The sequence below is a fragment of the Pedobacter sp. GW456-11-11-14-TSB4 genome, from assembly GCF_059424425.1.
In genome coordinates this window covers 4,324-61,994 of the sequence record NZ_JBWKZK010000009.1, presented here as the reverse complement: position 1 = coordinate 61,994, position 57,671 = coordinate 4,324, and the positions used below count along the sequence as shown (strand labels likewise).

Sequence of the window (57,671 nt, the reverse complement as noted above, 5' to 3'; positions counted from 1 at the left end):
GTTGTGTAGTTTTCGTTCTCATAATCAAACGGACCTAAAGCTATTGGGCGTAACCTTTTAACATTCCATAAGTGAAAATACTCATGTGCAACCAAATTTAAAAAGCCTGCATACCCTCTATCACTTGTATAGGCATTTCTACTCGCCCCTAAAACGGTAGAGTTCAAATGTTCTAATCCACCTCCACCTTGTGCATAATTGTGTACAATAAAAGTGTAATGTTTATTTGGGTTTTCGCCAAAAACAGCTGTTTCTTGCTCAACTATCTTAGCCATATCAACTTTTAGTTTTTCTTTATCATAGTTACCACCACCGTACATGGCAACTTCATGCCTAACACCGGCAGCATTAAACTCAAAAATATCTTGGTTACCAACTTCAATAGGGCTATCGAACAGAATATCAAAATCTGATGCCGTATAGGTAAACTGTTTACCTACAACTGGTTCTAAACCTGTACTTACTTTATCCCATTTACCAAAAGGAATAATTTTAACTGTACTCGGGTTTTTGATCATCCCGGCAGGAAACATAAAAATACTTGCTGGCGATAAAAAAGCGTGAGAATCATCTATAAATGCAGTTCGTACAGAAATTTCGAATGCATAAACACGATAATTGATTTTAACCGCATTAGCCTTTGCATTGTAAACTCTCCACGTGTTTTTGTTTACCTTTTCGGTTTTTACCGATTTGCCATTTACAGTTGCACCAAAACCTTCTACACTTTTGGCAAATTCACGCACCAAATAAGAACCTGGCGTCCAAACTGGCATTTTAACATCTACAAAGCTTTTTGCAGCAACGCCTGCAATATCCATTTGTACTTCGGCGTAATGTGCTTGTGGTTCTTTAAAACTTACTTCAAAGTTTATTTTTACTTGAGATTTTGCGGTCATTGTAATTGAAAGTAGGACAACTAATCCTAAAATTGATTTTCTCATTGGTTTGTTATTTTGCTTGTGTGAGATAGCAGTATTTAACCTTTAAATAGAACTATCTGCACCAATATAGTTGAAATGTAATTGACAAAATTAAAATTTCTGATATTTTTAACCACTTAAAATAAAATTAAAGCTGTAACATATTAAGTACATCAAATTTAAACACAAACATTTGAATAATTTTGCACGTTACATTCGAAAATACACATGAAAAAAAGATATATTTTTTATATCATCCTTGCCTTAGGATTAGCCTACTTAATTTATCATAGAATAACTGAGAATAAAAAAATGTCTGGTGAAGGTGGCCCTGGAAAAGGGGCAGCTGGTGCAAAAGGTGGCGGCGGACCAGGCATTACCGTAGAAGGAATTGTGGTTTCAACCCAACCATTTAATAGCAATCTGGAAATCTCTGGAACAATTGAACCAAATGAATCTGTTGCTTTACGTAGCGAGGTTGCAGGTTTAGTTACAGGGATCTATTTTAAAGAAGGCACAAACGTAAGCAAAGGAACGCTGTTGGTTAAAATAAACGACAGAGATATTCAGGCTCAGTTACGTGATGCACAAACCAAACAAAATCTTTCGGCAACAAGTGAGGGAAGAGCAAAACAGTTGCTGCAAAAAGGCGCAATAAGTCAGGAAGAGTATGATACATCATTGGCTGCATTTCAATCATTTCAATCTCAAACACAATTAATTAGAGCTCAATTAGCTAGAACATCTATTGTTGCTCCATTTAGTGGCAAAATAGGTTTAAGAAATATTTCTGTTGGAGAATATTTAACGCCAACAACGCAAATTGCAAACCTGATGAGCGTAAATCCTGTTAAGGTTACCTTTTCTGTACCAGAGAAATATGTAAGTCAGATCAAGCTCAACTCAACCATCACGTTCAAAACTGATGCATCAAGTAAAACTTACACAGGTAAAGTATTTGCAGTAGAGCCAGGTATTAGTCAGGATACTAGAACGTTACAAATTAGAGCTTTGGCGCCAAACCCTAATAACGAACTTTTACCAGGTTCTTTTGCACAAGTAAACCTCACCTTAGGCACTATTAACGATGCCATTCTTGTGCCAACGGAGGCAATAATACCTGTACTAAAAGGTAAGGTTGTTTACGTAACGAGAGATGGTAAAGCGCAACAAGTACCTGTAGAAGCTGGCACACGTACAGCTGAAAGTATTTTAATTACATCAGGTTTAAAAGTAGGGGATACTGTTTTAACCACAGGATCTATGTCATTAAAACCAGATGCACCTGTAAAGGTAAATATTGTAAAACCTAAACAATGAGCATTTCAACCACGAGTATAAAAAGACCGGTTCTTGCCATTGTAATGAACTTGGTAATTGTTCTTTTTGGGATAATTGGCTATAACTTTTTGGGCATTAGAGAATATCCATCTATTGATCCGACCGTTGTTTCGGTGAGAACCTCCTACCCTGGAGCCAATTCTGATATCATAGAATCTCAAATTACTGAACCGTTAGAAAAATCAATCAACTCCATTGATGGAATTAGAAACATTTCTTCGTCGAGTAACCAAGGCTCTAGCAATATCACTGTAGAGTTTAATCTGGGTAAAGATATTGATGAAGCGGCTAATGATGTAAGAGATAAAGTTTCTCAGGCATCAAGAAACCTGCCGACCGATATTGATGGTTTACCAACCGTAACTAAAGCAGATGCCAACTCCGACAACATCATTTCGATGACGATACAGAGTGATAAAAGATCTGTAACTGAACTAAGTGATTTTGCTGAAAATGTAATAGCCGATCGAATTCAGACCATTCCGGGTGTCAGTGGAGTGCAGATCCAAGGTCAGAGACGATACGCGATGCGAGTTCGTATAGATCCAAATCGCTTAAGTTCATTTGGTTTAACCACACAAGATATTATTGCTTCGTTAAATAATGAAAATGTAGAACTTCCCTCTGGTAAACTAACTGGTGCAACTACAGAATTAACGGTAAAAACATTAGGTAAATTAACTACGCCTGAAGAGTTTAGAAATTTGATTATCAAAAATGATAGCTTAAACGTAGTAAAACTGCAAGATGTAGCGCAAGTTGATTTAGGTTCTGAAAATGAAGAAACTGTTTTAAGAGAATCTGGCAAACCCATGGTAGCAGTAGCAATTCTTCCTCAGCCAGGTGCTAATTACTTAGAAATTAGCAAGGAATTTAATAAGCGTTACGAAAAGTTGGTTGAAGACATGCCAGCAGACATAAAGCTAAATGTTTCTATTGACAGTACTTTGTTTATTAAGCGATCTGTTACCGAGGTAGCCGAAACGATTTTGATTGCATTGGTATTGGTAATTCTAATCATCTATTTGTTTTTTAGAGATTGGGCAATTGCTTTTAGGCCACTCATTGACATTCCTGTTTCGCTAATTGCTACCTTTTTTATCATGTACATTTTCGGCTACTCAATAAATGTATTGACCTTATTGGCTATTGTTTTAGCTACTGGTTTGGTGGTAGATGATGGTATCGTAGTAACGGAAAACATCTTTAAAAAAGTGGAGGAAGGTTTATCGCCTATTGAAGCGGCCATTAAAGGCTCAAATGAAATATTTTTTGCGGTAATCTCTATATCTATTACACTAGCAGCGGTATTTTTACCCGTTGTATTTTTAGAAGGATTTGTGGGCCGGCTCTTTCGAGAGTTTGGTGTTGTAATTGGCGCCGCTGTATTAATTTCTGCGTTTGTATCACTTACTTTAACGCCAATGCTTAATGCTTACCTTATGAAAAAAGGTGGACATGAGCCAAGCCGTTTTTACAAATTTACTGAGCCTTATTTTGTTAAATTAAATGAGGCATATAAGTCTAATTTAGAGAAGTTTTTAGCCAAAAGATGGTTAGCCATCCCTATTTTGATTGTTTGTGTTGGCCTAATTGCGCTGTTTTGGAATTTGTTACAAAAAGAAACTGCTCCTTATGATGATAGAAGCGCAATTAACATGAATTTAAGTACACCAGAGGGATCATCTTTTGCGTTTACAGATCGTTTTATGGGTAAGGTAGCACAAATGGTTACCGATTCTGTACCAGAAAAAAGAGTGCTTATTACCATCACTTCGCCTGGCTTTGGTGGAGCAGGCGCTACTAACTCAGGCTTCGTAAGAATGGCATTAACTGATCCTGGAGATAGAGAACGAAGCCAAAAAGAAATTGCTGATCAGCTTACTAAAACCACAAAAAAATATACTGAAGGTAAAGTTACCGTAACTCAACAACCTACTATTTCTGTAGGCAGACGAGGTGGTTTACCGATTAGTTACATCATCCAAGCACAAAATTTTGAAAAGCTACGTGAAAAGGTGCCTTTGTTTATGGATGAGGTTGCTAAAAACCCAACATTTACAACTTCTGATGTAAACTTGAAATTCAACAAACCAGAAATTAACTTGACTATTGATAGAGACAAGGCCAGAAATTTAGGCGTTTCAATTGTAGATATCGCACAAACGCTTCAATTGGGTTTAAGTGGTCAACGCTTTTCTTACTTCTTCATGAATGGAAAGCAATATCAAGTAATTGGGCAGTATGATGTGAGCGATCGTAAAGATCCTTTAGATTTAAGCTCGGTTTATGTGAGAAATGATAAAGGAAAATTAATTCAATTAGACAACTTAGTTACTGCTAAAGAAGAAAGTAGCCCACCACAGTTGTACAGAAATAACCGTTTTATTTCTGCCACAGTTTCTGCAGGTTTAGCGCCAGGCAAAAGTATCGGCGATGGAATTGAAGTAATGGATGAAATTGCCGCAAAGGTCTTAGATGAAACTTTTAGCACCGATTTAAGTGGCGAATCTAGAGATTTTAGAGAAAGTTCATCAAATACTTTATTCGCCTTCGGATTGGCATTATTACTAGTTTATTTAATCTTATCGGCACAGTTCGAGAGCTTTAAAGATCCAATTATTATTATTTTAACTGTGCCAATGGCTGTTGCCGGTGCATTTTTATCACTTTGGTTATGCGGCCAAACTTGGAATATCTTTAGTCAAATTGGAACCATTATGTTAATCGGTTTGGTAACCAAAAACGGAATTTTGATTGTAGAGTTTGCCAATCAGTTAAAAGAAAAAGGCGCTACCGTTGAAGAAGCAATTAGAGAAGCATCGGTATCAAGATTACGTCCTATTTTGATGACGAGTATTACCATTGCCGTTGGTGCGTTGCCTATTGCCATGGCCTTGGGTGCAGCTGCCAGAAGTAGAATGAGTATGGGTACCGTAATTATCGGAGGGACAATTTTCTCTCTGGTTTTAACATTATTCGTTATCCCAGCTATTTATTCTAAATGGAGTAAAGAGCACAAGGAAAACAAAGATTTGACAGATTCATTGGCATCAGCAGAAGCTGATGAAAGAGCGGAGCAAAATAATATTTAACATGAAACTGAGGTATTTTATATTTTTCATCGCCCTTTGGCTAATAAATACGAGTGTTTTTGCGCAAGAGGTTTTAACCTTACAAGAGGCTATTTCTATTGCGCTAAAAAATAACTACGACATTAAATTAATTAATAATGAAGCTAGCATTGCCAAAAACAATGTAAATTTAGGTAATGCTGGTATTTTGCCAGTTGTTGCCGGAACATTTAGCACTGGCGGAAGTAGACAAAACACAGTACAAACACAATCTACAGGGGTACAGAGAATTGTTGATGGTGCTAGAAGTACAAATATGGGCTATGGTGTTGGACTTGATTGGACCATTTTTGATGGCTTTAGCATGTTTGCCAATTATGATAGATTAAAGGCATTAGAAGAACAAGGAAAAATTTTAGCCAAATCTCAAATATTAACTACTGTTAGTGATGTAGTAAGCGCTTACTTTAATGTGGTTAAGCAACAACAATTGGTTACCGCCTCTGATAGCGCCATTAACGTAAGTACATACAGACTTAGAATTGCAGATAATAAACTTGAATTGGGTAGAGGTTCTAAACTTGATGTGCTTTCCGCAAAAGTAGATTACAATACAGATACATCGGCTTATTTACAGCAAAAGAATTTATTAAGCAATTATCAAGTTACTTTAAATCAATTATTGGCTCGAGACCCAATTACGCAATTTGTGGTGCCGAATGACATGAACATTGACGAAAACTTGAATTATGCAGATATGGCGACTAAAACCCAAATGCTTAATCCGGAGTTACAGAATGCGATGATAAGCAAAAAAATTGCTGAGCTTAATTTAAAGGTAGTGAAGGGCAACCGATACCCTTTGGTATTGATAAATAGTGGCTATGATTTTAACAGAAATGCAAACCCTACTGGTTTCAGTATTAGATCAAGATCTAATGGTTTTACGTATGGCTTAACAGCAAGCATACCAATTTTTAATGGTTTTTTACAGCGCCAAAATGAGAGGAATGCAAAAATTGCCATCAACTCTTCTGAGTTAACTATTGAAAGAACCAGGCAAGAAATTATTGCGCAGCTAACAACTGCTTATCAAACTTACAGTACTTTTTTAGGACTAGTAAAATTAGAAAAAGCCAATGTTGATATTGCTAATGAAAACCTAGATATAACGTTAGAAAAATACAGACTGGGCAGTATTGCTCCTTTAGAGTTAAGGGAAGCACAACGAAATGCTTTAACAGCGCAAAGCAGATATTTAGAAATACAATATCAAGCAAAGTTGTCAGAAATTTCGCTTAAAGAGTTAAGTGGAACATTAAATATTCAATAATTTACTATTTTAGTACATGATTTTAGTTGCAGATAGCGGTTCATCAAAAACTGATTGGATGGCTTACAGTCCGGGGCATACCTTAACATTTAATACTCAAGGCATTAACCCCTATTTCGTAACCGCGAATGATGTGGTGAGAATTCTTTCAAAAAACAAGGACCTTTCTGCATATGCGAATACCATTACAGAAGTTTACTTTTTTGGATCAGGATGTTCATCACCAGATAAGCATGAGATTATCTCTAATGGCCTATCTGCATTTTTCACTAAAGCTTTTATTAGTGTAGATCATGATTTAATTGGATCGGCCTATGCCACTTGCGGAGACAAAAAAGGTTTAACGTGTATTTTAGGCACTGGATCGAACATCACTTATTATGATGGAGAAAACGTACATAGTGGCAAGCACGGTTTAGGCTACGTGTTAGGCGATGAAGGATCTGGAACTTATTTTGGCAAAAAAGTGCTTGTATCTTATTTGTATGGCACCATGCCAGCTGATTTAAGAGCACCGTTTGAAGCGCAGTTTGAGGCTAAAAAGGAAACAGTAATCCATAATATTTATCAAAAACCATTTCCAAACTCTTATTTAGCAACATTTAGTCGCTTTATGACTGGCCATAAAGAACATCCATTTATACAACAAATATTGTTAGATGGCTTTCAGGAGTTTATAGACACCAATATACGCCATTACAAAGAGCACAAAACTTTAGAGTGCCACTTTGTAGGTTCTATTGCTTATTATTATCAGGATGAATTGAAAAAAGCATTAGCTGCCAACAATATTAAGGTTGGAAAGATTTTGCAAAAACCTATTGAGGGAATTTTCGATTATATTTTAAAACGTGAAGGTATAGCGGTTTAATGACCCTCGACATTTACTGTATAATCTATTTCCTAATTTACTATTTGTCAGCCTGAGCGTAGTCGATGGTATTACAATTCGCTTCTTAACCATGGTCTGTGGCACACAGACTATTTATTGATTATTAAATAATCCTATTTGCAGGTTTTTTACACGCCCAGACCTAAATAGGAGCAAAAACCTGAGTGTTTAAACCCGGTAGAAGTGTAAATACTTTTTGTTACATTGACGTTTACCGATTTTTAATCGGTTGCGTAGTAGAAGCACAAAAAGATTGAAACGAATAACGGGGCTGAACCCTTACTAAAATGCACTGCATTTGCTTTTCAAATTCAGATAAAACCGCTCATTTATGCTAGTTGCACATCACTATTTCACCTCATCTGTCTCATAACTTACCAAGTTCCAATTTCCTTTTGCATCTTTCTCATAATTAACTTTATAATTTGAAGAAGGCGGAATGGTAAAATGAAAACTTAACTTGGTTTCGGCTGCGTCTTTAGGGATAAAATGATTGACTATCGAATTCGCAGTAGCTTCAATTTGTTCTTTAAAATGTTGTTTCATTATTTGGCTTTATCAATTACTGGATAAGCTACAAAATCACTTTCGTTACCTGTTCTATCAACAGCGGTAACAGCTATCTCGATTAAATTATTTTTATCCTTACCGTTTGCAGTGGTAACGCTACTCAAAACATCAAGCATTTGGTCTTTTCTGTTCATGATTTTATAATTCCACTTTGTGCCATATTTATAATAAACTACCCATCTAAAAACATCATTTGGTTGGTTATGGCTCCAATTTATGCGAAACATATTGTCAACTGGCGATATACTAACTGTAGGTTCTAAGGGCTTTTTATCATCTAACCACTTGCTTGAGGGCACAATAGCCTGCTTTTGATACGGACCTTTAATTAATCCTTCTCGTAATAATTGATGTTTTACCAAACCAGCAATGCTCCAATGTACAGCGCCTTTACTTTGTGGCACAATGCCTCTGGTAATCATAATCTGATTAACAATTTCATCTACGTTTTTATCATCGCCACCTAAACTCACACTCATACCGGGCCATAAATGTCTGCCTTTGGTATTTTCACTTTGCCACCAGTTTAACAATACCGGAAAACTCTGCGGTATTACATTTACTTTCCAGTACAATTGAGGTGTAAAATAATCTATCCAGCCTTTGTTTAGCCATAGCTTTGCATCGGCATATAATTTATCGTACTGGTCGTAACCCTCAATAGATTCTGGATAACCAGGGCGCCAAATCCCAAACGGACTTAAACCAAATTTAACATGTTTTTTTTCTGCTTTAATAACCTTATAAACACGCTCGATAAAAGTATTTACACTCTCTCTTCGCCAATCGGCTCTGCTTAGTTTACCACCATCATTTTGGTAAGCTGCCCAACTTTTATCATCAGGAAAATCGGCACCGCCATTGTACGAATCATAAGGATAAAAATAATCATCGAAGTGTACTCCATCAATATCGTATCTCTTCACAATATCTTTAACCACCGCAGTAGACTGATCTTGTACACCTTTTAATGAAGGATCCATCCAATATTGGCCATCTTTTAATTTTACTACCAACTCTGGTTTTGCTTTAACGGTAGAATTTGCACCTTCCTCTCCTCCAGATAAATGATGCGCTCTGTACGGGTTTAGCCAAACATGCAATTCCATTCCACGATCATGCGCTGCCTCTACCCAAAACTCTAAAGGATCGTAATAAGGATTTGGAGCTTTGCCTTGTGTACCAGTTAAAAAGAAAGACCATGGCTCAATATCACTTTTGTAAAGGGCATCGGCCTGCGGACGAATTTGCAAAATAGCCGCATTAAAGTTTAAACTCTGTAATAAATCTAACAACACAATTGCTTCCTTTTGTTGCTCTGCAGTAGATAACCCTGGTTTGCTTGGCCAATTGATATTAGCTACAGAGGCAATCCATGCTGCTCTAAATTCTTGCATCGCCTTTGGCGACTGAGTTGGCTGCTGTGCTGTTGCAAAAATAATAGCGGTTAAAACTAATGAAAAGGTTAGGAATAATTTTTTTAACATGGTTTTGGTTTTATTGTTTTACCACATAGACACATAGCATAAGCCTCTATATCCCTATGTGGTATAATTTTCAAGTCTCCTTTGGGGGATTTAGGTGTTTAATTTAATCCGCCTTTGCGATTAGCTTTAACTGGTGTTGGCCAAACGCCAGGCTGATTAGTTCTTGGATTTACAGCCATAGGTGCTTTTTCTGTAGATGTTTTTTCAGGATCTTCGCTAGCCATATAAACCAAAATTGCTGCTAAAATAGCGTTGTTCCTTACTTCGTCAAAAACAATTTTATCATAAGTATCTCTATTGGTATGCCAAGTGTAAGAGAAATAATCCCAAGGTAAAGCACCTAAAGAAAAACCTAAAGCACCAGCAGCAACAAATGAAGCATTATCAGAACCGCCACCACTTGGTGTACCTGGGTAACTCGTTTTAATCTGATTTTTGATGGTATCAGGCACTGCAGCTAACCAACGTGGTAAAAAGTCTTTCGCTTTGGCAAAACCAGCACCTCCAATATTTACCACTCTACCCGTTCCGTTATCTTGGTTAAACAGCGCTTGTAAGTTATTTACAATTTCTGGGTGATCTTCTACAAAAGCCCTCGAACCATTTAAACCTTGCTCTTCACTAGCCCAATGACCAACTAAAATGGTGCGTTTTGGGTTAGGGTAAAATTTCTTTAACAAACGCATGGTTTCCATCATCATAATGGTACCTGTACCGTTATCTGTAGCACCGCTAGATGCATCCCACGAATCGAAATGAGCCGAAAGCATTACATATTCGTTAGGTTTTTCTGAACCCTTAATTTCTGCAAAAGTGTTAAAAGTTGGCACTACACCTAATTCTTTAGATTCAGAAGTAATTCTTAACATCGGTTTAGAACCATATTCTGCTAAACGATAAACTAAACCGTAATCTTCCACAGATAAATCAACCGTTGGTATTTTGGTAGTGTTGGCACCAAAAACTTTATCAACCCCCCAGCCAGCGCTCCAATTGTTTATAATGATACCAGCTGCACCGGCTTTTTCTATCGCTAAAGCTAAATTTTTGGCATTTAAACCAGTTTTCGCTAAACGATCTCTCCAAGCATTTGCTGCATCTTGTTTATCTTTTTTAAATTTTGCCAAACCATCTTTAGTGGCAAAATCTTCGTAGTTTTTATCTGGTCGGCCAGAAATTTGAGCTTGAGAAATTAATACCAATTTGCCTTTAACACTTGGTAACCATTTTACAAAAGCCATCGAATCTGCAACCAATGGCAGTACAATTGCCTCCGCATTAATTGGCTTTCCTTTAGCTGTAGATGGGCTCCATGCTAACTGCGTGCCTTCTAAAGTTCGTAAGCGAGGGCTCATTAAATCAATATGTGTTATGCCTCTTTCCCATCCACGCCATTCGCCCCAATTTTCCATACGAGATGAGATGCCCCACTCGCCATATTTTTTAACTGCCCAATCGCCAGCTTGTTTCATTTGTGGCGTACCCACCAATCGCGGCCCAACAACATCTAACAGTTCATGAGCTAATTTTTCTAATTGCGAGTTTTCGGTAGCTTCTTTAGTAACATTAGCAACAAATGCTTCTTTGCTTTGCGCAAAAACAAAACTGCTGCTTATCATAGCGGCTATAAAAAGCAGTAGACGAGATTTTTGGGTAGTTTTCATCATTATATAATTTGTCTTTTTAATGGTTATGAAGCTATAATGAGCATATTAAAAGGTGTATGCTCATCATGGTTTCATTTTGTAATTTTAAAATTTATTTGCAGAGAGAAAGATAGGGATTGCAATAGTTTTACGCAACAATCATCAAATAAGTTACAGGAAAAGGTTGAAGGTGGATGGATGGAAGGTGTAAGGTGTGAGACTAAAGCGGAAATACTGATGAAGAGCAATACCACTAAACAACCCGTCATCTCTAACAAATTACGAGGATAGATCTCTAACAAAAGAAACACTGGCAAACAAAAATTAAGCCAAGAGCAATCCCCAAACCAACCCGTCATCTCGAACGAGGTACGAGGAGAGATCTCTAACAAAAGAACCACTGCTAAAGAAAATGATTAGAAAAGCAAGAGCAGTAATTCTTCGTTAAGGTAGCCCTGCTTTCTGCTAAAGTTTTTTAGCCTTCGGCTTTAAAAAACTACCGCTGCCAATCAGGTTTAGCTTACAAAAAACAATGATTAAAAAAAGATTGACAGTGCACTTAACTACTCAAATCCAAAATTTTTCGAATTGATACCGAGAGATCAAATGAAAAGTTTGATGGAAGCCGTTTATAAACTCCCAAATATCAAATATAAAACAGCATACCTTCATTTTTAAATCCCCGCCGAATTGCTAAATTAGCATAAAAAAAGGGAAGAATGCTTGCAATATCCTTCAGAAAAAAATAGATTTCACTTTCAGTTGTTGTTAATTTTAATGTATAATTTAAAAACAGCTTCAACTCATAAAACCAATTGTTAGGTGCATTCCGTAGATATAAAAAACTGCATTAATCCATGAATTTTCCCTTCACCTACGCTCAAATCTTAGAAAGAATTGACCAGATAGAACCTAAAAAATACGCTGGTACCAGAAATTTTATTGATGGTGCGGTTACTTACCTATCACCTTATATCTCAAGAGGTGTAATTAGTACCAAACAGGTTTACGATGCAGTTATTGCCAAAGATTATGAACCCCATCAAATCGAAAAATTTATTCAGGAATTGGCTTGGCGAGATTATTGGCAACAGATTTGGATTGCCAAAGGAAAAGCCATAAATGAAGATTTAATTAAGCCGCAACCAAATGCAGAGCGAAAAGGAATGGCAACTAGTTTAGCTCAAGCCGAAACTGGTATTGAGGCCATTGATGAAGGAGTTAAAACCCTATACCAAACAGGTTACATGCACAATCACATCCGTATGTATGTAGCTTCAATTGCTTGCAATGTTGCTAAATCTCATTGGCAGTTACCAGCAAAATGGATGTATTACCATTTGTTTGATGGCGATTGGGCATCAAACGCATTAAGCTGGCAATGGGTTTGCGGTGCGAATAGTCATAAATTGTATTATGCCAATCAAGAAAATATAAACAAGTATTGCCATACCTCACAAAGTGATACTTTTTTAGATATCACTTACGAGCGGTTTGCTGATTTACCAATTCCATCAGTATTAGAAGAAACCGAGCAACTTAATTTATCAACTCTGTTACCAAAAACCGATACACCGAAAATCATAAAAGCTAAACCTACTTTAATCTATAATTTTTACAACCTCGATCCACAATGGCATAAAGATATTGATGCCAATAGGATTTTACTTTTAGAACCATCCGTTTTTCAACAGTATCCAGTTTCTGAAAAAGTATTAAATTTCTGTATCGAATTGGCCAAGGCAAACTTGCCGAACATTCAAATTTATGTAGCAGAATTTACCACACTCGAGCAATTAGCTGGCGAGCTTATTTTTAAAGAACATCCTTTAAATAATTATAGTGGCAAGCAAGAGCCACGAACCTGGCTTACTTCTGTTACGGGTTATTATCCCTCATTTTTTGCATTTTATAAAAAAGCGAGGAAAGAATTAATTCCAAAATAAAATCTATTTGGCCTTTGCATACGTTTAAACTTGTTTATTGCACCTAAATATTTCTACAAATGAGTAGTGTAAACTTTATATTTCCACATCAATTATTTAAAAATAACGAGCTTTTTAATTTTGATGGCGCATACTTTCTCATTGAAGAAAATCTATTTTTTACGCAATACAATTTTCATCAGCAAAAAATAGCTTTCCATAGAGCAACCATGAAATGCTACGAGCATCATTTGGAAGCCAAAGGATTTAAAGTTAATTACATTGAAGCAGAAGAGCAAAATGCTGATGTTAGAAAGTTAATCTCATATTTAACAAGGCAAAAAGTTTCACAAATCAACCTTATCGATCCTGTTGATGATTGGTTGTTGAGCAGAGTTAAATCGGCAGCTGCCAAACTAAACATCAAACTACAGATTTTAGATTCGCCGATGTATTTAAACACAGAAGCGGATTTAGGTAAGTTTTTTAACCCAGATAAAAAAACTTATTTCCAGACTGCATTTTACAAACAACAACGCATAGCGAAGAAAATCTTAGTGCAAGGTTTAGATGAACCTACAGGTGGCAAATGGAGTTTTGATGAAGAAAACCGGAAAAAATTCCCGAAGGGTAAAGCAGTTGTTAAATTAAATCTACCACAACCCAATGAAAACTGCAAAGAAGCCCTAAGCTATACCAAAGCCCATTTCGGGAATAACGTGGGTCTTTTAAATGATGATTTCTTTTATCCCACAGATTTTGAAGCTAGCGAAAAATGGCTTGAAGATTTTTTGAAAAACCGTTTTGCAGAGTTTGGAGATTATGAAGATGCCATCGTGAAAAGCGAAATGCTCCTAAATCACAGTTTGCTTACGCCAATGCTCAATGTGGGTTTACTCACGCCTTATCAAGTAATCAATGCGGCTTTAACTCACGCCAACAAACACCAAACTCCAATTAATTCTGTAGAAGGTTTCATCAGACAAATTATTGGTTGGAGAGAGTTTATAAGAGGTGTTTACATTACCAAAGGCGCACAAGAAAGAACAAAAAACTTTTGGGGTTTTACCAGAAAACTGCCTCAATCATTTTATGATGGAAGTACCGGAATTGTACCTTTTGACGAGACGATTAAAAAGGTTTTAAAAACTGGTTATTGCCACCACATAGAACGATTAATGGTTTTAGGCAATTTTATGCTGCTCTGCGAAATACACCCAGATGATGTTTACCAATGGTTTATGGAATTGTTCATTGATGCTTACGATTGGGTAATGGTGCCCAATGTGTATGGCATGAGCCAATTTGCCGATGGCGGAATTTTGGCTACTAAACCCTACATTAGCGGCAGCAATTATTTAATGAAAATGAGCGATTACCCAAAAGGCAAATGGCAAGAAGTTTGGGATGCTTTATTCTGGCGATTTATGGATAAACAGCGTAATTTCTTTTTAAAAAACCCTCGTTTAGGCATGCTCATTAGAACTTACGACAAATGGCCAGAAGAGAAAAAAGCAAATGTTCATCAAATTGCTGAAGCGTTTTTAGCTAGTTTGAAATAACATAGATTAACTAATTTTTTGAAAAGCAGTAACAGCATTTCATTTTTAGGTTAGTCCTGCTGTGCGTTACAATCTTTTTGTTTCCCCCTTCGAAAATCCTCGACATAACAAAAAGGATTTCACTTCCATCAGGTTTAGTCAACAAAAAGCTGTGCTAAAATATAAAGTTGCATACGTTTTTAATCTACCTTTTAACCTGCCCTATTAAATTTGGATAATCGGTAATTATTCCATCAACACCTAAACCTTGTAAATACTCGATATCTTTTACCGAGTTAACTGTCCATGGGATGATTTTAACTCCGGCGGCATGGCATTTATCAACCAAATTTTTTCCAACCAGCACAAAATACGGACTGTAAATTGTTGGTTTAAAACCTAACTGTGCAATGTTGTCTTCAAAATCAACCTTTTCATCAATACCTAATGAGGTTCTCATTTTTGGATATTTTTCGTGAACATATTGCAACGATCTGATATCAAAAGATTGAATAATCACCCGCTTTTCTAGCCTCTTTTGCTTTACAATATCCATTATAATTTCTACATATTCCTCCGGACTTGGCTGAAACTCTCCATCGCCTTTACGGATTAATTTGGTTTCGATGTTATAATCTGGTTTGGGTAATCGATTTAACTTTACATAATTCTCTACCGAATCAATCAGCTCTGCTAACAAAGGTTTGTAGGCTTTAAGTTTTTGTTGTCCGGGAAACCTTGGATGCAATTTGCTCCCCACATCAAACTTTTTAACCTCAGTGTAATTCATTTTGTAGATGTTGTTTTTCTTTTCATCTTTTAAGGTAATAGGCTTACCTGTTGGTGTTAAGCTAAACTCGTGATTAAAATAAGGCTCCTGAGAAACAACGGCTTGTTTATCTTTACTAATTACAATATCCATTTCTAACGTTGTAGCTCCCAATTCTAAAGCTTTTAGCATAGCCGGAATGGTGTTTTCTGGCATAATGCCACGAGCACCGCGATGCCCTTGAACATCAAACTTTTTTTGAGCAAAAGTATGGAATGAAATTACGAGGTAAGCGATTAAAAGTAAGTTTTTCTTCATCAACATTGCTAATTAAAATTTTGGAAGGAGCGGCAATAATAAAGCCAATTTTTGTTATCATTTAGTTGGATGCGGATTTCAACTTGAAATAGTACCTCAGGCAGAAGTAATATAAACGGGATAGCAACGGAAATCCTTTTTGTTTTGATCACACACAATCCTACCAAACTGACATTAAAACAAAAAGATTGGAGCGTATAGCCCGACTAACTTTAATAGATATACTGTTATTGATTTTCTGAGAAAACCATTTATTATTTAAATAATTAAAAATTAAGTTTTGAATAATTCGTCCATCTAGCCCGCCGATAAATCGAAGTAAACTCCCAAAACGGGGAATGTAGCATTCAGATAGCATAAGGAATAACTCCCTATAATCAAAAAAGGATTTCAGCTAAGCCGAAATCCTTTAGATTTATATTTGGTTTTTGGTTTCTAATTAACGTTCTGCCAAAGTAAATATTTGGGTCATGATGTTCCAATTGCCATCTTTTTGACGTTCCCAAATAAATACATAATGAAAACTTTCGCGTAGATCTGTTTTATAATCGATAGTTGCAACACCATAAGTATAGCCAAAATCTGCACCTAAAGTTTTATCGAAAGAAGTAGTTTTTAAACTAATTTTATCAATCATTCTATTGTTAAAAGCCTGTATATTATCTTTACCTACAATTGGTTCGGTTCCAGGAAACAATAAACGAGCATCAGCATTTAAAAATCCTGAGAAAGCACTTGGTCCGTAAGATTTTAATGTGGTATTTAAAGTTTTTTCGGTTGTATTGATAATTTCCCTACTTACTTTTAAATCTTTAGGATTGGTAAATTTAGGGACAAAGTGATCTTTTGGTTCTACAATATCTTGAGCAACCTTTTTTAATGATTTGTTGGTTTCTGCGCCTAAATCAATAATCAATTCCCATTTACCATCATTAACTCTCCAAACAGATAGGTAATGACCATATGTTTTCTTTTCAGTTCCTTCTTCATATGTACCTGAAGTAAAACCCCACTCGCCACTACGTGAAACACGAGCCTGGCTTACCGCCCAAGTAATATCTTTGGTATCTGGAGCAGAAGCATAAAATTTCTTAGCATTTGTTGGGTTTGGTCTAAAAACAATGGCATCATTTGCTGCATATCTATTATAAGCTGCATTTGCTCCATTTTTAGCTAAATAAGCTGCAAAATCTTTTTCAGTTTCTACTAATGATTTGGTAGTTCCGTTAGATTTTTGTGCAAAAACACCAAGAGTTGTGGCAGCAAGTAACAGCGTAAAAATAATTTTCTTCATGTGTAAATTTAATAGTGGTACGAATATAAGATTTGATGCATTAGCCAAAGTAAAAAGTAATTAACAATTAAACATTAAGTACCCGGAACTTCTCTAAAAATAGTTTCTAAAACAGTTTGGCCGACTGCTAATAGTGTGTTTTTATCTATATTATTTAAATTATCTAATTGTGTATGCCAGTTGGAATAAAAACCAGATGCATCAGAATAGTGGATAATATCAATACACGGGATACCTGCCTGATTAACCCAAAAATGATCATCAATTATATTACCTGATGGCACATTCACAAAATAAGCTGCGTAGCCGATCTCATTCCCAATATCCCAAACTTTTTTTAAAACCTCTGGAGCATATTTTCTCGAAATTTCGTCTTGTGTAAACTGTGCATTGCTACCACCAACCATATCTAAATTAATAGCAAAAAGAGGCTTGTAACCTTTTACTGGCGGATTTTTTGCCCAATATTGCGAACCAATACACCAAGTAGTTTCGTTTTCAGATTCATCTTGAGATTTTCCGTAATCTTCAATATCCCATAAAATAAAATCTACGCCAACATTGGGTTGTTTGATTTGGATTTGGCGGGCCATTTCTAAAATTACTGCAACACCACTTGCGCCATCATTTGCGGCATCAAAAGCTTTATCGTGCATTTTTGGATCTGGATCTTGATCAGAAAATGGTCTTGCATCCCAATGGGCAGTAATTAAAACGCGTTGTTTTTTCTCTGGATTAAATGCCGCAATGATATTTTTTAGTCGATGTGATTTTCCATCAAAAGTTTCAGCTGGTGCTTCTTGCACAAAAACATCTCCCCCAAAAGATTTTAACTTAGCCACCAAATAAGCCGCAGTTTTGGCATGCGCTTCTGTAGATGGAATACGTGGCCCAAAATCTACTTGTGCTTTGGTAAAAGCAAATGCACTATCTGCATTAAATTCTGGCGAAACTAGTTTTACAACTTGTTCAGCATCATCTTCAGTAGTTTTCTTTTCAGATTTGCAGGCTTGCGTTAATCCGATAGCTACAAATATTAAAATGATAAACGTTTTATTCAATTGATTTAAGATTTTGATTTTCTTCATTATTTATTAAAAGTTTTTTAGCGGAATAACTGTTCGGTGTCAGCAACATCGGTAAAACGCATTTTGCCGTCAGCAGCGAGAATTTTCAAACGGTTACAACTTGTAACCGTTTCATTTCCCTCTTTTAAAAGTCTATTTTTCAAAACTTTCCAATAATTTCTTGCTCCCTGATGTCCTAGCTGATCCGTTAATATCTCAATTACATCAACAAAATACCATTTCTCTTTTTCATCATCCCAAACAGAGCGTACTTGTTTCTGTTCAAAAAGTTTTATTGCTTCTTCTTTGCCCATATTACTGTAGTTAAATTTTCAAACTATCAACGGGATGATCAGTAATTTAATTTTTACTCCATGTGGTACCTTCTTTACTATCTTTTAGTTGGATACCGATATTTTGCAACCCAATCCTTATTTGATCGGAAGTAGCATAATCTTTATTTTCTTTGGCTTCTTTACGCAGGGCGATAACCATATCTAAAACCTCATTTAGTTCTGTATTGCTACTCTCCTCATCCTTTAAGCCAAATACTTCAAATACAAAATCATTTACTAAAGCTTTCAATTTATCCAGCTCTGCTGCATTAATTTTGGCAGTTCCATCGTAAACTGTATTGATAATTCGGGTAGCTTCAAATAATTCTGCAATTACCACCGGACTATTAAAATCATCATTCATGGCGTTAATGCAATTTTCTTTGATCGCATCTATTTCTATGTTACCCTCTTCGTTAGCCACTAATTTAGGCAACAAACTCACCGCGTTCATTAATCTTCTAAATCCCTTTTCAGATGCTTCTAAAGCTTCGTTAGAAAAATCTAAAGTACTTCGGTAATGAGCCTGCAGCATAAAAAACTTGACCGTCATTGGGCTGTAGCCTTTATTTAACAATGGATGATCTCCAGTGAATAACTCACCTGGTAAAAATCCGTTGCCTTTAGATTTAGACATACGCGTACCATTTACGGTAAGCATGTTGGTATGCATCCAATATTTTGCAGGTTGATGACGGCTACAAGCTTCTGATTGTGCAATTTCATTAGTATGGTGCGTTGCAGCCAGGTCCATCCCTCCACCGTGTATATCAAACTCTTGCCCAAGGTATTTTGCGCTCATTGCAGAACACTCAATATGCCAACCCGGAAAACCCATACCCCAAGGAGAAGCCCACTGCATTAAAGTTTCTGGTTTGGCTTTTATCCACAAGGCAAAATCTAACCTTCCATGCTTATCATCTTGTCCACCCAACTCACGGGTATTGGCCAACATGTCTTCTAAATTACGGTTGGTTAAAATGGTGTAGTTGTATTCTTTACTGTATTTCTCTACATCAAAATAAATGGTTCCATCAACCTCGTAGGCATAACCATTGGCCATGATGGTTTTAATCATTTCTATTTGCTCAATAATATGGCCTGTTGCAGTTGGCTCGATACTTGGTGGCAAAGCATTAAACATGCGCATCACATCATGAAAACCAATTGTGTATTTCTGCACAATTTCCATTGGCTCTAATTGCTCTAATTTTGCTCGTTTTGCAAATTTATCATCACCCTCGTCCCTATCGCCTTCCAAGTGACCAGCATCGGTTATATTTCTTACATAACGAACTTTAAAACCGCTGTATTTAAGATATCTAAAAATCAAATCGAATGATAGAAAAGTACGACAATTACCTAAATGCACATCACTGTAAACCGTTGGACCACATACATACATCCCCACATGAGGTTCGTTTAGCGGCTCAAAAACTTCTTTTTTACGTGTTAGCGTATTGTATAATTGTATCTTCTGTATCATGTAGCAAAGTTAAATAAAATGCGTTAATGTTATGGCTGTGTAGTTTTTAAGCGAATATCACTCCTTACCGGAAAATGATCAGATAATTTTGCCTTCACAATGTGATAATTTTCAACTTCAAAATCTTTTGTTGTGGCAATATAATCTATCTGAAAGTTAGGAAACTTACCATTATATGTTCTTCCTAAACCTTGCCCTTTTTCTATAAAGGCATTATTTAAAGTATCTGTTATTTTAGTAACTGCATAAGAAGCAGGTGTGTCGTTAAAATCTCCGGCAATTACGTACGGTGTAGCACAGCTGTTTAAATGTGTTTTCATGATATCAACCTGCGTACTTCTTTTAAGAAAAGCACTCTTAATCATGCGCAAAATTCTTTTGGTTGATGCTTTATTAAAGTCGATTTCTTTAGAAACGTCATCTAAATAAGTATAATCTTCTCCTTGAAATGAGATGGATTGAAAATGAACATTATAGACTCTAATTACCCGAGATTTAAACTTCAAATCAACATATATACTTTGATTACCGCTTGAGTTTTCGAAGTTTATTTTACCTGAATTTACAATCGGATACTTAGAAAATATAGCCAAACCGATAGCTTCTGTAGAACTTTCTAAAGTAGGCACGAAGTAATAATGCTTGGTATTGAGCATTTTTTTTAGGCTATCAACCGTGTCAAAAGGGCCTTTTGGTTTAGTGAAAAATTCTTGAAAACAAATTACATCAGGATTTTGCTCGCGAATAACTCCAAGCATTTTTTCTTTCACTTCTTCCGTAATTTTATCGCCGTATGGGGTAAAATTATGTACGTTATAAGTTAGCACCCTCACCAAATCTTCGGTAGCTTTCTCATTTTTTCCGCTGGTGCCGAAAAATCCAAATGTAGCAATTAGGGTATGCCAACCAGAACAAATGATTAATACGGTGATGATGGAAAAAACAGCTCTTTTTCTGATAATCCAATACCCTAGAATTAAAAGATTACCAAGAAGGAAAAATGGATAAGCTAAGCCAAAAAAGGCGATGATAATGTGTTCTCTCGGATCGCTTTTACCAGCAAATATGCCACAAACTAAACAAATAGCCGCAACAACTGCAATCAGCAGCATCAACTTATCAAAAAAAGTAAATTTCTTCTTTTTCATTAACTATTACTTGCCTTAAACAGCGTATCCTTTTCTTCTTTTGTTAATTTGTCGTACCCAGATTTAGAAATTTTATCTAAAATAGCATCTACTTCTTTTTGGTTAATATTGGTTGATGATTTTTTTTGGGGAGCATCGTTTTTAACAACCTTCAATTTAGGCTTTTTCTCAAATATTTTGCTTAAGTCAGTACCACTTTGCAATAATTTAATGTAAACAAAACCAAACAAAACACCACCTAAATGGGCAATGCTACCACCCGCATTTGCTGATTCTATACCGATCAGATTTAACAAAATATAAACTAACAAGATGTACTTTAGCTTTACTTCTCCGATAAACAATAACCTTATTGAATAATCTGGAACCAAGGTTGCTGCCGCTGCAAAAATTGAAGCTACTGCGGCTGATGCACCAATTAACGTACCTGCTGTTTGGCTAAAAACAGGAACTAAATTAAAAACAAGGGCATAAAAAACTGCTCCTGCAATTCCGCCAGCTAAATACACAAAGTGAAACTGCCTAGGCTTTACAAAATCTAAAAAAATTCTTCCCATCCAATATAACCATAGCATGTTAAACAGGATATGGAAAAAATCTGCATGAAAAAATTGGTAGGTTAAAACGGTATAAAAACGCGTTAACCATAAATCTGGTAAAGATGGAAAAGCTAGATAAGCTCTAACAAAACCATCGATCATGCCTCTGGAACCAGCCATAAATGTAAATACACTTGATAGCGATACCACTACAAAAATAATTGCATTGATACCAATGTACAGCAGAACAGGATCGCCAGATTTAAAGAGCTTAAATTTTAAATCACTTAACCAATTGTTAGTCATAATAATCGTAATAATTAGATTTATTGCGCCAAAGTTTAACTAAAATGAAGCCAATTAATGCACCGCCTAAGTGAGCAAAGTGGGCAACCGAGTCGCCTTCAATTCTACTAAAGCCCATAAATAATTCGAATGCAATATATCCTGGAACAAAATATTTAGCTTTAATGGGAACCGGGATAAACATAATCATTAACTCAAGGTTTGGATAAAGTACAGCGAATGCCGTTAAAACACCAAAAACCGCTCCCGATGCACCTACCATTGGCGTACGATATATATCTAGCAATTGCTGAGAACTAGATACGACAGATAAATCATTAAATGCGCTTCCTGTAATTTGATAAACTTCAAAAGCCTGTACCGCCCACTGTAAAGCAATTGCTCCAAGACCACTTATCATGTAAAAATTAAAAAATCTCTTTCCTCCAAAATGGTTCTCCACAATTCCACCTATCATTACTAAACCGAACATATTGAAGAAAATATGAAATAGGTTTGCATGCATAAACATATGCGTAACAGGTTGCCAAATTTTAAAAAATGGAGAGTCGAAATAGAAAACTGCTAGATATTGCTCTAACGGAATCCCTTGAATTTGAAATAGCCAAGTAGCTATAAAAAATATTACGTTTATAATCAGCAAATTTTTTACTACAGGTGTAATGTTGTTCATATTTTTAATTAAAAGCGATTTCACACATTAGTGTAACTTCACAGATTAACATTTATCGTTTTCTAGGCTTTGGTATTTTAGCCTTTTCATCCTTCCCTTCTTCGACCTCAAAGCCTTCAACTATCTCTCAAACTTTTGCGCAATTTCTGTTAGCGCAATAGTTTGGATCACTGGTCTACCACCGATACTAAAATTCGGCGTTTTACAAGCAAATAACTCTTCAATCAAGGTATTCATTTCTTGCTGCCCTAAAGCTGTCCCAGCTTTAATTGCACTATTCTTTGCCATACTTCTGGCTAAGGCATCGCGTTTATCTAATTTCAGCTCTTGCTGCGAATTCTTAAAACCTTCGATCAAATGTTCAAAAAGCTGTGTTTCATTAATATTTGTACTTCCTAAATCTACAGGAATTCCTTCTATCACTAAAGTATTTTTACCAAATTCTCTAACTTCAAAACCTAAACTTTTAATATCATCCAATAAACTTTTAGCTAACTCATAGTCGTTCGGACTAAGTGTTACCGTTTGCGGAAAAAGACTTTGTTGTGAGGCTCCTTTTCTATCTTCTAAATGTAATAGAAACCTTTCGTACAAAATACGTTCGTGTGCAGCTTGTTGGTCAATCATCATAATCCCAGATTTGATCTGAGAAACAATATAACGGTTGTGCACCTGCATAAATTGCTTTTGCAAAGGCTCAAACTGATCGTCTTTTTGCGTTTCGCCTAAATCAATTGCAGCTTGTTCTGGCACATGGTGATTGGTAATCTCATACAAAGAACCCCAATTTTTACTTGGTGCCATTCCGCCGCCCCTATTCTCATTTCTTAGAAACGGAATTTCTTTAGTAACAGTTTTTGTTTGTTCGAAAGGATTAAAATCTGGATTAAAAGAAATACTTGGCGGTACAATATCTTCTGGCGCTTTGTGCGTAATCATATTGCTAAAGCCAGTTTCTTGGTTAAAATCAATCGTCGGACTGATGTTAAATTTGCCTAGAGATCTTTTCACAGCCGAGTGGATGATGGCATAAATAGATCTTTCATCCAAATATTTAATTTCTGTTTTTGTAGGATGAACATTTACATCAATTTTTGCTGGATCAATCTCGATGAATAAAACGTACAAAGGAAAATTATCATCAGGCAACAACTCCTGATAAGCTTTATTTACCGCATGGTTTAAATAAGCATCCTTAATAAATCTATCATTGACAAAAAAGAATTGTTCGCCCCTAGTTTTTTTAGCAAATTCTGGTTTGCCAATATATCCTTTTAGGTTAATTATAGTGGTTTCTTCCTCTACGGGAATTAAACGTTCGTTGTAATTATTGCCAAATAAGTGAACTATACGTTGCTTCATCGCTGAAGCCGGTAGACGATAAATCTCGGCTCCATCATGGTGTAAGCTAAAAGCGATATGAGGTTTTGCCATGGCCACACGCTGAAACTCATCTATAATGTGGCGCATTTCTGCCGGATTACTCTTTAAAAAATTTCTTCTGGCAGGTGTATTGTAAAACAAATTTTTAATACAAATACTTGTTCCGTTGGCAGTACCAACTGGTTCCTGTTTAATAAATGTTGCACCCTCAATTTCAATTAATGTACCAACCTCATCTTCATGACGCTTGGTTCTCATTTCTACCTGAGCAATTGCCGCAATAGATGCCATCGCTTCGCCCCTAAAACCCATCGTTCTAATGGCAAAAAGATCTTCCGCTTTGCGAACTTTAGAAGTAGCATGACGTTCGAAACACATACGAGCATCAGTTATACTCATCCCGCAACCATTATCTATCACTTGTATTAATGCTTTACCAGCATCTTTTACAATCAGTTGTATTTTATCTGCACCCGCATCAATGGCATTTTCTAGCAGTTCTTTTACCGCTGATGCAGGTCGCTGCACCACCTCTCCGGCTGCAATTTGATTGGCAACACTATCGGGTAAAAGTTGTATAATATCAGACATTTAGTATTTTTTGTAAGCCGCTAATTTAGGCAAAATAAGCCTATTTTTGAGATAAAAAATGATTGTTTAAATGTCAAATTGCTCCTCAACCCCAAAAGGACTTCATAAAAATTGATGGTTTGTAATGCAACATTGTTAACTCTAAATTGAAAACTGTGAACCGATTTTATATCTTTAAAACATGAAACAACTCCTCTCCCTAATTGCGCTGTTATTTATATTAAGCGGATGTACAAAGCCAAAAGCAGATTTGGTAGTTTTTAATGCAAAAATTTATACTGTAAACGAAAAATTTGAAATAGCCGAGGCTATGGCCATAAAAGATGGTAAAATTTTAGCTGTTGGTAGCGAAGCTGATATTAGAAATCAATATGCTGGCAGCGAAGAAATAGATGCAAAAGGAAAAACCATCTACCCAGGGTTTATTGATGCTCACGCTCACTTTTACGGATACGGAGAAAGTTTACAAAGTGCAGATTTAAGGGGAACCAAAAGTTGGGACGAGGTAATTAGCCGATTAGTTGAATTTGCTAAAACACATCCAGATGGTTGGTTAACAGGCAGAGGATGGGATCAAAACGATTGGCCAAACAAACAATTCCCAACTAAAGAAAAGTTGGATTCACTCTTCCCTACGCGACCAGTTTTATTAGAACGTGTTGATGGCCACGCTTCTATTGCCAACCAAAGTGCTTTAACAGCAGCCGGAATTACGAAATCTTTTGAATTAACTGGCGGAGATATTGTAGAAGTTAACGGTAAATTAACCGGTTTATTAATTGATAACGCAGTAGAACTTGTAGCTAACAAAGTACCAGCCGTAAACGAAGCTCAAGCAAAAAAAATATTCTTAGATGCGCAAAAAAACTGTTTTGCGGCTGGCTTAACTACTATTGATGATTGCGGATTAGATTACGAGGCGGTTGAATTTATTGAAAAGCTACAAGCAGATAAAAGTTTAAAAATGCGTTTGTATGTTATGCTGTCGGACAATGAAAAAAACTTTGATTATCTGTTTAAACGTGGAGCTATAAAAACCGAGAGATTAAACGTTAGGGCTTTTAAAGTTTATGCCGATGGCGCTTTAGGTTCTAGAGGCGCCTGTTTAATGCATCCTTATAGCGATATGCCATCTAAATCTGGTTTCTTGCTAAGCGACCTTAAACATTTTGAAGAAGTAGCCAAAAAAATAAATGCCTATAACTTTCAAATGTGTACACATGCCATTGGCGACTCGGCAAACCGCAGCATTTTAAAAATTTACAACAATGTTTTAGGAGGTAAAAATGATAAACGTTGGAGAATTGAGCATGCACAAGTTGTAGCACAAAGTGATTTCAATTTATTTGGTAGCGCAAGTGTCGTACCATCGGTGCAACCTACGCATGCAACATCAGATATGTATTGGGCAGGAGACCGTTTAGGTAAAGAAAGAGTAAAAGGTGCGTATGCATACAAACAATTGATGCAACAAAACGGTTGGATACCTTTAGGAACTGATTTTCCGGTTGAAGAGATTAACCCAATGTTTACGTTTTATGCAGCAACAGCTCGAAAAGATGACCAGAATTATCCGCAAGGTGGTTACCAAATGGAAAATGCACTAACAAGAGAACAAACGTTAAGAGGAATGACCATTTGGGCTGCAAAATCAAACTTTGAAGAAAAAGAAAAAGGCAGTTTAGAAGTAGGAAAGTTTGCAGATTTTGTGATTTTAGAACATGATTTGATGAAAGCCACAGACCAACAAATTTTAAAGAATAAAGTATTAAAAACCTATGTTAATGGAGAAAAAGTATATGAAGGGAAATAGTTTAGCGGGATTTTTCGCAACATGTTTAGTTGCCATTTTTACATTAAGTGCTTGCGCACAAGACCATAAGAAGAACGAAAATCGTTTAAAAAACATTAATGAAATCTCTAAAAATTCGGTTTTATTAAATAACCAAAACAGTTTTATACCTATTACTAAACTTGCCGAAAAAAAAATTGCCTCGGTAAATTTGGGCTTCGAACACCAAATTGCATTTGATAGCTTATTGAATAAATATGCAGATGTAAAATCGCTAAGCGCCTTGAAATACAAAGACTCTACCACACTAAATGATTTGGCTGATGATTTGAAATTTTACAATACGGTAATCATTTCCATTAGCGATAAAATGGCTAAAGATGGCCGCTACTTAAATTTCATTACAGATCTTGCTCAACATAAAAATGTGGTTATTGCCCTTTTTGGTGATGGCAAAAGTTTAAATTCATTTGATAATATTAGTGCTCCAATTGTATGGAGTCCACAAAACTCGCAAGAAGCAGCAATGGTTACTCCGCAGCTAATTTTTGGCGGTATTGCAGCAGAACACACGTTAACCAAAGGATTTTCTGCTAAATACACCACTGGCTCAGGCTATAAAACTACAGCAACTCGCTTAAAGTTCACAGTGCCTGAAGATGCCGGTGTAAATGTGGAAGATTTATTGGAAGTTGACAAAATTGCGCAAGAAGCCATCGCCGGCAAAGCTGCGCCTGGTATTGTAGTTTTAGTAGCTAAAGACGGAAAAGTGATTTACAATAAAGCTTTTGGATCGCATACTTATGATAATTTGCTGGCAGATAAGGTGAGCGATATTTTCGATTTAGCATCAGTTACTAAAACCACAGCAACCACACCAAGTGTAATGCGCTTGGTAGAGCAAAATAAATTAAAGTTAGATACCAACGTTGGTTTTTACATTCCGAAAGCACGCAATACGCCAATGAACAAGATTAATGTTCGTGAGGTTATGCTGCATCAAGCAGGATTTATTCCATTTATCCCTTTTCATAACTATGTTAAAGAGGGAGATTATGCAAGAGATTCTTCTGCTGCTTTTCCTACAAAAGTTGCTGATAATTACTACATTAAAAAAGGATTTTTTAGTGATTTTATGTGGCCTAAAATGCTAAACTCGCCCATTAAAACACGCGGCTCTTATGTTTACAGTGATATCAGCATGTATGTAATGCAAGATATTGTTGAACAAATAACAGAGACTCCGATTGAAAAATATGTAGTTGATAATTTTTACACGCCACTTGGGATGCATACCGCTGGATATTTGCCAAGAAATCGTTTTACAAAAGAACAAATTGTACCAACAGAAGATGATAAGGTTTTTAGAAAAACTTTATTAGAAGGGTATGTACATGATCAAGGTGCGGCTTTAAGAGGCGGTGTTGCAGGGCACGCTGGTTTATTTGGTAATGCTAATGATTTGGCAATTTATTATCAAATGTTACTTAACCGTGGGAGCTATGGTGGCGAGCAGTATTTTACGCCAGAAACGGTAAACATGTTTACAAGTAAACAATCTGATGTAAGTAGAAGAGGTTTAGGATTTGATCGTTGGGATCCAGATTTGACAAAGAAATATCCATCACAATTGGCTTCGCCACAAACGTACGGACATACCGGATATACTGGTATTGGCGTTTGGGTAGACCCTACTCGCAATTTGGTTTATATTTTCTTGTCGAACAGAGTTAACCCTGGAGTAAGTGAGCAATTAGGCAGATTAAATATTAGACCAAGAATACACGATGCCATAAACAGAGCGGTTGATAAAGCTTTTAAGTAGATGAATTTACCACATAGAAACATAGTTTGTTATTTACAAGCTATGTTTTTGTGATTAATTTCAAATCGTTACGCTATAAACAACTGTTTCCATAACATCCGTATCTCTATCTTCACAAAGTAGAAATTCAATTTGATTTTCATGTTGCCTAAACAAAGTAATGCCCTCAAACTTGTGCGTTGAAGATATTTTTTTGGTGAAATTTAATTCTAAAGTTGCAGCATTAATACAGCCAATATAACTTCCTAAAATTTCACCATCCTCATAAGTAGATTTAGTATCTTCTGCAGCTGCGATAAAATAGATTTCATTTTCGTGCATCATAGCATCGGTAAATGAAACCAATTGCTTGTTATCTTTTAATAAAACGATTGGGACAAACTGGGTTTTGTGAGCATTAAGCAAATCGGCACCTTTAATTTTAATGATACCATTTTTTTGAGCGTTTCCGTTTCCACGGTTAAATAGATACCAGTTTTCACCATTAAACACTGCTCCTTCGATATTTAAATTTTCATCATCAATTTTACATTGCAGCTTAATTTTAGCATATAATGATGACAAGCTATGTTGGCTAACTTGCTTAGTTTGCAAATCAAATTTCAACATCAAATTTCTATTTGGGTTTGAGCCAGAACCTAAAATATATAATGTATTTTGGTAATGACAGAGCACTTCAAAATCTGGTTTTACAGCTTTTGCTATATTTTCTAAAATCGGTAAATCTTTTAAAACTTGAATTTTATCAAGCGACTTATTATCGATATCATATTTATATAAAAATGCGCTATTATCGCCAACAACATATAAAAAATTCTGTTTCAGGAATAAGCCCGAAGCAGAGCCAATACCTTTTATCGTCGCAAAAATTGATAGTTTTTCATTATCCATTTTAAACTCCAATTATAAAAATTTACTTGCGTATTTTGTATTTAAATTTTGCTAGCGTGAGGGATAGAAACGTAAAGCCCACAGCCCCGATTTTTCATCGGGGCGAGGACTTGGAGTGAAAAGCCCGACCCTTGCGAAGCTTGGGACACGCCCAAATTTCAGTTTGCTGTTAAAATTTTTAGCAAAAATAGATTCTTGGCTTCGCTCTGAATGACAAAAACTACTTCTTCAATCCAATTTCTCTTAAACGCTCATCTAAATATTCTCCAGCAGTCATATCGCTATACACTTTTGGATGCTCATCATCAATTGTTGACGGTAAACTTGTTAAATCCATGTCGCTTCGCGGATGCAAGAAAAATGGCACCGAGAAGCGAGAAGTTTTCATCAATTCGCGTGGCGGATTAACCACTCTATGTGTGGTAGATTTTAATTTGTTATTGGTTAAACGCTGCAACATATCGCCAACATTTACCACAATATCAGTATGTTCAGCTTTTATAGCCAACCACTCGTTGCTTGCTGTTAAAACCTCTAAACCATCGGCGCTTGCGCCAATTAGCAAAGTAATTAGGTTAATATCTTCATGTGCTCCTGCCCTAACTGCATCATCAGGTAGTTCATCAGGATTTTCTATCGGAAAATAATGGATGCCACGTAAAATTGAGTTTCCGTTATGAACATGTTCATCGAAATAATTAACAGGCAATTCTAAATAAGTTGCAATAGCTCTGAGCAAATGCTTCCCGTTCTCTTCTAACTTCTGATAAATTTCTCTTGTAACTTTGTTAAATTCTGGAATTTCTTCCAAAATTTCATTGTCTGGATATTCGCTTTTAATGGGATCGCCATCACTAACTTCGTTTCCAATTTGCCAAAACTCTTTTAAATCTGCCGTTTTTGCTCCTTTTGCTGTTTCCTTACCAGCACTTGTGTAACCACGTTGCCCAGCCAATTCTGGCTTTTCGTATTTACGTTTAACCTCTACAGGTAATGCAAATGCCGCCCTAATATTTTGGTATAATTTATCAATCAACTCTTGACTTAACCCATGGTTTGTAATAGTTACAAAACCCGACTCGTTGAAAGCTCTGCCTAAATCGTCAGAAAACTTTTTGCGTTGCTCTTCATTACCATTAATGTAACTGCCTAAATCTAGACATGGAATATACGGTGTAGACATATTGTTTTTATTTAATGAATAGTTAAATTTATAAAAGATATGTTAATAAATCGCCTTGCGTTTAATTTTACTCACTTAACAATTTAAAAAACAAAAAGTTAAGTTATTCACAAATTAAATAATTATAACTAAACAAAGAAATTTGGGAGCTTTATAATTGTTTGACTGTAGCCAAACTTTATGATTAATTTTTACGTATTATTACTAAGCAAATGATAAAAATGAAATACATCAGCTCTTTAATACTCATTATACTTTTTATGAACAACGCAAACGCTCAAAAACAAAAAACTCAAAAAGCTACTTTTGGAATGGGTTGCTTTTGGTGTACAGAAGCACTTTTTCAACGCTTAAACGGTGTAGCATCTGTGAGTTCTGGATATGAAGGTGGCGATGTGCCCAACCCAACTTACGAAGATGTTTGTACAGGAATGACTAACCATGCCGAAGTTATTGAAATTAATTACGACCCAACAAAAATTACCTATGATGAATTATTAGAGATTTTTTGGAAAAGCCACGACGCCACCACCTTAAACCGACAAGGAGCAGATGTTGGCACACAGTACCGCTCTGTAATTTTTTATCATACCGAAGAACAAAAAGCCACTGCAGAAAAATACAAAGCAGAACTAAATAAAGCTAATGCCTTTGGCAAACCTGTTGTTACAGAAATAAGCAAAGCTGATGTTTTTTATGAGGCAGAAAACTACCACCAAAATTATTTTCTGAAGAATGGAGAATTGCCTTATTGCAGGTTGGTAATTTTGCCTAAAATGGAAAAACTAGAAAAACTTTTTAAAGCAAAAATGAAAAATTAATTGATTGCCACAAATCATCAATGTTTAGGTATAGATGATTTGTGGCAAAATACTATAACCCAATTTTTATTCCAGCGTTAACTCCTAAACCGCCAATATTGATGTAAGATTTCAACTCATCACTTGGTTTGGTAGCATCATATCCCGCAGTACCAGGCACATTAGAACTTGGTGTTAAACGTTTACTAAAATTTGTTTCTCGAGTACCTGTTGGTAAATCATTTAAGCCAACATTAACTTTAGCTCCATTGGCTAATGTACCAGTTGCCGCGAAGGCTGTAATTTCTTTACTATCGCTATTTACAGATACATTTCTATATTCAATCTCACTAAAGAAACTAATGTTTTTACCTATCGGATAATTAAACCCGGCAGCTCCCAGAAATCCTACGGTTGGTTTTGGCTTTACACGTTCAGTTCTTGTGAGTTCTACCGCTGCAAAATTAGGGTTAACTGTTCTTGCAATTGTCCCCGTTTGATCGTTAACAGTAGTATTAATATCTAAATAACCATACACGGGTAAAACAGCTCCCAATTTCATATATGGTCTAAATTTCTTTTCTGTTGGCAAATGAAATACCAAAGATGGTGTTAAATCTATAGCAGTAACCTGACCTACAGATTTTAAGCTTAACACCTCATTATTGCCAATAAATCCACTTTGCCTTGCCATTACGTTCTCTTCACTTTTAAAGAAATTAGCACCCATTTCTACAGCCACTATCTCATTAAATCTAAAACCGCCCATTACACCTGCTCGCCAACCTTGGCCAAATGAACCTGTAATTGTTTCTTCAGAAATTCGAGTTTGTGCACCAGTATTTGGGTTGATAGAAAAAACATAATCCCTTGGTTGTAGCGAACCAACATTCGGAAATTCTACTGGGGTTACTTTAAAAAAATAGCTACCTGTAGGTTTTAAATAAAAACCTCTTCCTTCTTGGGCAAATGTAGTGAGAGACGCTCCTGCTAAAATAAATGCAGACAAAATAAGCTTTTTCATAATGTACAATTTAAGTTAAGTCAGCATTTTGTTATGCTAACATAGAATTATTAACGCTTTACATTCTCCTAATGTTTCAATTGCGTGGGTAAACTTATCATCAAATCGTCATAAGTATTTAAACATTAGTTAATTTTAATACAAACGATTTACTTTTGCTAACAGTGTTAACTTATTTGCATGGCAGTATCAGAAAAACGATTACGACAAAAAGAGCAGCTTAAAGTTTCTATTCTAGAAGCAGCTAAATCAATCATCTTAAAAGAAGGTTGGCAGTCGGTATCTATTAGAAAAATTGCTGATGCGATTAACTATAGCTTGCCGGTTGTGTATAATCATTTCGAAAGCAAGGATGCCATTTTAGAAGAGTTTGTTAAACAAGGATTTAATCTTTTGAGTAAGACTATTTTAGAGGCCAAAGAGAAATTGGCACGACCAGAAGAGCAGATAAATGCAATGGCCATCGCTTATTTTAAGTTCGCATTTGAGCAAAGAGAATTTTATCAAATGATGTTTGGCCTAGGAATGCCAAGCTGCGAACGAGTTAAACAGATTACAGAAATAGGCAACTTTAGCACTATTCTAATTGATACAATTAAGTATCTGGGGAATTTTTCTGATACTAACGAACAAACTTTATTGAAATTCCATACGCTTTGGTCTATTCTACATGGTTTAAGTTCTATAAATATGGTGAGTATGACTGCTACACCAAATGAGATGCAACAAAAAGTTTTACAAGATGCCGTACAGGGCTTCATAAAAAATATTAACAATTAAAATTTAAAAAATAAAATACAACAATGAGCTTAATAGAATCTTTAAATTGGCGTTATGCCACAAAAAAAATGAACGGTGATGCTGTTCCGCAAGATAAAGTAGATCAAATTATAGAAGCTACACGTTTAGCGCCAACATCATCTGGTTTACAACCATTCAGATTAATTGTGATTACCAATCAAGAATTAAAAGAAAAATTAGTACCCGCTTCATACAACCAAGCACAAATTGCAGACAGCTCACATTTATTGGTTTTTGCAGCTTGGGATAATTATACTGAACAACGCATTAACGATGTTTTTGCATTTATGCACAAAGAACGTGGTACTCCGCCAGAATCTACCGCAGAATATCAAAAAACCGTTGTAAATATGTATACACCTCGCCCGGCGGAGGTTAATTTTAATCATGCTGCACGACAAGCTTATATTGGTTTAGGTATGGCCATTGCTGCTGCTGCCGAACTAAAAGTAGATGCTACACCAATGGAAGGTTTTGATGCTGCTAAATATGATGAGGTTTTGGGCTTAGCAGAAAAAGGCTTAAAAAGTGTTGCCATTTTACCTTTAGGCTATAGAGATGAAGCTGGAGATTGGTTAGTTAACTTGAAAAAAGTACGTACACCGCTTTCAGACTTTGTAATTGATTTTAAGTAAAAGCGATAAACAATTTATTAACGGATGATTTTGTGAAATTTCATCCGTTTTTTTTTGAAATTACAATTGTAAAAATATGTTAAAGATTGGTTACAATGCTTATCCATCAATCAATAATCAATATATTAGCAAATATCCAATAAGCTTAATTCAACTTGATGAGACTGACGAGAATTCTTTTTACTATCATATCCCTTATTTATATCGCCCAATTTAATGCTTTTGCACAAGATGCAGATAGCTTAGCACTGGGCAAAATCATCTCCAAAACAAAAAAACTTTCAGATGAACAACCTGTAGAAAAGGTTTACTTACATTTTGATAAACCTTATTATGCAGTTGCCGATACCATGTGGTTTAAAGCTTATGTTACTATAGAGCAAAACATCCCCACGCCATTAAGTAAAATTGTATATGTTGATGTTTACACTGCTACAGATTCACTAGTACAAACATTAAAATTACCGCTTAAAAATAGTGTTGCATATGGCCATATTCCGCTAAACATGCAAAATTACAAACAAGGCAATTATTATGTTAGAGCTTACACCTTGTGGATGCTAAACTTTAGCGATTCTTATTTTTTCAGTAAATCTATCGTTTTGGGTGAAGCGATAGATAAACAGCTAATTACAAATATCACCGTAAACAATGAGCAAACGGATAAGGGTATAAAAACTACCGCCAAAATTCAATTTAGAGATTTATCTAAAAAACTTTTAGCCAATAAAACAGTAAACTGGAGAGTATTATCTAGTTATGATGAATTTACCAGAGGCAGAGGTACAACTGATCAAAATGGTGTTTTAACTATAACTTTTAGCAGCAAACCAGGAGCACCTATAACCAAAGGTGATATCCTTACAGATATAAATATTGCCGATAAAGAGATAGCTTCTGCATCTTTTAAATTAAAACAAACGCTCAACGATATTGATTTTCAATTCTTTCCGGAGGGTGGAGAGTTAATTTCTGGCATTCCTAATCAGGTTGCGTTTAAGGCGCTTAAAACATCGGGTTTAGGTATTGATGCCAAAGGATCTATTATTGACGATCAGAATAATGAAATTACAACTTTTACAACAGCTAACGCAGGAATGGGTTCATTTTTTTTAACCCCTGAAGCGGGCAAAACTTACAAAGCGAAAGTAAGCTTTAAAGATGGCAGTAGTAAAGTTGTTAATTTACCTGCCGCAGCTGCTACAGGTATTACACTACAAGTTGTTAATTCTACTGATGAATTTATCAACCTAAAAGTATTGGCAAATACACCTTTTTACGAAGCCAATAAAGACAAAACTTTTTTTATTGTTGGGTTAAATACAAATGTTGTTTACTATGCTGCAAAAGCTAGCCTTAAAAATCAAATCATCATAACTAAAATTCCAAAAAAGAATTTCCCATCGGGCATAGCCCAAATTACTTTATTTAACGCCAACAGCGAGCCAGTTAGCGAACGCTTAGCATTTGTTTTACATAAAGATGCCATGGCTTTAACTGTAAAAACCGATTTGCCAACTTACAAACCTCGACAAAAAGTTAAAATGTCTGTTGATGCAAAAAGTAATGGATTGCCAATAGTTGGTGATTTTTCTGTTTCCGTTATTGATGAACAGAAAGTACCTAATGATGAAAATACAGAAACTACAATTTTAAGTTCACTTTTACTAACTTCAGATTTAAGAGGTTACATAGAAAAGCCCAATTACTATTTCAATAAAACAGATGAAAAGAAAATAAGCGATTTAGATAAATTGATGCTTACACAAGGCTATCGCAGGTTTTCTTTTAAAGAAATTTTACAAGATAAATATCCTACGGTAACCTATTTACCCGAACAAGGAATTAGCATTTCGGGAACTTTGAGAGACAGAACAGGTATGCCAATTAAAAAAGGATCAATGAGGATGATGGTTACTGGCAAACCAATTTCTGCCCAATTGCTAACTACAAATATGGGCGTATTTAATTTCCAGAATTTAAGTTTTCCAGATTCATCTCAGGTTGTAATTAGTGCTAAATACAATCCAAATGCGGCTAATTTAATGATTATGTTAGATGGAACACCATCGCCAGCGGCAGCCAAAAATGTTTATGCCGCAGATGAAGTTACCAATATAGATACTGCTTTATCATCATATTTAAATAACAGTCAAAAACAATATCGCTACTTACGAACCTTAAAAACAGTTACAATTCAGGGAGCGGCAATTAAAAAACCTAGTCATGCAGATCATCCTGCCTTATCAGGATTAAGTCCAATGCCTGATCATTTATTATCATCAGATAGATTTAGTGCCGGCTGTAATTTTCTTTTAGAATGTTTAAAAACGCAAGCCACAGGTTTAACTTTTGATGTTGAGAACTTTTATATTACCAGAGATTTTAATCAAGGCAACAAAACTCCAGTACAGGTATTTATTAATGGCACTCCTGTTGATGCAAGAGATATTAACAATGTAAGTGCTGCTGAATTAGAATCTGTTGAAATATTTTTAAGAGATGAATTAGGAACTGTTGATAGAGCATACGGCACTAAAGGAGTTTTGGTAATAAACACTAAAAAAGCCCCTGTTGGACAAAAAATCAGTAAACAAGAATTAATGGACATGATTCCGAAAACTAACGTGATTACTTATTCTCCTATGGGTTACAGTAAAGAGCGTGATTTTTATTCGCCAAAGTATTTGCCAAATGCAGCTATTACAAGTAATGATTTACGAACCACCATTTACTGGAATCCGAAAGTAATGACCGATGAAAAAGGCGCATCAGTTTTTGAGTTTTTTAACGCTGATGGACGCGGTTCTTACAAAGCAATTGTAGAAGGATTTGATAAAAATGGCAATATAGGAAGAGCAGTTTATCGATATACAGTTAAGTAATCGTTTTTTGTAAAGCAAAGCTGATGAATGAATTAAGTTAGTAGTTTAATTAAATTTTAATTCCAATCTTTTAGGCATAATTATCATTAACAGTTCGGTTATAACAAATTTAAAACGACGAATAAATAGCTGATATGCAAATATATCTTAATTATTTGTGGTGAAATTTGCTCTTAACCATTTCAACTGATTGTATCCTTCTAGAAATTTCAATCTTAACTCCAAAAGCTTTTCTTGTACTTCTATAACTTTATTTTCTCGAGTATTAATCAGAAACAAAGAACTTTCACCATTCGCATATTTAACCTCTTCTGCTTTTAGCAAACGCTCATAATTAGCAGCGTTTTGTGTAGCTAAATTTATTTGCTGGTTATAATTAATCACAACGTTTTTGTAGGTATTAATTTTTGCATTAATCTCCTGTCGCTTGTAGTCGGTATCTAACTCGTTTTGCTGTATTTTAAATTTCGCAATGCGATAATCGGCTCTTGACTGACGTAAAAATATTGGTATTTCTAACTTTAAGCCATATTGATAGTTATTCTGAAACAAGGGAAAAAAATCAGTTCTATAGTTTTCTTTATTAAAAAAATTATAGGTAAAATCTACTTTAGGCAATAAACTTTGAAACTTTAATCTTCGCTCGCTTTCTAAAATATTTTGTTTCTGAAAATAGTAAATCAACGAAGCATGATTGCCTAGTGTTTCACTATTAATATCGTTAATTAACGCTAAATAGCTATTATACGCAACATTGTTGATTAGCGTTTCTGATGGAACTATCAAACGTTCTACATCATAAGCTTGCTGATTTTCTGTCCATAAAAATAGTGATAATTCTTGCGTTGCCTTTACAAACTCTAAATAGGCATCTTTTTGTTCTAACTCAAAACTTTGTAATTGAGTTAGTGCTTCCGTTGTGTCAATGGCTGCTCGTTCTCCGTAATCATAGGTTTTCTTTATAAAATTTAACCGATCCTGATTGATCCGGACTGCTCTACTTTGCAATTGAAAAACCTCAAAAGTTTTTACCCAATCCCAGTAAGCGTTTTCTGCGGCTAACATTAAATCGTTAGTAAGCACCAGCTGTTCTGCTTCCGTCATTTGTAAACCAAACTTTGCCTGATCTAATAATGCCCTACGTTTATCGTATAGTAAATTTTTTGCCAGCGGTAGCGTTATTCCGAATTGATAAAGCCCACCTCGAGTATCACTATTATTTAATTTTTGCCCATCAATGTAATTATAACTGCCATTTAATTCTATACCATACCAAGTTGGGATCCCTAAGCCCACATTTGTTTCACGATAGTATTCAATTCCATCTATGGTTTTTGTGCCATTTTTGCCAGCCAAAGTTGGATCGAAATTACCTCTTGCGCTTTGTACTTCTGCTTTAGCAATTTGATTTTGTAAGCGGTAACGAAAGGCTAATGGATGGTAATTTTTAACTATCGAAAGAAACTCTTGGTGCGAAAGCTTTAAAGTATCCTGTCCGTTAGCAAACTGTACGCAAATTAACAATATGAATAATATGCCTAAACTATTTCGCTTTCTCATCACCACTTGCAGATTTATCGGTTTTAACTGTATAATAATCTGGGGGAAAACCGTTTATATTTCGCCATAACTCGTACCAAATTGGCACGTCATTTAAAATAGCAATACCTTGTACACCAGCTCCCATTTTTATTTGTGGCGGCCAAGGTTTCTCACCTTTTTCTTCGATTACCAAAGCTTTAAATAAACCGTTTAAACTAATGTTACTTTCAATAGCCACAACTCTACCGGTAAAAGTACCATAACTTGTATTTGGCCAACCAGAAAAAACAATTGCTGGGAAACCATCAAAAATACACATCACTTTTTGCCCTTGTTTTAGCAATGGTAAGTCAACAGGTTTCACATAAATTTCTACAGCATAATCAACTTTTTTGGGTACAATTGTGCCAATACTTTCTGTTTCTTTTAAAATCTCGCCAATACCAGCTTTATTTAGCTGCACAACTTGTCCATCTTGCGAAGCTAAAACAAAGTATAAACCTTGTCTGGCTTTATAATTTGCCATTTGATTTTCGAGTTTCGCAATTTCTCCTTCACTACCTTCTATTTGGCCTAAACTCTGAAACCTTTCACCTTCAGTTTTACTTACTTTTTCGGTATACTCTTGTATGGCAGCACTTTGTTCTATATTAACTGTAGCAATTTCTTGTCTTGTTTGCGCCAACTTATTTTCGATGGCCGTTTTTTTAGCCATAGAATTTTGAAACGAGACGCTTCTTTGTTGAAACTGAGTTAGGGAAACTAAACCATCATCGTACATTTTTTTCTGACGATTATATTGATCTTCGCTTAATTTAAGTTCATTATTCGCTGCAACAAGTTCTGCTTCCTCACCAATCAATTTATTGTTTAGCTGGCTAACCTTAATTTTCAGCTGACTAAGTTTGAGTTCTCTTGATGCATTTAAGGCAGTTAACTGACTGTTGGTGGTGCCAATTTTTGCCTGATAGTAATCTCTAACTCCAACTTTGGCTGCTACTTGTTGCTGTGTTCTTTCAACTAACTTTGGGTCTAAGTAATCTTCTTTAACTTCTGCAAGCTGTAATAAAGTATCGCCTTTTTTAACGTTATCACCATTTTTAACGTGCCATTTAATAATGCGACCAGGAATTGGCGAATTAAGCTGTTGCGGACGTTGATCTTGGTAAAGCGTGCTTACATTACCTCTTACCTTGATATTCTGTGTCCATGGTAAAAAGAGCACAACTAAACTTGAGCCTAAAAAAAAGAAAAACCATCTTTTAACTCTTGAGTCTCTGTGTATATGATAGATATGATCTACTGATTTAAGTTTCATTTTTTGAGCTGTTAAATATTGGTGATTGAACCATTTTGCAATTGCAATTTCTGATCTGCAATAAACATTAATTCTGGAGCCTCAGACACAACAATTATTGTTGTTTGCTTTTTTAATTCTTGCAAATGTTCTATCATTTTAAATCTAAATTCTTCATTCATTCCATCCAACGGATCTTCTAAAAGCAACAAGCGATTGTTACCTAGCAAAGCACGCAACAATAATATTTTCTTTTTAGAACTGAAAGAAATCTCGGTATCTGTTTCGCTGAGTTGAGTATTAAAACCATCAGTAAATTGACTTGATAAATTCTCGATCCCAATTACCTCAGATAATTCAAGAATGTCTTCAGTATTGATATTTTTTCTTCCTAAAATAATATTATCCTGTAAAGAACCTTTGATGATGTGCATGTCATCCATATAAAGTCCAATTTTATCACGCAAGGATATTTTATCTAAATTTTTAAGCGGAATTTTATCAAAAAGTACAGTACCACCAGACGGCTCATAAAAACCGGCCATCATATTTAAAAGTAGTGATTTACCTGCCCCCAAAGCACCAGAAACAACCGTTAAAGAATTTGGTTTGATGATGAAATTGATATCCGAAAGTATTGATTTATTATCATTAAATGCAAAAGCAACCTCTTTAAATTCAATGTCCATTCCTCCGTTCTTGTGCTCTAAAACTATATTTTCATTGTGTTCTTCTGTTAATTCAGTTACCTTATTTAATTTAACTAGCGATGCAACAACATCATAATAGCTCTCTAAACTTTTAATCAGTTTTTCTACAGCAGTCATAATGGTTAATACCACAATTTCTGTTGCAATAAATGCACCAATATTTAGTTTTTGAGTTACCAATAAATAAGTTCCAATAGCTAGCATAATCAGTGTAATTACTACCTTAAAACCAATTATTGTTTTGTATTGCAAAATTAGCACTTGAAAATGTGATGTACGATGATTAAGATAGCTCATAACACGTTCATCCGTACCTGCAAGATGCATTTCTGTTTTAGAGTTTATTTTAAATGTTTTAATTGCACTTGCAATATCCTCTAACCATGAGGCTACTTCGTACTTTTTTGTACTTTCTTCAACGCTAGATTGGATCCCTGAATCCATGGTAAACATGAAAATAACAATCACTATGATGATTACAATTGCCCCGAAAACTAAAAACCAAGGATGATAGAATGACAACAATAAAATTCCGAACAAGATTTGAATTAGTGCAGTAGGTATTTCTAGCAAGATTTTTGAAATTCCTTTTTGGAGGTTTTGTGTATCAAAAAATCTATTTACCATTTCGGGCAAATAATACTTTTTATTGGCCGATAAATCTACTTTTGGTAATTTCTCTGCAAAAGCGATTGCAAATTCTACAAAAATTTTCTGCTGAATTTTTTCAATAATCTGCATTACTTTAACCCTAAAAAACCCGGTTAAAAAAGTACCTAAAACAACAAAGCCGATTAATAAATATAAAGAAGTAACCATAGTTGCCCCCATTACAAAACTTACTATAGCTTGTATGCCCAAAGGTATACTGAGTTGTACCAAACCACTTAAAATAGCATAAACATAAATTGCGGTTACATCTTTCTTTTCTTTAGTGATGTATTTAAATAATGCCTTGCTACTTTTTGTGTAATCTTGTTCTTTTGCCATGGTTATAATTATCTGATTACTGAAAAAGCTAATAAATTTAAATAATCCAAAACATATTTTTTATGAGTGGTTCTCAAATTATTATCTGTTAATTTAGGTAAATGTTCACTAAAAAACTGCTGATCATGCGCAGTTTCTAGCAAGGTACTTGCCAAAGAATTGGGATAGGAAAAATCTGGCTTAATCTCTAGAATAATTTGCCCAATAAATTTACATAAACTTTTTAGCGGCGTAAAAACTAATTCCTGGTTAATTTCATCAACTTCTTTTACCAAATAAGCTTTGCTACTTTCTGCTATCACAATATTCTGAAGCTTATCCAAATCGTAATCAAGAATTTGAGAATTGCTATTATAGTTGTGAGTGATAATCTCCAAAATCATTTTTAGCTTCTGATCTGAGTTAATCATCTCTTGCAAGCGCATTTTTGCTACAAATTCTAAATAACTCCAATACCAATTTAAAATGTAGGTAAGCAATTTATGTTTAGATGAAAAGTACCTGTAAATTGTGGTTTCGGTTGAATCGATTTTTTGAGCCAATTTTTTAAATGTAAATTGCTCAAAACCTACTTGGTAAATTAATTCTATTCCATTTTTTATAATAAGCTTTCCTATCTCAGAGTTTTCTGGATCTCTAAGATAAAGATGTTCATTAAGCTTAAATTTTAGCAACACTTGCATCAGTTATATTTTGATGCGAAGTTATAATACTTTTACAAAATGATGCAAAGCAATTATTAAAGATAGTAATACTATTACAATTGTTTTACAATTACATTATAACCGTATTAAAATAAAAAAGTTCGAAAACCCTGATGATTATCGAACTTCAAATGATATAGCAGATTAGATTTATTTTAGTTCTTTCTTTATTCCTATGCATAAATCTGTCAATCTTTTAAAATTTACTTCAGAATTATCTCTCTTTGTAAACTTTATTTTAGTGTAGCCAGGTTGCATTTCATAATGAAAATTAGAGCCATCTTTCAAAATTACATCCCCAATTTGCTCAATATCAGCATTATTAAAAATTTTATTACCCTTAAGTTTAGTTTTTAAATACGAAACCACTTTATCGGTTTTCTGTTTTGGATATTTTGCTGTGAAGCTATAACCATTTTCATCATTTACGACTACTATTGATTGGTGGCTCGCTCCCATTTCGCAGCCAAAAGTTGCTGTTAAAATTACTATGGCAATTGATAAGAATATTTTTTTCATGTTACATTTTTTTTAGTATTGAAATTTGTTAAGCAAGAATTAGCATATAACCTAATCAAAAACAACTAATTTTAAAAACAGATTATCGCCATGCTATACCTAACAATGTTTACTAGTTACCTCCTGCTCTTCCTTTAATATCATCTGTTGCAGTATTTCTATATCTAGTAGATTTTACATTTTGATTGCCAAAATTATAATTAACACTAAAAGCCGCTCTCCTACTTAAATAATGGTTAACAACATTCAAATTCACGTTTTGATATTGTAATCTACCTTCCCAATGGTTCGTTAGAAAAATATCGTCCATACCAATTCTTATCTTTAACTTTTTGTTCATTAAGCTTTTTTGAATATTGGCATTTACAGCATACTGCGTAATGGTAGTTTCCTCAACACCTTGTAATCTTGGCGAATTTAACCAAATGCCTACCTCAATAGTATAGTTCTTAGGTAGAGTTATAGAGTGGTTATGATTAAAATTGTAAGCTACTTTACTTGCCCTATATTTCGCCCCCTCAAGATTTCCATCATCAAATTTGGATAAAAACACACTTACATTATTTTGTATTTTCCAAAATTTAGCCACATTAAGTGGGAAATATAAACTGGCAGAATAGTTTTGTGCCCTACCTAAATTTTTACGAATTACATTTACAATTCTCGTTACTTCATCTTGCTGACTTATTTGCGTTATCATATCTTTTGTATCAGAGTAACTTAAAGAAATGGAAGCATCTTTGTGACTATAATTCAGCTCGAAATTATAAGTGAACTGAGGTTTTAAATGTGGATTTCCCTCATCCAATGCATAAGGATCCATATAAAATACAAATGGATTTAATTGTTGGTAATTTGGTCTGTCTACTCTTCTACTAAATGACGAACTAATGTTATTATTTTCATCTAATTTCCTATTCACAAATAAGGTCGGAAAAAGCGAAAGGTAATTTCTATCTACCTCATTATTACTTGTTACCGAGTTGCCATTAGAACTGGTGTACTCTGCCCTTATACCAGCCTGTATTTGCCATTTCTGCCAATCTTTAGCAAAATTAGTGTAAGCCGCATTAATATTTTCTTTGTAAATAAACTGATTAGATTTACCCGCATCATTTTGCCAATTTCCTGATATTAATTCCTCGGAGATTAAGTTGTTATGCGTAACTACATAGCTACTTTTTAATCCTGTTTCTACTTTTATGGTTTTATTTACCACCCAAGTAAAATCGGTTTTTGCAGCAATTACATTTATTTTAGCATCTGTAAAGTTTCTTAAATTTGTGGTTCTCGTTAGCGACCCCATATCATTTAAATATCTTGCATTAAAGGTGTCATCCTTTTCATTACTAAAACCAGAATAATCTGCATCGAAAGTTAAATTTGTACCTTCTTTACTAATGTCATGTTTAATGTTAAAATTTGCGGTTAAATTACCTACTGGAGAATCTGAAAATGCTAACTGATTAACTGCATTATTTGTTTGTACATTATTTTGAGTTTCTAAAATAGATGTCTCACTCACATTATTTAATCTCGATTTGATACTGTTGGCATCAATCATTACACCAAAAACGGTTTTTTCTGAAGCATAGTAATCCGCTCCAATTTTGCCCATGTAGGCAATACCTTTATTATTTCTTACAAAATTTTGGTTAAAAGCACTTCCTAAGTCTGCTGTAGCTGTAGTACGCAATACATTGGTTGTATTGTGCGCAACTTTTCTATTAAAAGCTGCTGTTCCGTATACATTCCATTTATTTACTCTGTTGTTAAGTGTTAAACTTAAGCCAACTCTGTATAAATCTGTGGGAAAATTTGGCATAATCCCTTCGCCAGTATTTAACGCTATATTTCCATTAGTACCATAATTTTTGTTGCGCTTTAACTTAATATTTATAATTCCAGATGCACCAGCAGCATCATATTTTGATGATGGATTAGTAATTAATTCTATTGTTGCAATTTGATCGCTACTCATGTTACTAAGCAAGGTAGTTACATCTGCACCCGATAAAAAGTTGGTTTTTCCATCAATCATTACGGTAATCCCTGCTTTGTTATTCAACTTAATCTGGTCGTTTTGCCTATCTATAGTAACACCAGGAGCTTTCTCTAAAAGTTCTAAAGCACTATTTCCAGCAGCACTTATGCTATTTTCTACATTTAAAATTGTTCTATCGGCTTTTCGCTCTACATAAGGTTTTTTAATTGTGATAGCAACCTCCTTTAATTGTTCAGTTAAGCTTTCTAGCCTAATGTTGGGCAAAGTGAAATCATCAGCTATGCTAAATTTTGCAGATTTATAATTTTTATAGCCCACCATGTTTATAGCCAAAGCATAGTTTCCAGTTCTAATTTGATCGAAGAAGAAATTTCCATCTAAGTCTGCCTGTACAGCTTTAATTACTGTACTATCAGGCAAACTCAAAATTTTAATAAGGGAAAAAGGAACTGGCTCAGCTTTTTCATCAGTTATCTTACCCGTAATTTTCACCGTTTTTTGGGCAAAGGCTGTCCCCCATGCCAGAAGGCACATTAAAATTAGTACAATATTTTTCATGATTTTATGGGTTAATGTTGTTCAATTTCTTCTGTTTGAAAAACTGAGAAAATGTGTTTAATTATTTTTTTCTAATATCAGACTTCTTAATTTTTCAAGTTGTGTGTCAGCTTTCCAGAGAATTTGATTTATTTCCCTGTTAATTTTTATATTCGGCTCTGTGCCAAACCCATCTAGAATTTTCCCATCTTTTTGGAAAGAAACCATCGTACTTAATTTTATTCTCAGTTTAGAATTTGGCAGCTCAAATCGCTCACTATTCCCACTTGAACCATCAGTTTTGGTGCCTACTATTTTTATATTTGGGATACCTTTAAAAACTGAAACAAGAACTGATGCAGCGCTAAAAGTTTTTTCGTTTGCCAAGATATAAATGGGCTTGTTATAATAAAAAGAGCCATTTGACAGCTTTTTACCATTAAATAATCCAAAATAATATTCGCTATATTTTTTTTCATCTAAATTGTAATGAGGCTCAAAAGATTTTAAAAACTTATTTACGGCTTTTTGTTCATCTATATTTAATTCTGGAAATGAAAATAGATTTCTACTATGTAAACTCTCTTCAAATTCTTGCGGCAAAGGAATGGGAGCTCTTTGTTTTGTTGCATTTACAACATAAACCGAATCGGGATGAATAAAATACTTTGCCAATTCATAAATTAAATCGCGGGTTCCTCCTCCATTGCCTCTTACATCTACAATTAGTGCTTTGCTATTATTACGGATTGATTTCATAAAAGAATTAAGCTTCTCAAAAAGATTTGGCGCATCTTCTTTGCTCAGCATAACGGGAATTTTAATATATGCAACCTCATCTTTTATATCAAAAAGTTGATTTATAACTTCAGGCTTATTGTAGTCTCCATTTTTGACCAAAAAATATTCTCTTTCAAATTTTTCGTCCCAATAAGTAGACCTTTTTGCTCTCCCAACTGGAGATACTACTAAAACCGTATCTTTTTGAAATGAAGAGTCAGAAATGGTTAATTCGATTTCCTTGGGTAAGGATTTATTTAAGACCTTATAATTTTTTTGAATATCTCTAAGTTCTCTAACAGCTTTAGTAAAGTAAGCGTCATAAGGAGCTTTCAAATCAGCTGGATTTATTTGTTTAAAGAAATCATCAATTGCAACTCCATTTACTTTTTTGAGATAAGGGAAGTTTTTGTTTAATATTTCAAAACCATTACCAACACTTCCATTTAGCACAACAACCTTATTGTTTTCTGGAGCATAAATGAATGGAACAAACAGGGTATCAATCAATCTATATCCACTTACTGAAGCATGTCTATCTCCAATTTCACCTATAGTTTTTGTAAGAAATAAACCTAAATCCTCAAAATTTGTAGTGTCTTTTAATACTTTCAGATAATTGTCAAAGTCTTTATTGTAATCATACCCATTTAAATAAACATAGGAAGAGTTGTCATTTAACACTTGCTTTAAAAAGTTTAAATCATTTTGAACTTGATTCTTAGCTAGCCCGTTAACCTGAGCTTTAGCAATCATTACCAATAGACAGAAAAGTATTGAGATAAGAAATTTAATTTTCATAATGATTTTTGTGAATTTTTTATAATTATTTTCAGACAATAGAATTCCCTCCGTGTAAAAAAACACGTCAAAATAAGTACACTATTTTTTATGGGTTAATTTGTCATTCTGAGCAAAGCGAAGAATCTCTTTATTCACAAATGAGATTCCTCGTTCCTCAGAATGACAAAAATCTTTATGGCTTAATTTCTTCTTTTAGTTTATCCAATTCTGCTTTACATTTTAAGCCATCTTCTGTCATAACCCATTCTCTGTAATTGGCAATGGTAACATTATAATCATCGCAAAAGAAATTGCTAAAGTACAAGTATTCATAAAGGTCAGTTTTGGCTTTAATTCTAGTTCCTATCGGCACCTTTAGCGTTACTGTTACTTCTTGGTTTCGCCATATACTCTCTTCCTTTAATTCTAACCTAGGATTTAAAATCAATACCGAATCTGCTTGTTTGTATTTGTATTTTATATTTTGAGCATTACGCAAAGCGATAGCAAAGGTTTTACCCTGCGATTCGTAATTTTGGGTAATAGTAGTTTTATCGTTTTCACTTTTTTCTATAACAAATCTTACGTTTCTTGGCACCCTAAAAGGATGATTTTCCTCATCATCGTAAACTACCCTGCCATCCAAATTATCATTCATAATTTCTAATGCAGTACTATCAGCTTTGCTAAAAGCAACACTTTTGTCTACATCTATTAGATAAGTTTGGTAAGGTTTTAATTCTTCAGTTTTAACCAACTCTGCATGTTCTTTAAACTCAGAAGTAATTTTAGCCGTGTAATAAACGCTATAACCAACACCAATTAACCAAACTACAAGCAAAGCAAATGAAAGTGATTTGTTGATTGCCTTTTTATTAAAAGCTACGCGAATAGCAAACAAAACCAAAGCTAAAACCGGAATAAACATGGTAACAAAGGCCGATATAACAATACCGTTTCTAAATTCTTCGTTAATAACAGAAAGCGGCCAAGCCTCAAAGGTATTTGCATCTAAAAACCCTAAAAATGCAGCCAACCATATAATTAAACATATTAAAGTTGCAAAGCCACCAAATATAAATGCCGCAGCAATAATCTTTAAAATTAATTTACTAGTTGTGCCTAACAATCTGCCAGTTGCCTTTACAATCTCAGTTATAAAATTACCCGAACGTTTAGATATCGGCTCAAATTGTTCGCCTGCATGTTTCATTTTTTGTTTAAACGCAGCAAGCTCATCCTCAAAATTTTTCTGGTAGCCGTAAAGGTTTGTTGCTTCACCTTTCATTTCCATTTTTTCAGATCTGGTAATTGCTCTTGGCATGGTAATCCATAAAATAACGTAAGCTAAAAAGCCAGCACCACCTAAAAAAATGGTTAAAAAAGCAGCTAATCTTACCCAACGGGCTTCAATATTTAAGTAATGACCTAAACCTGCGCAAACACCAGCAATTACACCATCATCAGTATCACGATACAATTTTTTTGCACCTAAATAACTTGGCTGTTGCACAAATGGATCTGTATCTTCCACTTCTTCATCACCTATAAAATCTTTTACACTGCCCATTTGCGCAATTACACTTTGCACATCTGTAATTTCTATAACCTGTCTTTTGCCAGCTTCTAATAGCTCAGCAAACATTTCTGCAATTCTATTTTCTATGTCAGTTACAATCTCAAAATCATCAGCATTTTTGGTAAAATATTGTTTAATCTCGTTTAAGTAAGCGGTTAATATTTCGTAGGCATCCTCCTCAATGTGTATAATTGTGTTGCCAATATTGATTATTATTGTCTTCTTCATTTTTGCTAAAATTAGTTTTGTGGGTCTGATTGTTTTGGTGCGCCGTTTTGAGACGTAGTAATGGCATAAGCCAACTCTTGCCAAGTATGGTCTAATTGTTTTAAAATCTGTTTGCCGTCTTCGGTAAGCACATAATATTTACGTGGCGGCCCCGAAGTAGATTCTACCCAATTGTAACCCAATAAGCCATTATTTTTTAAACGGGTAAGTAAAGGATACAAAGTTCCTTCTACCACCAGCAATTTTGCCTGTTTCAATTCTGCGATAATATCTGAAGCGTAGATCTCTCCACGAGATATAATTAAAAGCACACAATATTCTAGTATGCCTTTTCGCATTTGTGTTTGCGTATTTTCTGCTATCATAATACAAAGATATATGTTTCATATAGTATTATGCAATACATAGTACTATATTTATTTTAAATTTTATTGTAACTAATTGATTATTAGATTTATAAAATTTTTAATTTTTTTACTTTGAAAACGATTGGTAGTGTTTTATGGGAAAAACAGGCCCCGCTTTTGTTACAAGCTCCGAAGAAAATCGGAGGCTTTCCACGTCAATCGGGTTTATTTTGCAAAGGCTTGTGTACCCAATAGCGTGAGGGATAGCAACGGAAAGCCCACAGCGGAGTTGCAAACGAAGCGAGGACTTGGAGTGAATAGCCCGACCCTTGCGCAGCTTGGGGCACGCCCAAAACCCTTTTCACAAATCAAAACGCTTCAATTGTTTATGTTTTTGTTACATTAGTGTTTTTAAGCAAACAAATGAGTTTATCCTATAAAAAAATAGTTGTTAAAGTTGGTTCTAACGTAATTACACAAGCCAACGGATTACCAGATGAAAATCGAATTAAGCATTTAGCGGATCAATTGGCAGCCATAAAGGCTAATGGATTGGAAGTTATTTTGGTTTCATCTGGTGCTGTGGCATCTGGCCGAAGCTTAATTAAGGTTACCGAAAAGCAAGATGCGGTAACAACTAGACAACTTTTAGCGGCAATTGGGCAGGTAAAACTAATCAATACTTATGCTAATTTTTTTGAAAAGCATAGCATCAAATGCGCTCAAGTTTTGGTTACTAAAGAAGATTTTAGAGATCGGGCGCATTATTTAAACATGAAAAACTGTTTACAAATTTTGTTGCAAAATGAAGTGATCCCTGTGGTAAATGAGAATGATGTGGTGTCGGTTACCGAGTTAATGTTTACCGACAATGATGAATTGGCAGGTTTAATTGCATCGATGTTAAATGCTGATGCGCTACTTATTTTATCTAATGTAAATGGAATTTATAATGGCGATCCAAAACTAGAAAGCTCAGAAATTATTGAGGAAATAAATGGTTCTACTGTAAATTTGGCTTCATTTATAAGTACAGGCAAATCGCAATTTGGTAGAGGTGGCATGATTACTAAAACTACCATGGCGCAAAAAGTAGCCAAGCTGGGCATTACTGTTCACATCGCCAACGGCACAAAAAATAATGTTTTAACCGACCTACTTGAGGGTAAATTAATTCATACCAAATTTGTGCCCGAGAAAATTAAATCGGGCAAGAAAAAGTGGATAGCACACTCTGAAACAACGGCAAAAGGAATTGTTCAGTTAAATAACGGGGCAAAGGCTGTTTTAACTTCAGGTAAAGCAACTAGCCTTTTACCTATCGGGATAATTGATATTAAATCTGATTTTTTAAAAGGTGATATTATTAAAATTGTTGACGAGGAAAATAACTTAATTGGTTTAGGAATTGCAGAATACAGCTCAGATAAAGCCAAAGAAAGAATTGGACAAAAGAAACAAAAAGCATTGGTACATTACGATTATTTGTATTTAAGCTGAAAAACTAAAGCACAATAAGCTTAAGAACTACACTAAATCTTGATACTTGATACTGAAATCTTGATACTCGATCCTCAAATCTTGATACTAAAAAAATGATTTACACTACATATTTCGAAAAAGCACAACAGGCTAGCAGAACTTTAACAAGTTTAGCTAAAGAAAAAATCAATACAGTTTTATTAGAATTGGCAACACAATTGGTAAGCAAAGCTGATGAAATCATATCTGCTAATGCTAAAGATTTAGCCAAAATGCCAATTGATGATCCGAAATATGATCGATTAAAATTGACATCAGAGCGCATACAAGCCATAGCTGCAGATTTGGTTAATGTAGCTCATTTACGCAATCCCTTGGGTGAAATATTGGCTGAAAATATACTTGCAAACAAACTAAACATTAAAAAAGTTAGGGTGCCACTTGGCGTAGTTGGTGTAATTTACGAAGCACGACCGAATGTTACTGTAGATGTATTTTCACTCTGTTTTAAAACTGGAAATGTAGCCGTTTTAAAAGGTGGCAGCGATGCAGAGTTTTCTAATATCGCTTTGGCCAAAATCATTCATCAAGTATTAGAAAAAAATCAAATAATAGCAGATGTTTTAACTTTATTACCTGCCGAAAGGGCGGCAACAGAAGCCTTACTAAATGCAGCAGGCTTTGTAGATGTTTTAATTCCGAGGGGAAGTCAATCTTTAATCAACTTTGTTAGAGCAAACAGCAAAATACCAGTTATTGAAACAGGAGCTGGCATTGTACACACTTATTTTGATGAAAGTGGCGATCTGCAAAAAGGAAAAGCAATTATTTTAAATGCAAAAACTAGAAGAGTGAGCGTTTGCAATGCTTTAGATTGTGTATTAATTCATCAAACAAGAATAGCAGATTTACCAGAACTTTTATCGCCTTTGGCCGAAAAAGAAGTAGAGCTTTTTGCAGATGAAAAAAGTTTTGCAATTTTAAAAGATACTTATCCTTCAATTTTACTAAATAAAGCCTTACCTGAGCATTTTGGGACGGAATTTTTATCGTTAAAAATGGCAGTTAAAATTGTTAAAAGTTTAGATGAGGCACTTGATCATATTGCCAATTTTAGCTCTAAACATAGCGAGGCAATCATTTCTGAAAATGAAGATCATATAGCGCAGTTTTTGAATAAAGTAGATGCAGCAGCTGTTTACGCAAATACCTCTACAGCTTTTACTGACGGCGCACAATTTGGTTTGGGTGCAGAAATAGGCATAAGTACGCAAAAACTACATGCTCGTGGACCTATGGGTTTGGCAGAATTGACCAGCTATAAATGGATCGTACAAGGAGATGGACAAACCAGAAACAACTAAAAGCAAAATAAAATACCGTATCAGCAAAATTTAATTCATCATTTCAAAATAATGTTTTAAGACTACTATTTTAGTAGCCTTAATTTTTATACCTTTGCGCCTTCAAAAACAAAGCGCATGATTAAAAAATCGATAGCCTTAATTAAACAAGAAGTTGCAGATCATGCTGGGCTTTCTCTTAAAAGAACATTAGGCCCATTTCAATTGGTTTTAATTGGAGTTGGTTTAACCTTGGGAGCTGGTTTATTTTCAATCACTGGTTTAGCAGCTGCAAATTATGCTGGACCCGCAGTAACCATTTCTTTTATTATTGCCGCCGTAGGTTGTGGTTTTGCTGCTTTATGTTATGCAGAATTTGCCTCGATGATACCAGTTGCTGGTAGTGCTTACACCTATGCTTACGCCACTATGGGCGAATGGTTCGCATGGATTATTGGCTGGGATTTGGTTTTAGAATATTCTGTTGGCTGTGCAACAGTAGCGATAAGTTGGTCGCAATATTTAACCAAATTTTTAGGCTCTTACGGTATCCATTTGCCGCCACAATTAACTTTATCGCCTTTCGAAACGGCAACACTTGCAGATGGAACTATGGTAAATGGTTGGATCAACATCCCTGGAGCTTTAGTGGTAATTTTAATGACGTTAGTTGTAATTAGAGGTACCAAAGGCTCTGCAATTGTAAATGCAATTATTGTGTTTTTAAAAGTTGGGGTTGTTGTAGTTTTTATCGCATTGGGTTGGCAATACATTGATCCGGCAAATTATAAACCTTACATACCAACAAATACAGGCCAGTTTGGCGAGTTTGGATGGAGCGGAGTTTTGCGAGCTGCAGGTTTAGTATTCTTCGTGTTTATTGGTTTTGATGCAGTTGCTGCATCAGCTCAGGAAACTAAAAACCCAAAACGAGATTTACCTATCGGGATAATTGGATCTTTAGTAGTTTGTACCGTTTTATTTGGTTTGTTTGGCCATGTAATGACAGGTTTAGCAAGCTACAAAGATTTTGCTGATAGCGGCGCCCCCGTTGCTATCGCTATTGAAAAAACACCTTTTGCATGGTTAAGTCAAGCCATTATTTTGGCCATTTTAATTGGCTATACCTCAGTAATTTTAATCGATTTAATGGCACAATCTAGAATGTTTTATGCCATCAGTAAAGATGGTTTATTACCAAAAGTGTTTTCAGATTTACATCCAAAATTTAAAACTCCTTATAAATCTAACGTTTTACTTTGTCTTTTCATTGCCCTGTTTGCGGCTTTTGTACCAATTAAAGTGGTTGGCGAAATGACTAGTATTGGTACCTTATTGGCATTTTTAATGGTTTGTGCCGGAATTTTAATTTTACGAAAAACAGATCCTAATGCAGAGCGACCATTTAAAGTTCCATTGGTACCTCTTATTCCTATTTTAGGTATTTTGGTTTGTTTAGCAATGATGCTTTTTATGCCGTGGGAAACCTGGTTACGTTTATTTGTTTGGCTAGCAATTGGTATTGCGATCTACTATTTTTACGGCAAAAAGAATAGTGTATTGAGGAAAATGCTTGAAGAGCCAAAAGATTAATATTTGAATAAATCGACCGAAACTTCGGTAATTGTGTTAAGCTCTAAGAGCTTATGTGGTTTAATTGTTTTCCAAGTAGTTTTCGGTTTACCACCATCTTTAAAAGCGTTTGTACCACTAGTGTAGTTCATTTTCATAGTAGAAAAGTTCAAAGTAGTAGAAGTTTGTTCACCAGAAGAGCGGTGCATACTAGATTTATTGTATCCTATCAATTCGAATTTTTGGTTTTGGTAACGAAAAATGTAATCGAAGTTGTAAATTTCCCAGGCACCGCAGCTGTAGAAGTTTTGAAAATGAATAGATAGCAATCCTTTAGCGATTTCTATGCTTCCTTTTTCGCCAAATGGATCTTCTAAACAAGGGCTTTCTTCGCTATTTTGAGTTGGAATAAAAGAAGTGTTTTTAGCAGCCAACTCGTACAAACCATTTGTCTTTTTAAATGCGACCAAAACATATCTGGCGTTAGTGTTTAAAGTATCGCCTCCTAATTTATTAGCATTGCTTATGAAGTTTTTACGATCTGTATTTTCTATTACCAAAGCAACATCTACTAAACCATCTTTATTTAAATCGCCTTTGGCATCGGCTATTAGTTTCCACCCCAAAGGTACAAATTCGCTAATTTTTGAAACTGTTTTTTTGATATGCATGTCATCCCTCTGTGCAAAACAAACTACAAATAAGTTGTTAAGCAGTAAAAAGAGTAAGAATTTTTTTATCATTTTATTCATTCTTTCGTGTAATTGCTAGCACCATTAATAGCTACCTGTTCACCTAAATATTTTGGCTTCCTATTCCTCATTATATCAAAAACAGATTTGGTGATAGATAGTTTCTCTCTAAATGCATAATATTTATAGCCTGGGTAAACACCTTTGTTTGCGCTGTAGCCATAAGATTTTACGCCTACCTGATTGCCTAGGTAAATACATCTATTTAAATGGTATTTTTGAGAAACTAAAATAGCAGTATCAACCTTAAAAATATGTTTGGCACGATACATAGTCGAATAGCTATCAAAACCTGCATAATCGATGTAAATTTTATTGGTATCAACACCGTTTTGGTAGCAGTATAATTTCATTACGGTGAGCTCATCGTGCTCGTCTCTACCATTATCTCCCGATAGTAGGATTTTATCAACTTTGTTGTTTTTATAAAGTTCGATACCAGCATCTAACCTATCTTTTAAATACCTACTAGGCTTATCTCCATTTATGCCAGCGCCAAAAATGATAGCCACTTTGGTTTTTGGCACATTAGTAATGTTGTTATAGATAGCAGCTTCTGTTTTAGCTTTTACATTGCTATTGGTTGCCCAAATAACTACAATAGTTATTAGGCATAAAATGATGGCAGCAAAAAATAGCTTTTTTATATTTTTCATTTTGGATTTTAATAACTTAAATGTTTTAATGGTTAAATATAAAATATATCACAAAAAATATTTCATTGACCAACTGTATAGTCCATTTTTAAATGTTCAGCATTTAAAACACTTATTAAATTTCAGCGTCAAACTTTTTAAATACAATTTGTGATTTTGATTATAACTACAACCTAAAGTTCTAAAAAACATAAGTTATTAACAATTTACCAAATAGTTAATCTATTGGCTTTGATTTTGTTAGAACCAGAGCATCTACCCTAAAAATATCTACCTATGATTATTAAGTTAAACACACCCTTCTATTTAGCTAGGCAAAAAGAAGAAAAAGTTACCAAACCATTAACCGTAAAAGAGAAAGTTAAAGCAGATCGTTGGTTTATGATGATTTTGCTGATTCTTACTATAATTGGCGCAGTTGTTTTTGTTTAATTACAACAATAAAGTATCAATTCTGTGCGCTTGCACCATGTTTAAAGTGGGCGACCAGCTAAATACCGTAAAATGTCCATCTTGTGATGCAACTAAAGCTTGTGCATTACGTTGATCATATACAAACTGTGCAGCCGATAAGTGTCTTGTTCCTCCAATTTTTGCCGGGTGCACAATAACCGCCTCACCACCAGCAATAGGTTCGGCATAAGAAAGTTCCTGAATATGTCCGCTGCTATTTGCCCTACCTGTTTTTACACCAAAAGCCAATAACTGATATTCATCAGAAATTACGGTTGCGCCATCAATAGCTGTTAAACCTGCAAGATGATCAACCTCCCTTTTTAATGCACTTTGCCAAAATATTTCGCTAGAGTCTGGATTATCTTTGTGCACCAAATCTGCCAATCCCATAAAAACTGGCTGCAAAGCGTAGCTTATTGGATGAATAATAGACTGTTTCCAATCATCACTACCATTCGGCACAACCAAAACAGAGCCGCCCCTACCATGTGCTCGCATAGAAACTGCCAATTGTATTAAAACATTTGCCGAATCATTCCAATATGAATGTGCCGTTAAATCTAACAGCGATAATAGTATCGATGGGCAATCTGCAGATTTTGCCGACTGTTCTGCCACAATTTTAATTTGATCGCCTTTTAAAACGGCAACGTTAGTGTACTTGCCAAAACCATAAATCCGACGGTGTTTAATTACCAGCAAACCTGGCTCAGAAACATCTACCACGAAACAATAATTTGGAATATTTAAAGTGGTACCCCAAATGTGTAATTTATAGCCGTCGTGCCATACACCAATGTGTATACCACCACGCTCAACACCTGGGGCCAACTTGGTTAAAACATTTGGGTTTAATGGTAAATTAGAATTAAAAACCAGTGGTTTACCAGCTTGTTCGGGTGGTAAAAAAGCGATAGAAATTTTTGGCGAATGCCCTTCTTCCTTGCGCAAACTTGCCCAAAAAGCAGCATCTAAAATTGCCTCAATAACTCTTGCAGGCGGTTGTGGTGCCAAATCTAGCTCGCCTTTTGCATTTGCCTCTGCCAAGTGGTTTGCAAAATGCGCTTCTATAGTTGGCGCTACAATTTTTGCAGCCTGATAAGTTGCTCTATTTACCATTTCACTAAGTTATTATTTTAACCAATTAAAAAAGTAGGCAAAAAGTAAAATATAATTTGTTGAGTTGGGAAGTTGATGAGTTGGGAAGTTGTAGCCTTATAAATTTCTATGATTTGAAAAGCAAATACAGCAATGCTTCGGTTATGGCAGTCCCGTTTTTCGCTTTACTCGCCTGCGTGCTGCGGCTCATGCTCGCTACAACCGGGTTTAAACAACTTAATTTTGTGAAACGTTTGAGGGGTTGTTATGAACCGCCCCTTCATTGTAAACCCGACAGCAACGTAAATACTTTTACCAAGACCCCTTTAGGGGATTTAGGGGTAAAAGATTGAAGTGTATGGCGGGATTTGAGCCGCCAAGAATTACTAACTTTCATTTTCAAATTCATAACAACATTCGGTCCTTCTGAATTACATGCTTCCGAACTACTCTTCACTTCTTATCCTACATCAATGCGCATCATTTTTTTGCGTCTTATATTTGTATCAATAAATAACAACGTTATGGCACAAACAGTAGTACACAAAGCCAACACTCGAGGAGTGGCAGATCATGGCTGGTTAAAAAGTTATCAGAGTTTCAGCTTCGCTGGATATTACAATCCGGAGCGCATAAATTTTGGTGCTTTAAGAGTATTAAACGATGATATTGTTACCGGTGGAATGGGTTTTGGTGAGCATCCGCATGATAATATGGAAATTATTTCGATACCCCTTGAAGGTAATTTGCAACATAAAGATAGCATGGGCAATACGGCAACTATTAAGGCTGGCGAAATACAGGTGATGAGTGCCGGAACAGGAATTTATCATTCTGAATATAATGCAGACCCAAAAAATCCGGCTAAATTTTTACAGATTTGGTTGTTTCCGAATAAAAGAAATGTAACGCCGCGTTACGATCAGATTTTGTTAAACGATACCGATAAAAGAGATGAATTTATTCAAATTTTATCGCCAAATGCAGATGATGCAGGTGTGTGGATTTACCAAGATGCTTGGTTTAATTTGGGTAAGTTTAATGAAAATACTGCAAAAACTTACACCCTAAATAAAAAAGAAGATGGCGTTTACATATTCGTTTTAAAAGGCGAAATTGAAGTGAATGGACAATTATTGGAAACTAGAGATGGATTTGGTATTTGGGAAACCGATAGCTTTGAAGTAAAAGCGGTTAGCGATGCTGAGTTTTTAATGATGGAAGTACCGATGGAATTTTAGATAAATTTTACCACAGATAAAAAAGATGAACACAGTTTTGATTTCAATGCTGTGTTCATTTGATTTATTAATCACACAAGCAAACAGTTTAATGCAGAAAATAGAAATTTTAATTGTTGGCACCAATAAGCCAATTATGGAAACCATTGCTCGCCTAATAAACAAGGAGGGAAAATGGGTTGCTACAATTGCTTATGATGTTAATGAAGCTTTGGCAATTTGCAAACAAAAGGATTTTAGTTTAGCCCTAATTTGCGCTGGATTAAGCAAAGACGAGGAACAAGAATTGAGCCTAGGCTTAAAGCAATTAAAAGCTGATTTGCCGATTGTTAAGCATTATGGAGGTGGCAGCGGTTTGCTGTATGCCGAAATTTATCAAGCAATAGGATTGAAGTAATATTTTAAACCACATAGGCACATAGTTGATTTTCTATGTGCCTATGTGGTTACTTATTAATCATCTAATTTGCAATTTGTTAAGCGTTACAGCAGCGGGTTGCTGTATGCCGAAATTTATCAAGCAATAGGATTGAAGTAATATTTTAAACCACATAGGCACATAGTTGATTTTCT

General features: G+C 35.0%; 47 protein-coding genes (1 of these 47 running past the window's edge). 19 read left to right on the top strand and 28 right to left on the bottom strand.

What is annotated here, in order from left to right; all coding sequences use genetic code 11:
• On the bottom strand, positions 1-944 hold the 5' portion of the coding sequence (locus AC07XU_RS18260) for a M61 family metallopeptidase (RefSeq protein ID WP_494945075.1). It extends 859 nt beyond the left edge of the window; only the first 944 of its 1,803 coding nucleotides appear in the window; the start codon lies at positions 942-944; its stop codon lies off the left edge, out of view.
• A gap of 207 nt (positions 945-1,151) precedes the next feature.
• Between AC07XU_RS18260 and AC07XU_RS18255 the strand changes: the two genes are divergently transcribed.
• Genes AC07XU_RS18255 through AC07XU_RS18240 form a run of 4 tightly spaced genes read left to right on the top strand, consistent with a single transcriptional unit; the run spans position 1,152 to position 7,542 of the window.
• Positions 1,152-2,243 carry an efflux RND transporter periplasmic adaptor subunit gene (locus tag AC07XU_RS18255; RefSeq protein WP_494945074.1) on the top strand — a complete coding sequence of 364 codons (1,092 nt, stop codon included), beginning with the start codon at positions 1,152-1,154 and terminating at the stop codon, positions 2,241-2,243.
• Positions 2,240-5,359: an efflux RND transporter permease subunit gene (locus tag AC07XU_RS18250; protein ID WP_494945073.1), complete on the top strand. Its 3,120-nt coding sequence runs from the start codon at positions 2,240-2,242 to the stop codon at positions 5,357-5,359. Before AC07XU_RS18255 ends, AC07XU_RS18250 begins: the two co-directional genes overlap by 4 nt.
• Position 5,360: 1 nt before the next feature.
• Positions 5,361-6,671 carry a TolC family protein gene (locus AC07XU_RS18245; RefSeq protein WP_494945072.1) on the top strand — a complete coding sequence of 437 codons (1,311 nt, stop codon included), beginning with the start codon at positions 5,361-5,363 and terminating at the stop codon, positions 6,669-6,671.
• A gap of 16 nt (positions 6,672-6,687) precedes the next feature.
• Positions 6,688-7,542 (top strand): N-acetylglucosamine kinase, encoded by an 855-nt coding sequence (locus tag AC07XU_RS18240; protein ID WP_494945071.1) that lies wholly within the window; start codon positions 6,688-6,690, stop codon positions 7,540-7,542.
• Between the two features lie 369 nt (positions 7,543-7,911).
• Here AC07XU_RS18240 and AC07XU_RS18235 read toward each other — a convergent pair whose 3' ends face one another.
• From AC07XU_RS18235 to AC07XU_RS18225, 3 genes are all read right to left on the bottom strand, one after another.
• A complete protein-coding gene (locus AC07XU_RS18235) occupies positions 7,912-8,109 on the bottom strand; it encodes a hypothetical protein (protein ID WP_494945070.1) in 198 nt (65 codons plus the stop codon).
• Positions 8,109-9,620 (bottom strand): glycoside hydrolase family 10-like protein, encoded by a 1,512-nt coding sequence (locus tag AC07XU_RS18230; protein WP_494945069.1) that lies wholly within the window; start codon positions 9,618-9,620, stop codon positions 8,109-8,111. Before AC07XU_RS18230 ends, AC07XU_RS18235 begins: the two co-directional genes overlap by 1 nt.
• 98 nt (positions 9,621-9,718) lie before the next feature.
• The gene (locus tag AC07XU_RS18225) at positions 9,719-11,287 is read right to left on the bottom strand and encodes a M20/M25/M40 family metallo-hydrolase (RefSeq protein WP_494945068.1); all 1,569 of its coding nucleotides are present in this window, start codon (positions 11,285-11,287) and stop codon (positions 9,719-9,721) included.
• 36 nt (positions 11,288-11,323) lie between these two features.
• Here AC07XU_RS18225 and AC07XU_RS18220 point away from each other — a divergent pair, with 36 nt between their 5' ends.
• From AC07XU_RS18220 to AC07XU_RS18210, 3 genes are all read left to right on the top strand, one after another.
• Positions 11,324-11,557: a hypothetical protein gene (locus tag AC07XU_RS18220; RefSeq protein WP_494945067.1), complete on the top strand. Its 234-nt coding sequence runs from the start codon at positions 11,324-11,326 to the stop codon at positions 11,555-11,557.
• A 566-nt stretch (positions 11,558-12,123) separates the two neighbouring features.
• Positions 12,124-13,212 carry an FAD-binding domain-containing protein gene (locus AC07XU_RS18215; RefSeq protein ID WP_494945066.1) on the top strand — a complete coding sequence of 363 codons (1,089 nt, stop codon included), beginning with the start codon at positions 12,124-12,126 and terminating at the stop codon, positions 13,210-13,212.
• A 59-nt stretch (positions 13,213-13,271) separates the two neighbouring features.
• Complete coding sequence (locus AC07XU_RS18210; RefSeq protein ID WP_494945065.1) at positions 13,272-14,753, top strand: cryptochrome/photolyase family protein; 1,482 nt, start codon at positions 13,272-13,274, stop codon at positions 14,751-14,753.
• A gap of 184 nt (positions 14,754-14,937) precedes the next feature.
• Here the strand turns inward: AC07XU_RS18210 and AC07XU_RS18205 are convergent, their stop codons facing one another.
• The 9 genes from AC07XU_RS18205 to mutL form a co-directional block, all read right to left on the bottom strand.
• On the bottom strand, positions 14,938-15,819 hold the full coding sequence (locus tag AC07XU_RS18205) for a glycerophosphodiester phosphodiesterase (RefSeq protein WP_494945064.1): 882 nt from the start codon (positions 15,817-15,819) through the stop codon (positions 14,938-14,940).
• 439 nt (positions 15,820-16,258) lie between these two features.
• Positions 16,259-17,113, bottom strand: coding sequence for a DUF4440 domain-containing protein (locus tag AC07XU_RS18200; protein ID WP_494945063.1), 855 nt, complete (start codon positions 17,111-17,113; stop codon positions 16,259-16,261).
• A gap of 74 nt (positions 17,114-17,187) precedes the next feature.
• A complete protein-coding gene (locus AC07XU_RS18195; RefSeq protein WP_494945062.1) occupies positions 17,188-18,201 on the bottom strand; it encodes a M28 family peptidase in 1,014 nt (337 codons plus the stop codon).
• Positions 18,202-18,218: 17 nt separating this feature from the next.
• On the bottom strand, positions 18,219-18,494 hold the full coding sequence (locus tag AC07XU_RS18190; RefSeq protein ID WP_494945061.1) for a hypothetical protein: 276 nt from the start codon (positions 18,492-18,494) through the stop codon (positions 18,219-18,221).
• A 46-nt stretch (positions 18,495-18,540) separates the two neighbouring features.
• Positions 18,541-20,001 (bottom strand): cysteine--tRNA ligase, encoded by a 1,461-nt coding sequence (cysS, locus tag AC07XU_RS18185; RefSeq protein ID WP_494945060.1) that lies wholly within the window; start codon positions 19,999-20,001, stop codon positions 18,541-18,543.
• Between the two features lie 29 nt (positions 20,002-20,030).
• Positions 20,031-21,149 carry an endonuclease/exonuclease/phosphatase family protein gene (locus AC07XU_RS18180; protein ID WP_494945059.1) on the bottom strand — a complete coding sequence of 373 codons (1,119 nt, stop codon included), beginning with the start codon at positions 21,147-21,149 and terminating at the stop codon, positions 20,031-20,033.
• Positions 21,149-21,994: a rhomboid family intramembrane serine protease gene (locus tag AC07XU_RS18175; RefSeq protein WP_494945058.1), complete on the bottom strand. Its 846-nt coding sequence runs from the start codon at positions 21,992-21,994 to the stop codon at positions 21,149-21,151. Before AC07XU_RS18175 ends, AC07XU_RS18180 begins: the two co-directional genes overlap by 1 nt.
• Entirely contained in the window at positions 21,987-22,667 is a 681-nt protein-coding gene (locus tag AC07XU_RS18170) for a rhomboid family intramembrane serine protease (RefSeq protein ID WP_494945057.1), read from the bottom strand. Before AC07XU_RS18170 ends, AC07XU_RS18175 begins: the two co-directional genes overlap by 8 nt.
• A 120-nt stretch (positions 22,668-22,787) precedes the next feature.
• Positions 22,788-24,641 carry a DNA mismatch repair endonuclease MutL gene (mutL, locus tag AC07XU_RS18165; protein ID WP_494945056.1) on the bottom strand — a complete coding sequence of 618 codons (1,854 nt, stop codon included), beginning with the start codon at positions 24,639-24,641 and terminating at the stop codon, positions 22,788-22,790.
• Between the two features lie 181 nt (positions 24,642-24,822).
• On the opposite strand from mutL, the gene AC07XU_RS18160 reads away from it, so the two are divergent.
• Both AC07XU_RS18160 and AC07XU_RS18155 read left to right on the top strand, forming a co-directional pair.
• On the top strand, positions 24,823-26,454 hold the full coding sequence (locus tag AC07XU_RS18160) for an amidohydrolase (RefSeq protein ID WP_494945055.1): 1,632 nt from the start codon (positions 24,823-24,825) through the stop codon (positions 26,452-26,454).
• Positions 26,426-28,258 carry a serine hydrolase domain-containing protein gene (locus AC07XU_RS18155; RefSeq protein ID WP_494945054.1) on the top strand — a complete coding sequence of 611 codons (1,833 nt, stop codon included), beginning with the start codon at positions 26,426-26,428 and terminating at the stop codon, positions 28,256-28,258. Before AC07XU_RS18160 ends, AC07XU_RS18155 begins: the two co-directional genes overlap by 29 nt.
• 60 nt (positions 28,259-28,318) lie before the next feature.
• Here the strand turns inward: AC07XU_RS18155 and AC07XU_RS18150 are convergent, their stop codons facing one another.
• The gene (locus tag AC07XU_RS18150) at positions 28,319-29,149 is read right to left on the bottom strand and encodes a DUF6929 family protein (protein ID WP_494945053.1); all 831 of its coding nucleotides are present in this window, start codon (positions 29,147-29,149) and stop codon (positions 28,319-28,321) included.
• 220 nt (positions 29,150-29,369) lie between these two features.
• On the bottom strand, positions 29,370-30,332 hold the full coding sequence (locus AC07XU_RS18145) for an isopenicillin N synthase family dioxygenase (RefSeq protein WP_494945052.1): 963 nt from the start codon (positions 30,330-30,332) through the stop codon (positions 29,370-29,372).
• A 221-nt stretch (positions 30,333-30,553) separates the two neighbouring features.
• Here AC07XU_RS18145 and msrA point away from each other — a divergent pair, with 221 nt between their 5' ends.
• A complete protein-coding gene (gene msrA, locus AC07XU_RS18140; RefSeq protein ID WP_494945051.1) occupies positions 30,554-31,153 on the top strand; it encodes a peptide-methionine (S)-S-oxide reductase MsrA in 600 nt (199 codons plus the stop codon).
• 52 nt (positions 31,154-31,205) lie between these two features.
• Here msrA and AC07XU_RS18135 read toward each other — a convergent pair whose 3' ends face one another.
• A complete protein-coding gene (locus tag AC07XU_RS18135) occupies positions 31,206-32,156 on the bottom strand; it encodes an outer membrane beta-barrel protein (protein ID WP_494945050.1) in 951 nt (316 codons plus the stop codon).
• Between the two features lie 180 nt (positions 32,157-32,336).
• Between AC07XU_RS18135 and AC07XU_RS18130 the strand changes: the two genes are divergently transcribed.
• The 3 genes from AC07XU_RS18130 (at position 32,337) to AC07XU_RS18120 (ending at position 36,477) form a co-directional block, all read left to right on the top strand.
• A complete protein-coding gene (locus AC07XU_RS18130; protein ID WP_494945049.1) occupies positions 32,337-32,936 on the top strand; it encodes a TetR/AcrR family transcriptional regulator in 600 nt (199 codons plus the stop codon).
• 23 nt (positions 32,937-32,959) lie between these two features.
• Positions 32,960-33,592 carry an NAD(P)H-dependent oxidoreductase gene (locus AC07XU_RS18125; protein WP_494945048.1) on the top strand — a complete coding sequence of 211 codons (633 nt, stop codon included), beginning with the start codon at positions 32,960-32,962 and terminating at the stop codon, positions 33,590-33,592.
• Between the two features lie 158 nt (positions 33,593-33,750).
• Positions 33,751-36,477 carry a carboxypeptidase regulatory-like domain-containing protein gene (locus AC07XU_RS18120; protein WP_494945047.1) on the top strand — a complete coding sequence of 909 codons (2,727 nt, stop codon included), beginning with the start codon at positions 33,751-33,753 and terminating at the stop codon, positions 36,475-36,477.
• A 147-nt stretch (positions 36,478-36,624) separates the two neighbouring features.
• Here AC07XU_RS18120 and AC07XU_RS18115 read toward each other — a convergent pair whose 3' ends face one another.
• The 9 genes from AC07XU_RS18115 to AC07XU_RS18075 form a co-directional block, all read right to left on the bottom strand.
• The gene (locus tag AC07XU_RS18115; protein ID WP_494945046.1) at positions 36,625-38,037 is read right to left on the bottom strand and encodes a TolC family protein; all 1,413 of its coding nucleotides are present in this window, start codon (positions 38,035-38,037) and stop codon (positions 36,625-36,627) included.
• Positions 38,021-39,337, bottom strand: coding sequence for an HlyD family secretion protein (locus AC07XU_RS18110; RefSeq protein WP_494945045.1), 1,317 nt, complete (start codon positions 39,335-39,337; stop codon positions 38,021-38,023). Before AC07XU_RS18110 ends, AC07XU_RS18115 begins: the two co-directional genes overlap by 17 nt.
• Before the next feature lie 11 nt (positions 39,338-39,348).
• A complete protein-coding gene (locus AC07XU_RS18105; RefSeq protein ID WP_494945044.1) occupies positions 39,349-41,016 on the bottom strand; it encodes a peptidase domain-containing ABC transporter in 1,668 nt (555 codons plus the stop codon).
• Between the two features lie 8 nt (positions 41,017-41,024).
• Complete coding sequence (locus tag AC07XU_RS18100) at positions 41,025-41,699, bottom strand: TetR/AcrR family transcriptional regulator (RefSeq protein WP_494945043.1); 675 nt, start codon at positions 41,697-41,699, stop codon at positions 41,025-41,027.
• Positions 41,700-41,870: 171 nt separating this feature from the next.
• Positions 41,871-42,239 (bottom strand): hypothetical protein, encoded by a 369-nt coding sequence (locus AC07XU_RS18095; RefSeq protein WP_494945042.1) that lies wholly within the window; start codon positions 42,237-42,239, stop codon positions 41,871-41,873.
• Between the two features lie 112 nt (positions 42,240-42,351).
• Positions 42,352-44,802, bottom strand: coding sequence for an outer membrane beta-barrel protein (locus tag AC07XU_RS18090; protein ID WP_494945041.1), 2,451 nt, complete (start codon positions 44,800-44,802; stop codon positions 42,352-42,354).
• Positions 44,803-44,859: 57 nt separating this feature from the next.
• The gene (locus AC07XU_RS18085; protein ID WP_494945040.1) at positions 44,860-46,362 is read right to left on the bottom strand and encodes a S41 family peptidase; all 1,503 of its coding nucleotides are present in this window, start codon (positions 46,360-46,362) and stop codon (positions 44,860-44,862) included.
• Between the two features lie 175 nt (positions 46,363-46,537).
• Complete coding sequence (locus tag AC07XU_RS18080; RefSeq protein WP_494945039.1) at positions 46,538-48,151, bottom strand: PspC domain-containing protein; 1,614 nt, start codon at positions 48,149-48,151, stop codon at positions 46,538-46,540.
• A gap of 11 nt (positions 48,152-48,162) precedes the next feature.
• On the bottom strand, positions 48,163-48,516 hold the full coding sequence (locus AC07XU_RS18075) for a PadR family transcriptional regulator (protein WP_494945038.1): 354 nt from the start codon (positions 48,514-48,516) through the stop codon (positions 48,163-48,165).
• Positions 48,517-48,921: 405 nt separating this feature from the next.
• On the opposite strand from AC07XU_RS18075, the gene proB reads away from it, so the two are divergent.
• The 3 genes from proB to AC07XU_RS18060 all read left to right on the top strand — a co-directional run bounded on the left by proB (position 48,922) and on the right by AC07XU_RS18060 (position 52,916).
• Entirely contained in the window at positions 48,922-49,998 is a 1,077-nt protein-coding gene (gene proB, locus AC07XU_RS18070) for a glutamate 5-kinase (protein ID WP_494945037.1), read from the top strand.
• A gap of 95 nt (positions 49,999-50,093) precedes the next feature.
• On the top strand, positions 50,094-51,344 hold the full coding sequence (locus AC07XU_RS18065; RefSeq protein WP_494945036.1) for a glutamate-5-semialdehyde dehydrogenase: 1,251 nt from the start codon (positions 50,094-50,096) through the stop codon (positions 51,342-51,344).
• Positions 51,345-51,461: 117 nt separating this feature from the next.
• Positions 51,462-52,916 (top strand): amino acid permease, encoded by a 1,455-nt coding sequence (locus AC07XU_RS18060; protein ID WP_494945035.1) that lies wholly within the window; start codon positions 51,462-51,464, stop codon positions 52,914-52,916.
• On the opposite strand, the gene AC07XU_RS18055 is transcribed toward AC07XU_RS18060, so the two are convergent.
• Together AC07XU_RS18055 and AC07XU_RS18050 are read right to left on the bottom strand one after the other, a co-directional pair.
• Positions 52,913-53,638, bottom strand: coding sequence for a hypothetical protein (locus AC07XU_RS18055; RefSeq protein WP_494945034.1), 726 nt, complete (start codon positions 53,636-53,638; stop codon positions 52,913-52,915). The two genes, AC07XU_RS18060 and AC07XU_RS18055, sit on opposite strands and share 4 nt — an antisense overlap.
• A gap of 5 nt (positions 53,639-53,643) precedes the next feature.
• On the bottom strand, positions 53,644-54,303 hold the full coding sequence (locus AC07XU_RS18050; protein ID WP_494945033.1) for a SanA/YdcF family protein: 660 nt from the start codon (positions 54,301-54,303) through the stop codon (positions 53,644-53,646).
• Between the two features lie 276 nt (positions 54,304-54,579).
• Here AC07XU_RS18050 and AC07XU_RS18045 point away from each other — a divergent pair, with 276 nt between their 5' ends.
• Positions 54,580-54,735: a hypothetical protein gene (locus AC07XU_RS18045; protein WP_494945032.1), complete on the top strand. Its 156-nt coding sequence runs from the start codon at positions 54,580-54,582 to the stop codon at positions 54,733-54,735.
• On the opposite strand, the gene AC07XU_RS18040 is transcribed toward AC07XU_RS18045, so the two are convergent.
• Positions 54,736-55,878, bottom strand: a complete 1,143-nt coding sequence (locus AC07XU_RS18040) for a putative sensor domain DACNV-containing protein (protein WP_494945031.1) — start codon at positions 55,876-55,878, stop codon at positions 54,736-54,738.
• Positions 55,879-56,381: 503 nt separating this feature from the next.
• Between AC07XU_RS18040 and AC07XU_RS18035 the strand changes: the two genes are divergently transcribed.
• Together AC07XU_RS18035 and AC07XU_RS18030 are read left to right on the top strand one after the other, a co-directional pair.
• Positions 56,382-57,098: a pirin family protein gene (locus AC07XU_RS18035; protein ID WP_494945030.1), complete on the top strand. Its 717-nt coding sequence runs from the start codon at positions 56,382-56,384 to the stop codon at positions 57,096-57,098.
• Positions 57,099-57,189: 91 nt separating this feature from the next.
• The gene (locus AC07XU_RS18030; protein ID WP_494945029.1) at positions 57,190-57,495 is read left to right on the top strand and encodes a response regulator; all 306 of its coding nucleotides are present in this window, start codon (positions 57,190-57,192) and stop codon (positions 57,493-57,495) included.
• The last annotated feature ends 176 nt before the right edge of the window (positions 57,496-57,671 follow it).

Bases quoted from the DNA above. Each gene is read 5' to 3' on its own strand.
- AC07XU_RS18230 (WP_494945069.1), bottom strand. From the start codon at position 9,620: ATGTTAAAAAAATTATTCCTAACCTTTTCATTAGTTTTAACCGCTATT.
- AC07XU_RS18115 (WP_494945046.1), bottom strand. From the start codon at position 38,037: ATGAGAAAGCGAAATAGTTTAGGCATATTATTCATATTGTTAATTTGC.
- AC07XU_RS18155 (WP_494945054.1), top strand. From the start codon at position 26,426: ATGGAGAAAAAGTATATGAAGGGAAATAGTTTAGCGGGATTTTTCGCA.
- AC07XU_RS18255 (WP_494945074.1), top strand. From the start codon at position 1,152: ATGAAAAAAAGATATATTTTTTATATCATCCTTGCCTTAGGATTAGCC.
- AC07XU_RS18245 (WP_494945072.1), top strand. From the start codon at position 5,361: ATGAAACTGAGGTATTTTATATTTTTCATCGCCCTTTGGCTAATAAAT.
- AC07XU_RS18050 (WP_494945033.1), bottom strand. From the start codon at position 54,303: ATGAAAAATATAAAAAAGCTATTTTTTGCTGCCATCATTTTATGCCTA.
- AC07XU_RS18190 (WP_494945061.1), bottom strand. From the start codon at position 18,494: ATGGGCAAAGAAGAAGCAATAAAACTTTTTGAACAGAAACAAGTACGC.
- AC07XU_RS18090 (WP_494945041.1), bottom strand. From the start codon at position 44,802: ATGAAAAATATTGTACTAATTTTAATGTGCCTTCTGGCATGGGGGACA.
- AC07XU_RS18075 (WP_494945038.1), bottom strand. From the start codon at position 48,516: ATGATAGCAGAAAATACGCAAACACAAATGCGAAAAGGCATACTAGAA.
- AC07XU_RS18235 (WP_494945070.1), bottom strand. From the start codon at position 8,109: ATGAAACAACATTTTAAAGAACAAATTGAAGCTACTGCGAATTCGATA.
- AC07XU_RS18215 (WP_494945066.1), top strand. From the start codon at position 12,124: ATGAATTTTCCCTTCACCTACGCTCAAATCTTAGAAAGAATTGACCAG.
- AC07XU_RS18120 (WP_494945047.1), top strand. From the start codon at position 33,751: ATGAGACTGACGAGAATTCTTTTTACTATCATATCCCTTATTTATATC.
- AC07XU_RS18040 (WP_494945031.1), bottom strand. From the start codon at position 55,878: ATGGTAAATAGAGCAACTTATCAGGCTGCAAAAATTGTAGCGCCAACT.
- AC07XU_RS18065 (WP_494945036.1), top strand. From the start codon at position 50,094: ATGATTTACACTACATATTTCGAAAAAGCACAACAGGCTAGCAGAACT.
- AC07XU_RS18135 (WP_494945050.1), bottom strand. From the start codon at position 32,156: ATGAAAAAGCTTATTTTGTCTGCATTTATTTTAGCAGGAGCGTCTCTC.
- AC07XU_RS18170 (WP_494945057.1), bottom strand. From the start codon at position 22,667: ATGAACAACATTACACCTGTAGTAAAAAATTTGCTGATTATAAACGTA.
- AC07XU_RS18095 (WP_494945042.1), bottom strand. From the start codon at position 42,239: ATGAAAAAAATATTCTTATCAATTGCCATAGTAATTTTAACAGCAACT.
- AC07XU_RS18145 (WP_494945052.1), bottom strand. From the start codon at position 30,332: ATGTCTACACCGTATATTCCATGTCTAGATTTAGGCAGTTACATTAAT.
- AC07XU_RS18085 (WP_494945040.1), bottom strand. From the start codon at position 46,362: ATGAAAATTAAATTTCTTATCTCAATACTTTTCTGTCTATTGGTAATG.
- proB (WP_494945037.1), top strand. From the start codon at position 48,922: ATGAGTTTATCCTATAAAAAAATAGTTGTTAAAGTTGGTTCTAACGTA.
- AC07XU_RS18225 (WP_494945068.1), bottom strand. From the start codon at position 11,287: ATGATGAAAACTACCCAAAAATCTCGTCTACTGCTTTTTATAGCCGCT.
- AC07XU_RS18195 (WP_494945062.1), bottom strand. From the start codon at position 18,201: ATGAAGAAAATCAAAATCTTAAATCAATTGAATAAAACGTTTATCATT.
- AC07XU_RS18130 (WP_494945049.1), top strand. From the start codon at position 32,337: ATGGCAGTATCAGAAAAACGATTACGACAAAAAGAGCAGCTTAAAGTT.
- AC07XU_RS18045 (WP_494945032.1), top strand. From the start codon at position 54,580: ATGATTATTAAGTTAAACACACCCTTCTATTTAGCTAGGCAAAAAGAA.
- AC07XU_RS18210 (WP_494945065.1), top strand. From the start codon at position 13,272: ATGAGTAGTGTAAACTTTATATTTCCACATCAATTATTTAAAAATAAC.
- AC07XU_RS18160 (WP_494945055.1), top strand. From the start codon at position 24,823: ATGAAACAACTCCTCTCCCTAATTGCGCTGTTATTTATATTAAGCGGA.
- AC07XU_RS18100 (WP_494945043.1), bottom strand. From the start codon at position 41,699: ATGCAAGTGTTGCTAAAATTTAAGCTTAATGAACATCTTTATCTTAGA.
- AC07XU_RS18125 (WP_494945048.1), top strand. From the start codon at position 32,960: ATGAGCTTAATAGAATCTTTAAATTGGCGTTATGCCACAAAAAAAATG.
- AC07XU_RS18035 (WP_494945030.1), top strand. From the start codon at position 56,382: ATGGCACAAACAGTAGTACACAAAGCCAACACTCGAGGAGTGGCAGAT.
- AC07XU_RS18220 (WP_494945067.1), top strand. From the start codon at position 11,324: ATGAGCATATTAAAAGGTGTATGCTCATCATGGTTTCATTTTGTAATT.
- AC07XU_RS18175 (WP_494945058.1), bottom strand. From the start codon at position 21,994: ATGACTAACAATTGGTTAAGTGATTTAAAATTTAAGCTCTTTAAATCT.
- cysS (WP_494945060.1), bottom strand. From the start codon at position 20,001: ATGATACAGAAGATACAATTATACAATACGCTAACACGTAAAAAAGAA.
- AC07XU_RS18105 (WP_494945044.1), bottom strand. From the start codon at position 41,016: ATGGCAAAAGAACAAGATTACACAAAAAGTAGCAAGGCATTATTTAAA.
- AC07XU_RS18240 (WP_494945071.1), top strand. From the start codon at position 6,688: ATGATTTTAGTTGCAGATAGCGGTTCATCAAAAACTGATTGGATGGCT.
- AC07XU_RS18200 (WP_494945063.1), bottom strand. From the start codon at position 17,113: ATGAAGAAAATTATTTTTACGCTGTTACTTGCTGCCACAACTCTTGGT.
- mutL (WP_494945056.1), bottom strand. From the start codon at position 24,641: ATGTCTGATATTATACAACTTTTACCCGATAGTGTTGCCAATCAAATT.
- AC07XU_RS18080 (WP_494945039.1), bottom strand. From the start codon at position 48,151: ATGAAGAAGACAATAATAATCAATATTGGCAACACAATTATACACATT.
- AC07XU_RS18150 (WP_494945053.1), bottom strand. From the start codon at position 29,149: ATGGATAATGAAAAACTATCAATTTTTGCGACGATAAAAGGTATTGGC.
- AC07XU_RS18180 (WP_494945059.1), bottom strand. From the start codon at position 21,149: ATGAAAAAGAAGAAATTTACTTTTTTTGATAAGTTGATGCTGCTGATT.
- AC07XU_RS18250 (WP_494945073.1), top strand. From the start codon at position 2,240: ATGAGCATTTCAACCACGAGTATAAAAAGACCGGTTCTTGCCATTGTA.
- AC07XU_RS18060 (WP_494945035.1), top strand. From the start codon at position 51,462: ATGATTAAAAAATCGATAGCCTTAATTAAACAAGAAGTTGCAGATCAT.
- AC07XU_RS18055 (WP_494945034.1), bottom strand. From the start codon at position 53,638: ATGATAAAAAAATTCTTACTCTTTTTACTGCTTAACAACTTATTTGTA.
- AC07XU_RS18030 (WP_494945029.1), top strand. From the start codon at position 57,190: ATGCAGAAAATAGAAATTTTAATTGTTGGCACCAATAAGCCAATTATG.
- msrA (WP_494945051.1), top strand. From the start codon at position 30,554: ATGAAATACATCAGCTCTTTAATACTCATTATACTTTTTATGAACAAC.
- AC07XU_RS18205 (WP_494945064.1), bottom strand. From the start codon at position 15,819: ATGAAGAAAAACTTACTTTTAATCGCTTACCTCGTAATTTCATTCCAT.
- AC07XU_RS18110 (WP_494945045.1), bottom strand. From the start codon at position 39,337: ATGAAACTTAAATCAGTAGATCATATCTATCATATACACAGAGACTCA.